A 46,098-nucleotide genomic window follows, 5' to 3' on the forward strand; every position below is an offset into this window, starting at 1 on the left:
AATGAATCTTCTGAAGCAAGCAGATTTTTCGGATGTCATAAAATCCAAAAACATTACAATTTCTCAAAAGCAGCACATTTGCGATAAATGCGAAGATTATCTGGATAGAGTCATTAAGTTATTTTAATGCGGATGCCCTGAGGGGGAGACTTCCCCCACTTGCACAAAAACCCTTTTCATACTAAATTACTAGGTAATATGTCATCTCTGGAACTTTTTTCAAAAAGTTCCAGAGATTCCGACGAGTTTTAACTCTTGAAATAGCAAGACTCAAAACTCGCATTTTCAGAGTCACCTCTAAAAACTGAAGTTTTTAGAGGTCTCCATTAAAAAAACGGAGGCTTTCCATGAAAAAAATTGCAATTCTTTCAATTCTTGCATCTCTTGCTTTTGTTGGCTGCACAAAAAATCAATCACAGGAACTTCGCGTTTACTCAATCATTCACGACGAAGAAACCGAAGCCCTTACAAAACTTTTCACAGAAAAAACTGGAATCCCGGTCAGCTACCTTCGGGCAACCACCGGAGAACTTGTAAACCGCGTCATCACCGAGAAAAATGATCCGCAGGCTGACATTCTGCTTGGCGGAGCTTCGAGCTATCACATTCAGGCCGACAACGAGGGCGCACTCGAAAGCTATGCTTCTCCGCTCGCAAAAGATCTTCCATCTTACGCAGTCGCAAAAGACAATACTTGGACAGGCTTCTGTGTTCTCACGCTCGGAATCGGCGTAAATGCAAAAAGATTCGCAGAAAAATTCCCAGGAATTCCGCTTCCAAAAACATGGACGGACCTTGCCAACCCGATTTTCAAAGGTGAAGTCGTTTTGAACAATCCTTCGGCATCGAGCACGGGCTATCTTTTCGTCCAGAACCAGCTTCAGCGGCTCGGCGAAGAAAAAGGCTGGGAATATCTTCACGCGCTCACAAAAAATGTCGGTCAGTTCCCGGATTCAGGAAGCGCGCCGGCAAAATTGCTCGGAACAGGCGAATACACTTTGGGCGTATCATACTTGCACGCTCTCGCAAAATACAACGCGCAGGGCTTCGATGTAAAACCAATCGCGCCGCCTCAGTCTGTCGGTGATGTTGACTGCATTTCAATCATGAAAAACACAAAGAATCTTGCCGCAGCAAAAAAATTCGTTGATTTCATGCTCTCAGTTGAGGCGCAGGAACTCATGAGCAACTACACTTTCACAACGCCGGTAAATCCAAAAGCACGCTCCGTAAAAGGCAGCATTGCGATTGCGGACATCAATTTAATCGATTATGATGTACAGAAAGCCTCGGCAGAAAAAACAGCAGTTTTAGACAGATGGGTAAAGGAAATAAAATAATCAGGAGTTAGAAATGAGGAGTGAGGACTTAGAACATGGGCGTTCCCTGCCTTGCGGCAGGTCGGGTGTTTCGCTGTTCCGTGCTATCCGCACTCCATTCGCTTCGCGAACGGCTAACGCCGCAGCTACACCCCCTAACGCATTTTTTTCAAAAACACATTTTCTATACATCGCCGTGATTTTTGTTCTCACGGCTTTTGTTGTTTTTCCGCTTGGCTGCGTTTTGATTTCGCCACGAGCAAAAGATTTTGTTTCGGTATTTACTTCGAGTGTCTGGCGCGGAGCGATGCTCAACACACTTCTTGAATGTATCTGCTCCACTACCCTTTCGGTGCTTGTCGGCTACCTTTTTGCTTATGCGGTAATCAAAGCTGACATTCCTTTCAAAAAAATTTTCGGTTTCATTCCGATTCTTCACCTGATGACACCGCCTTTCGTCGGCGGACTTTCATTCATCCTTCTTTTTGGCAGGCAGGGATTTTTCACAAAGACACTTCTTGGGCTTGATGTAAGCCTTTACGGATTTCGTGGACTTTTGATTGCCCAGGTTTTATGCTTCTTCCCGATTGCGTATTTGATTTGCGCCCAGGTTTTGAAACGGGTTCCGCCAAGCCTGGAACAGGCAGCGCGGGCAATGGGAGCCTCAAAGGCTCGGATTGCGCTCACGGTCACTCTTCCGCTATGCGCGAACGGCATTCTTTCGGCAGCCCTTTTTATCGCAGTCTCGGTTCTCAGCGATTTTGGCAACCCCATGATTGTCGCCGGCAGGTTCCGCGTGCTTGCAGTTGAAGTTTACACACAGCTCACAGGCTGGGTCAGTGCGGGCACAAGCTGCGTCCTCGGAATCATTCTCGTGCTTCCTTCGGTGGGCCTTTTTGTAGCACAAAATCATTTCATGAAAAAACAGAATGCAAAATTCGCCACTGTCGGCACAAAAGCCTCGCCCTTGCCAGAGAAAAAATCTTCTATTATCACACGCATTCTGCTCTTCATTTTCTGCGCATTCATTTCGCTTTTGATTCTGGCTCAGTTCGCATCGATTTTAATCGGCTCGCTGCAAAAGCTCTGGGGAATCAACACGACTTTCACAACTGAGCATTTCAAAACGATGGGAAAATACAGCCGTGAGCTTTTCAATTCAATTTCTTTCGCATTCATCGCCGCGATTTTCAGCACGATTCTGGCAAGTCTTTCAGTTTTCTTCGTAAACCGAACAAGCCTTCCGTGCAAAAAATATCTCGACATCTGCGTTCAGATTCCGGCGGCAGTTCCAGGCTCCCTTTTCGGTCTCGCCCTCTCGCTCGCAACAAACTTCCTTCACATCCATCTTTCGGCAATGATGATTGTAATCGCAATGACAGTGGCCTTCATGCCGTTCTCATACAGAATAATCTCCACGGTTTTCTCGCAAATCAAAACCACGCTCGATGACGCTTCATGCTCGCTCGGAGCAAATAAAATCCAGGTTCTCGGCACGGTTTTGGTTCCGCTGAGCAAAGGCGGCATCTTCTCTTCATTTATCTACGATTTTGTGCGCGGAGTCGGAACAATCAGCTCGGTAATTTTCTTGGTATCGTTCAAAACGCCTCTCGCATCAATAAAAATCCTGAATCTGGCCGAACAAGGCGAATGGGGAAAAGCAGCAGCCCTGGCAACTGTGCTCACGGCTCTAACGTTCGGCGTGCTGCTCGCAGGAAGAGTGGGGATGAAATTCAAAACTAAGGGAAAGAGGGGAAATAAAGGGGAATAAAATTATTTGTCACTATAATGGTTCTTGCACTGATAAATCCGCACGCAATCACCGTCAATTTTATAAATCAGTCGATTTTTTTCATCAATTTCACGACTCCACAAGCCTGAAAGATTGTCTTTAAGCGGTTCAGGATGCCCGATTCCGTTGTTACCATTGCGTTGTATGTCAGCAATTAATTTATTTATCTTTTTAAGAGTCTTTTTATCCTCTCCTTGCCAATAAATGAACTGCTCCCATGCACTATCTTCAAACTGGATGCTCATTTTTCCATCGCCTCTAATTCTTCCATTGTCTTTTTTACAAAGTGCAACTTTCCTTCGTCATCGAGGCGTTTCAATTCTTCGAGGTGCCGGATGTTTTCTTCATTATAAAAATCATCCTTTGCCGTTTTTTTGACAGTGAGATGGGCTGAAGGTGCCAGCTTGACCAAACTTTTTATTGCATCGATGAGAGTTTTGTTTGCGTTCTGAATTGTTACTGTCGCTGTCATAATTTCCTCCGTGATTCTCAAAAATCTCCATCCCAAATATAACACGAAAGATTACATCTGTAAACTTTGATTCGTGGATTTCAAAACAGACTAGAAAATCAGATGTAAAATTAATTTCGCTTCAAACGTCTGGCAACAGAGCCGATTAAATCCAAATCCTCATCCGAAAGATAATTCAATTCTGGAATTAATTTTTTCACTTTCGGCTTTATAACACTTATATCAAAAAATTGCTTATAAGAAAGGGCGTGCATAGCCCGCAGTTGAATGATGAAGATTCATATTCTAAAGAAGAGCGTAAAAGAGTAATTGATGCCATCAATGAATTTTTGAAGTAGTTTTCTGCTATAAACAAACCCTGTTTTCTGCTATACTTTCGCTCATGAAAGGTCTGGTAATGGAAGGCGGTGCCATGCGCGGGATGTTCACGGCTGGCGTCTGCGATGTTTTGTTGGAAAATGGAATCAATTTTGACGGCGCAATTGGCGTTTCGGCCGGGGCAACTTTTGGCTGCAATTTTAAGTCAAAGCAGATTGGGCGTGCTATCCGCTACAACAAAAAATTCTCACACGACTGGCGATATTGCTCTTTCCGCTCGCTTCTTTTGACCGGCGACCTTTACGGTGCTGATTTTTGCTACAACGAGCTTCCGAACAAACTTGACCTTTTTGATTACGAGGAATACCGTTCCAATCCTCTCAAATTTTATGCCGTGGCTTCGGATTGTCGCACCGGCGAGCCTGTTTACAAAGAACTTGCGACCTGCGACGAAAAAGATTTGACCTGGATGCGCGCAAGTGCCAGTATGCCGCTTGTTTCTCGCGTAGTAAAAATTGACGGCTACGAGCTTTTGGACGGTGGCATGACTGATTCGATTCCGCTCAAGGCTTTTGAAGGCATGGGCTACGAAAAAAATCTCGTGATTCTGACCCAGCCGCGAAGTTTTGTGAAAGAACAAAGCTCTTCCATCAAAATGATGAAATTTACCTTGCGAAAATACCCGAAACTGTACGAAGCGATGAAAAAACGTCACGAAACTTACAACGCACAAAAAAAATATGTTTTTGAGCAGGAAGCGGCGGGTAAATGCCTCGTGATTTGTCCTTTTGAGCCTCTTGGAATCAGCCGCACCGAAAAAAATCCCGATGAACTTCAGCGCGTTTACAACATGGGACGGCTTGTTTGCGGCGAAAGCCTTGCCAAAATTACGGAGTTCTTGAAATGAACACAAAACTTGAACTAAAAAACCTTTCTTTCTCTTTCGGAAACACTCTCGCAGTTGACAACATTTCGCTCAAAGTCGAAGAAGGAAGCTTCACTACGCTTTTGGGGCCAAGTGGCTGCGGGAAGACAACACTTCTCCGCCTGATTTCAGGATTTTTGGAGCCAAAGTCTGGAGAAATTTTGATTGACGGTGTAAATCAGGCCGGAATCGAAGTCAACGAGCGCAAAGTTGGCATGGTTTTTCAGGATTACGCGCTTTTTCCGCATCTTTCGGTCGCCCAGAACATCGCTTACGGCTTAAAAATCAATAAAACTCCAAGCCGAGACATCAAGGAGCAGGTTCTTGAAATCGCCTCTTCCCTCGGAATTGAATCGCTTCTTTCCCGATTCCCGAACGAGCTTTCCGGCGGCCAGCAACAACGAGTTGCACTTGCCCGCTCCCTTGTACTTAAGCCCAAAATCCTTCTCATGGATGAGCCACTTTCTTCCCTCGACACAAAACTCCGCACAAAAGTCCGCGAGGAGCTTAAGGAAATCCAGCAGCGCCTCAAAATCACCACGGTTTATGTCACGCACGACCAGGAAGAAGCACTTTCGCTCTCAACGAAAATCGCCGTGCTCAACGAAGGAAAACTTTTGCAGGAAGGAAGCCCTCGCGAAATCTACTTTGAGCCAAAAAATGAATTCGTCGCAGATTTCGTCGGCAAGGCAAACATGCTCAAAAAAGGCGAAAAAAAGCTCATGATTCGCCCGGAATGGTTTGAAACCGCCCCTGCTCCCCTCGCCTACGAGCAAGGTCTTGTTCCGGCCGGCGCAATTCTGCTTTCCGGCACGATTCTTGCAGAGCAGTTTTTAGGCAGCAAAAGCCGCTTTGTGATTCAGACGAGCAACACCGAGTCCAAAGAAACAATCACCGCGGATTTCGACACGATTTCAGCGGAAAATCTTCGGATCGGCGACAGAATCACAGTTCGGGCAAAAAAAATCTGGGAATTTTAGGGCGCAATCAACCTGCAACCGCTGTTCCGCCTTTCGCTAACGCTCATAGCCTTCGGCTACTTCGAGGCTCCATAGCGGGGCGCAGCTTTTCTTATAAACCGCAAAGTTTTCAACAGTTTTCAAGAATCCTCAAACATCTTCACAAGATTTCTAAAATATGATAGCATAACTCTCTCTTTTTGGAGGTATTTTATGGACATCACAGAAATTATTACAGACCTCGTTTTTCAGCTCGCGCTGATTATCTTTGCAGCCCGCATTTTCGGCAAACTGGCGGCTCGCGTTGGCATTCCTTCCGTTTTAGGAGAACTTGTTGCGGGCATCTTAATCGGGCCTTTCGCGCTCGGAGGAATCGCACTTCCAGGCTTTCCGCACGGTCTTTTCGGCGTAACAGATTCACTCGCCGGAGCAGTTTCCCCGGAACTCTACGCATTCGCACAAATTGCTTCTATTATTCTGCTTTTCGCTTCTGGCCTTGAAACTGACCTTTCACTTTTCATCAAATATTCTGTCTCTGGCGGAATCATCGGCGTTGGCGGTGTCGTAATTTCATTCTTCTTCGGAGCAGTATGCGCATTCTTCATTCTGCCAGTCCTCGGAATCGAGTGCACTTCACTTTTTGATGTCAAATGTCTTTTCCTCGGCATCATGTCCTCGGCAACATCAGTCGGAATCACCGCACGAATCTTGAGCGACAAAAAACGCATGGATTCCCCGGAAGGCGTCACAATCCTTGCAGCGGCAGTTTTTGATGATGTTCTCGGCATCGTCCTTCTCGCAGTCGTAATGGGAATCGTCTCGGCACTCGGCACAGGAAAAGCACTTTCCGGCGGCGCAATCGGAATCATCGCGCTCAAAGCATTCGGAATCTGGCTCGTGGCAACAGTCGCATTCATCCTTCTTTCAAAAAAAATCGCCCGCTTCGTCCGCTTTTTCGGTGGCGCAACAGATTTTTCAATCGCAGCATTAGGCGTGGCTTTCCTTCTCGCAGGATTTTTTGAAAAAGAGCACATCGCAATGATTATCGGAGCTTACACGACAGGCCTCGCACTTTCGGGCACTGACATTGCACCGGTCATTCAGGAAAAAATCCACTCGCTCTACAAATTCTTCGTACCGATTTTCTTCGCCGTCACAGGCATGAGCGTTGATGTCACCAAACTTTTCAGCCAGAACGTCCTGATTTGCGGCGGAATCTACACTCTGCTCGCAATTCTTTCAAAACTTTTGGGCTGCGGCCTTCCTTCACTCGGACTTGGCTTTAACCTTAAAGGAGCTTTCCGAATCGGAGCTGGCATGATTCCTCGTGGCGAAGTCGCATTGATTATCGCAGGAATCGGTCTTACGGCAAAAGACGCACTTGGCGCACCAATCGTAAATCAGGATTTGTTCGGAGTCGTAATTTTGATGACCCTCGTTACAACTTTGGTCGCACCGCCAATCCTCAACATCTCGCTCTCAATCAAAGGCCGCGGAACTAAAAAAGAAGTTGCTGACGAAGAAAGCCAGGTTTTTGAATGGGATTTCAACGATCAGGAACTCACTCACCTCGTCATGGACTTCCTCTACCGCGATTTGCGTGCCGAAGGCTTCTATGTTCAGATGATGAACATCACCGACGGAATCTGCACAGCCCGCCGAAGCGACACGGCAATTTCTCTCCGCGAAGAAGGCACAAAACTCGTAATCGAAACCGAAGAAAAAGACATGGGCTTTGTCAAAGGCGAACTCTACGAAATCATGCTCCGTCTCGACAAATCAATGAAATCACTTTCAGCCCTAAAAAATACAGTCTCGCTCCAGTACGGATTCGCCTGCCCTGAAAACCGCGTGACAAACTCTCTCACAAGATTCTTGAACACGAACTGCATTTCATGCGACCTCAAAGGCAACACAAAAGACGAAATTCTTGAAGAAATGCTTACACTTTTGAGCCAGACAGGAAATGTCGTAAACCGCCAGCAAGTTTTGACAGCATTAAAAGAGCGTGAGGCGGCCGGCAGCACAGGAATCGAAAAAGGAATCGCGTTCCCGCACACCAAAACAAACGGCGTAACCGAAACTTGCGTTGCCATCGGAATCAAAAAAAGCGGTGCTGATTTTGCCGCAATGGACGGAAATCCGTCAAAAATCTTCGTAATGCTCGTGGCTCCAATCGACGGCGCAAACCCACTCATGCGTGCAATGGCAGCTTTCAGTGGCTCTCTCATGCACGAAGATGTCCGCGAATCTCTGCTTCAAGCAAAAACAGCCGAAGAAGTGGTCGAAATTTTGAAAGACTCAAAGAAAATGTAAAATTTGGGGCTTTCCCTGCCATGCGGCAGGGTCGGGCTTTTCGCCCTTCCGCTCCCCGCTCCATTCACCTTCGGTGAACGCCTAGCGGCGGGGCTACAATCCCTAAGCCGCTTGCTGTGGTTAAACTTTCCCTTTTCTGTTACAATCTCCGCATGAAAACAAATGAATTAACTTCCCCGCTCTTGGAGCGTTTTTTACGATATGTTCAGGTCTGGACGACCTCGGATTCAAATTCTGCTGACAGCGGAAATCAGCCTTCCACAAAAAATCAGTTTGACCTTGCTCACATCCTCGAAGCGGAGCTGAAAACTCTCGGCTTACAGGATGTTCAAATCACAGACCATTGCTATGTTTACGGCCGGCTTCCGGCATCTAAGGGCTGCGAAAAAATTGAGCCGTTCTGTCTCCTTGCACACATCGACACAGTTGAGGAAGTTTCGGGCGAAAATGTAAAACCACAGGTTCACAAAAACTACGCCGGGGAAGATATTATCCTCAAATCGGGTGATATTTTATCCGTCCAGAAAGATTTGGCTTTGGCCGAAAGCGCAAAAAATCACGAGACAATCATCACGAGCGACGGAACGACCTTGCTCGGAGCGGACGACAAGGCAGGTGTTGCCGAAATCATGACCGCGCTCGAATATTTTGCCAAAAATCCTGAAGCCCAGCACGGCGAAATCGAAGTCTGCTTCTCACCTGACGAAGAAACAGGCCACGGCATGGACAATGTTCCGCTCAACCTGATTAAATCAAAATATGCCTACACCGTTGACGGCGGTCACATCGGCGAGCTTGAGACAGAGTGCTTCAACGCATTCAAAAGCGAAGTCACATTCACAGGCGTTTCGGTTCACACAGGCTCCGCTCGTGGAATTCTCGTGAATGCAATCACAATGGCAAGCAATTTTGTCACAAATCTTCCACGCCACGAGTCCCCAGAAACAACGAGTGGCTACGAAGGATTTTATGCCCCGATGACAATCGAAGGCTCCATCGAAAGCGCGAAAGTCGTAATTTTCCTGCGCGATTTTGACTCTGTGAACATGGAAAACAGAAAGGCCCTCGTGGATACTCTCGCAAATGCAACGGCAGCCTCTTTCGGTGGCAAAGTTGAAGTCAAGCACACTCAGCAATATCTAAACATGAAAAACGGCTTCAAAAACCGAGCCGATGTAATCGAAAATCTTGTTGCGGCCTACAAAAAAGCCGGAGTTGAGCCTTGCTTTACGCCAATCCGCGGTGGCACGGACGGTTCCCGCCTCACAGAAATGGGAATTCCATGCCCGAACATTTTCACAGGCGGCCACAACTATCACTCACGCACTGAATGGGCAAGCCTGGAGCAAATGGGAAAAGCCATGGCCGTACTCGTAAACCTGATTGAAAAGTAAATGCCGCGCCGGGATTGGAAGCCCGAAGTTGCCGTGGATTTTTCCACGGCAATGAGCGTTAGCGAAGGCTGGAAAGCCCGCAGGAAGAGGATTGCGCCCAAATTCATACTTTTGTTATAAAAATAGCCACTTTTACCTATAGACTTCTTAAAATTTTGGAATATAATCATAATTATGATTAATAAATTCAGATTCGGAAACCCGATTATTCAGACCGATGCAGTCGTAAATGATGTGTCGTTGAGCAAAAATTTCCTCAGTTTGGGAGTTGTCAAATCAGACTGGCCTTTCGCTTTCGAGTACAAAATGGCAAAGGACGACATGATTTTTGGTCTCGGCGAAAATGTCCGTGGAATCAACAAACGCGGCTTTCATTATGCAAGCTGGTGCTCTGACAAACCGGGCGGCAACGAATCTGACCCGTCACTTTACGGCGCACACAATTTCATCGTAATTTTTGGCGAAAAAATCACCGGGCTTTACTTCGACACCCCGGCAAAAATCGAATTCGACATCGGCTGGACTGATTACGACACACTCACAGTCAAATGCGATGTTGACGGCATTTTCCTCTACGAAATCACAAGCAGCGAAAGCGACAAATCTGCGGCACTAAAAGACATCGTTCGCCAGTTCCGCGAAATGATTGGCCAGAGCTACATTCCACCGTTCTGGGCATTCGGTTTTCAGCAGAGCCGCTGGGGCTACAAGACCGAAAAAGAAGTCCGCGAAGTCGTCAAAACTCACAAAGAAAAAAATCTTCCGCTCGACAGCGTGTGCCTCGACATCGATTACATGGAAGAATTCATGGATTTCACCGTGGACAAGGCAAAATTCTCGGACTTTAAGGCATTGAACGAAGAACTTTCAGAGCAGGGAATCCACTTGATTCCGATTATTGATGCCGGAGTCAAGCAAAAAGAAGGCTACGAAACTTACGAAGAAGGCAAAAAAGGCGGATTCTTCTGCAAAAAAGCGGATGGAAGCAATTTTGTCGCCGCAGTTTGGCCTGGAAAATGTGTTTTCACAGACTTTTTCCGCGAAGATGCACGAAAATGGTTTGGAAGCAAATACAAGGCTCTCACAGATGCTGGCGTAGAAGGATTCTGGAACGACATGAACGAGCCGGCTCTTTTCTACACCGAAGAAGGCCTCAAAGAAGTTTTTGAAAAATTCGAAACTTTCAAAGGCAAAGAACTCGACATCAACACATTCTTCGACTTTATGCCGCTTTCAGGAAGCACTTGCAACCGCATGAAGGATTATCAGAGTTTCTATCATGAAGTAACTGATTTGAACGGCAAAAAAGTGAATGTAAGGCACGACAGGCTTCACAACATGTACGGAGCCATGATGACAAAAGCTGCCAGAGAAGGCCTCAATGAAATCAAAAAAGGCAAGCGCACACTTCTCTACTCACGCGCTTCTTGCATCGGCTCACACCGTTACGGCGGAATCTGGATGGGCGACAATGTTGCTTGGTGGAACAATATCGAAATGGAGCTGAAAATGCTTCCGTCGCTCAATATGTGCGGATTCTTGTACACAGGTGCGGACATCGGCGGTTTCGGCGATTCAAGTTCACGCGATTTGGTACTCCGCTGGCTCGCGCTCGGCATTTTCACACCTCTCATGCGAAACCACGCGGCATGGAATACCCGAAATCAGGAATGTTATGCTTTCGGCGAAACCGATGATTTCAAGAGCGTTCTTTCTCTCCGCTACGCACTTCTTCCATACATTTACAGCGAATTCATCAAGGCTAGCCTTAAAAATGAAATGATGTTCCGCCCGCTGAGCTTCGATTACCCGGAAGACAAAATTGCCCGCGACATCGAGGATGAGCTTATGCTCGGAAATGAAGTGCTTATCGCGCCTGTTTACAAACAGAACACAAAAGGCCGCTTCGTCTATCTCCCGGAAGACATGATTCAAGTGACCTGGAAAGATTGCAAGGCAACTCAGTCTCCAATCGAAAAAGGCGGTCATTACATCGACATCCCAGAAGACACGGTAGTTTTCTTCATCAAAAAAGGAAAATCAATTCCATTCTGCAAGAAAATCGCCCAGACTTCAAAAGATATCGACTATTCATCGCTTACAAAGCTTGGTGATTCAGACGCAACCTATGAGCTTTACAGTGACGACGGATTTACGACTGACATCAGCCTGAAAAATATCCGGAAGTACTGAGTAATCACGACAAGTGTTAATCAGTACTTCCGAACAAACGCATTATAATAAATTTTATATTGAAAATGGCGCGAAAGAATGAAACGGCTTACGAAGACACTCGTTTTGTGCTGCCGCGAAAGCGGCAAATGTATATAGTTACAAACACAAAACGCGTGTAGCATGCTAGCATGCGGCTTCGATAAGCCGTTTTCATGACTGGGAGCCATTTTCAGCAGGGAATATTTTATAATGCGTTTGCCCTGATCAGAACTTCCTTAAAACTCGACTTTAGACATTTTTTTTGATATAATTTAGATTATGCACAAATACAGAATCGAAGGCGGCATTCCAATCCGTGGAACAATCGCCGCCAGCGGAAACAAAAATGCGGCTTTGCCTTGTATCGCCGCCACACTTTTGAGTGAAGAACCAGTAATTTTACGAAATATCCCGGAAATTGAAGACACCGGCGTAATGCTTTTGATTTTGCAGGCACTCGGAGCCAGCGTAGAAAAAATCGGCGAGCACGAGTGGAAAATTGACGCATCGCTTATCCGCTGTTCGGACATCCCGGCAGCATTAAGCAAAAAAATTCGCGCATCAATCTTGTTTGCAGGCCCGCTCGTTGCCCGTACTGGCAAGGCCATCATGCCACCACCAGGCGGAGATGTCATCGGTCGCCGCCGCGTTGACACCCACTTCCTCGCATTGCAGGAGCTCGGAGCCAGAATCTCAGTTGAAGGCCCGTTCACTTTCACAGCAAACAAACTTGTCGGAGCAGACATCTTCCTTGATGAAACTTCCGTCACCGCCACAGAAAATGCAGTTATGGCGGCAGTTTTGGCCGAAGGTCACACAATCATCAACAACGCGGCAAGCGAGCCGCATGTGCAGGACTTGTGCAACATGCTCGTAGCAATGGGCGCAAAAATCTCCGGAATCGGAAGCAACATCCTTCACATCGACGGAGTTAAAAAACTCCACGGCACGGACTTCGCAATCGGCCCAGATTTCATGGAAATCGGCTCATACATTGGTCTTGCGGCAGCCACAAAAGGCTCAATCACAATCACAGGCGTAAAGCCGGAAGACATGCGCCCACTTCGGGTTGCTTTCGGCAAACTCGGAATCCGCTGGACAATCGAGGGTGACGCTCTCACAGTTGCGCTCGGTCAGGAAATGAAGGTCAACACAGACTTGGGTGGCATGATTCCAAAAATCGACGACTCTCCGTGGCCAGGATTTCCGCCAGATTTGACATCAATCATGACAGTCGTTGCAACTCAGGTTGAAGGTACAGTCCTCATTTTCGAAAAAATGTTTGAAAGCCGCATGTTCTTCGTAGACAAGCTCATCTCTATGGGCGCAAGAATCACTCTCTGTGACCCACACCGAGCCGTAGTAAGCGGTCCATGCACTCTCCACGGTGACAAGCTAGTTTCCCCGGATGTACGCGCAGGCATGGCCATGGTAATAGCCGCCCTAATCGCCCACGGCGAAAGCGAAATCAGCAATGTCTATCAGATTGAAAGAGGCTACGAAAACCTAGTTCAAAAACTGCGTTCCCTAGGCGCAAGAATCGAACAAGTTGAGATTGAAGACTAAAGCTTTAATAGCAGAAAAATGCGAAAAAGTGGTAGCGCGAAGAAAAGCAGAACGGTTTGAGGCACTTGCAAGGTGAATGTACCGCCAGAAAAGTGCTTTTTACAATTATTCTACGAAAAGGCCCCTTGCACCTAGGGAGCGTGAAGAAAACTCACGAGGTGAGTTTTTAGCGATTCTCCGAAGCAGCTGTGCTGCGTAGGTTCCTCAATGCCGTGTCTTTTCTGGGAGCGAACACTTTTTCACACTTTCCGGCGAATTATTAATCCGCTGTGCGTGACACAAAATTTACACAGACAATCAGCAGAATCACGACCAGCAGCGGAATGCTTACAAAAACCGCGCCACCGCCAAGCATGACCACAAGAGCATAATTCAACATGCGACAGATATACAATCCACATTCAATCACAAAGTAAAGAATCACCGTGATTGCAGGCATGAGGAAAATCCACTTGAATTTGAACAACTGAGAGTCATTGAGCCTGTAATTCCATGCCATACAAGCCATAAAAATACAGCAAATCAGCATAATCAGCGGATAAGTAACTCTGAACAGGAAATCAGAATTGTAAACCTCATAAGAATAGCCGTATTCGAGCGTCTTTGGCAAAAATCTTATGAGCGAAATCAAGCTCATTTTTCTGGAACCTGCGGCCGCATCGCAAAGAAGGTTGAAATCTTTTTGCGGCAAACCGAGAACAAAATAATTGTTTAAGTAAGGCTCGTTTTCCTTCGTGTAATCGGCATCATATTCATAAACTGGAGAAATTCTTCCGTTGCGGTCAGTTTTTGAAACACATTCCAGCATGAGATACGGAACAGTTTTGAAAGAATCTTTTATGCCAAAATGAAGTTTTGCAGATTCATCGAAAGAATCAGTTGTCTGGGAAAGCATTTTTGCATAAGGAACATAAATCGAGCGCAAGAAGTCACCGTCTTTTGAATATGTGAACAAACTGAATCCGCGCAAATACTGAACCATCCGCCCGGAATTCTTTACAGGCGTAATTCCACGAATATAAACTACATCCTTTGAACCGTCATCGTGCGGAATAGCAAAATAAATGTTGTTGTAAGCCTCAAACCTGCGAAGATTCTCAACTTCCTCAATGAAAAAACATTGCTCCACAAGCCTTTGCTCTGCAATCACAAGGAATTTTGAAACATCCGGGTCTCGTGCCGCAACATCAGAAAAATTCGCAATCTCAAGGAACTGGTAATAAGCCTCAACATTGTCGCCACGAATCAAAGTTCTGTAAGCCTCGCGTTTTTTGCGGAACAAAATCTGCTCATCGGTCTCTTTTATTACACTCGGGTCAAAAAGATGATTCCATGCTTCGCTCGCAAGACGGTTGGCTTCCTCAAGATTTATGTCCTTTTCATTGCCAACTTCAACCGCAAGATAAGCATAATAATGTGCATCAAACCAATTTTCCTTTTCGGCGGCCACTCTAGCCTTATTCAAAAGCGAAGTGATTGTCTCGCCCTTTGTTTCTTTTGCAGGAACGAAAACAAATTTCGGCTCTTCCGGGCGGTCAAGAACCATTTTTAAGGAATTAAGCTCCGCACTTGCGTGTTCATTGATGTAAAGCGCATCTTTGTCTTTTGGGCTGAGCAAAAGCGCATTGTAAGAATATTCAAAAGCCAGGCTCATATTGCCTTTATCGAAATAATCCTTGCTCAAAGTTATGAATTCCGAAAAAAGAACCGGCTTGATTTTTGCCCTGGCCTGCCGCTGCTCAAAAAGCGGAACAAAAACTTCGGTGATAAAAGAAACGATTAGGACGATTATAATAGAAGCAATCATCGTCTTGCGGAAATGTTCCATAATCAGCGGAGAATATTTAATCTGCGCCTTTTCAGAATCCTTTCCGTAAGCAATCGCACATCCAATCAAAAAACCGCTGAACACAAGGGCCGGCAAAAATTTGCAGAAGAAAAGAAATGCCCGCGTAAGAATATAGGAAGAATTTTCACCAGGAAGCAAAACAGGCAGATTCTTCATTAAATGTGATATAAGAAGACAGATTGCGAACGCAATGACTGAGTAAATCGCTACAATAATTCCAGTTTTTCTCATTCGTTACTCTCCAGCACATTTCCCTTAAGTCTGTAAATTCCCATGAACACACCAAATCCGATGAAAATAATAGAAAGAATGATATTTATGAGAATTATCAGAGGGTCTTTTAAGCCCGAAAATTCAGCAAGTTTTGAAGCAACTTCCTTCAATACATCAGGAAGGAAATTCATATAGTAGAAATAATTAATCATGATGATTGCAGCCGCGGCAGTGATTACGCAGGCTACATTCGCGAGCTTCCATGAACTTGCGAACTGAATTCCATAGACTGAAAGAAGGGCAAGCCCCAGCGAAGCAAAAGCAAGCCATGCAAAAAATCCGAGGGAAGCACTGTATTGCCCGGCCGTAATAATTGCGTTGTAAACCGAGAAAGGATAGATTACAAGGCTTGACGGTTGCAGGGAATTTTTTATGATAATGTCCGAATAAGGATATGCGGACTCTGTTTTGACCGAAAAATTGAAAAGCGGAAGAACCGCACCTTCCTGCCCAAGATAGCCCGTTGTATCAAGGAAAACACCGTCGGCAGTTTTGTCCTCGTTGATTTTTGAAAAATAGAAAACACCGTTTGATTCTTTTCGGAAAACGCCAGCCGAAGAAGCCTCAATCCGGGATGAAACGACATCGGACTCATAGCGGGAAATGAGCTTGAAATCGGTAGGAATTAAGACCAACCATGTTGCAACCCCAAAAACAACATACATAATCAGCGAAATCAACTGATGCTTTGGATGCCGAATCAAATACAAGACAAGAAGGATTTCAACTATGATGCAGACAAGCGGAAGCGAAAGAAGGATTCCTGTCATGAAAAAACGGAGTGAGAAAAATGATGACGGCAAGCCAGTGACAAACATCGTAAGATTGCAGCTGAACATAAAAAGAGTTGCAAAAACAAGTGTGCCAACAAACATTGACGCCAAATAAATTACTGCAAGGTAAAGTGCGCGTTTCATTATATTATAAGGATAACACGAATAAATAAAAAAAACCACTTCTTTTTGAAGTGGTTGAAATATTCTTTAGATTTTTTGCAGTTTAGCCGAGGAAGACCTGACCGTGCTGATCAATTGCAAGAATCGACTTACACTCAGAACAGCGGAATCGGCCTGCGCGAGTAGCCTTGAGCCGTTTAGAGCAAACCGGGCAGCTGAAAATCTTTGGGAAGATGCTTTCTGCAACAGGAGCACCCTGCTTGAAGAAATTGACAGCATCATTCAAAGAATCTTTGATATTGAAGAACTGAGAGAATCCGAGGAGCTGGAAAACTTCATAAACCTTCGGCTGAATTTCAAGAAGAACAATGTCGCCGCCCTTTGGTTTAATCAACTTGAGAAATGCGGTGAAAGAACCGATACCAGTTGATGAAACATAATTGAGCGCAGAACAGTTAAAAATCAAATTGACAAAACCGCTTTCTACGACTTTTGAAATTCTCTTCTGAAAAAAGCTTGAATTGTAAGTATCGATATAGCCGTTCAAATAAATGATAAGCCCATTATCAATTCCCTCGATTTTTTCAAGGGTAATTTTGAGACTATCATCTTTTTCGTCATTAAAACCCGGAACAAGCTCATTATTGTTGCCCATGTCACCTACCTCAATTAAAACTCAACTACTAATTCCCTTATATGATACACCATAAAACCCGTTTTAGTCTAGTTTTTTTTTATTTTAAAGGGGCTTTTAATGTTGACCAGCCTCTATCAGAGCGAAGGGTCGCACCATTAATATCGGCATTTTTAAGCAAAAATAAAGCTATTTCTACAATCGAGGATGATTTTATCATCGTTTCCATCGGCATTTTCTTGCTAAGCTCGGATTTAAGCCGCTCCGAAAGATATTCGGTCTCCGTAAAGCCCGGACAAATCAAATTGCATGTGATGCCGTATTCCGCATAAAAAGCCGCGACGGAAGCCGTAAGCACATTCAGGCCGGATTTTGCGCCCGCATAAGCCGCATTCGTGGAAAATTCCTCACGGAAAGAAGTGCCTGTGCCGCCAAAAAGAAGGATTCTGCCCCATTTTTTTGCCATCATACCGGGAAGAGCCTCCGAAACCAAAACTCCGGGAAGAGCATAATCAAAAAGTGCCGCATTTTTCCAGTCACAAAGAGCAATCTCATGTAGCGACTTTTGCACGAAAGGCCCGAAGCAGACACAAAGAATGTCACAATTCTTGGCCGCATCAAGAAGTTCCGAGCGTTCCAGAGAAGAAAAATCAGACTCCAAGAGATTATGAACGAGCATTTCAGGCTTTTTTCCGCTGAGATTTTCAATCTTTTTTGCAAGCAAATCAAATTTTTCGCTTTTATGCCCGCCGTGAATCACAAGTTTGGCTCCTTCCTGAGCCAGAGCAAGCGAAAGCTCTGCCCCGATTCCGCCTGAGCCACCGACCACAAGGGCTGTTTTTCCCTCAAAACATTTTTCCATACAAATGATTGTAGCCTAAATCCATTAAAAAAAGTAGACTGTCAGCATGAATCTTTCAAATGTCGTCGTAATTCTTTCCCGCCCCGAAGAAAGCCGAAATGTTGGAGCAGTTTGCCGGGCAATGGCAAACAATTCACTCAAAACACTCCGAATCGTAGGCAAAAAATCAGATTTTGATGAAGAGAGGGTGCGGATTCTGGCAATTCATGCAGCATCAATTTGGGAAAACGCCCAGTTTTTTGACTCAATCACCGAAGCCGCAAAAGACTGCACGATTATTGCAGGCACGACCCGCCGCCGTGGAAAAAAGAGAGGCAAACTCCTGCTCCCCGAAGAATTCGCCGACACCGCCGACCAAATTTCTTCCGACGGAAAAATTGCCATAGTTTTCGGGAACGAACGCACAGGCCTCGAAGAAGAAGAGCTTGACGAGTGCACGATGGGAGTCACGATTCCTTCAAGCGAAGAATTCGGCTCGCTCAACCTTTCTCACGCAGTTCAAATTATCTCATACCAAATTTTCAGGAAATCTCTGGAAGGGAAAAACAAAGCCTCACGCGGCTACACTCCGGTTTCTCTGGAACGGCTTGGAAAAACAGTCACGGAAATCGCCGACAACCTGCAGAAAATCGGATTCTTCAAAGTAACAGGCCGCCCAGACATGGAAAAATTCTGGACAGATATTCTTTCAAGAGCCGCCCTGAGCGAAAGTGAAGCCCAATATATAGAAAAGATTTTCGACAAAGCAGCAGGATTAGCAAGCAAGCATTAGAGCTTAATATCCTTCGGTTCAATCACATCTCCGTCACAGTAAAGCAACGCTGCGTTCCGAATACATTTTTCGAGCTGGCGGACATTTCCTTTCCATGAAAAAGTCTGCATTACGCTGATTGCCGAATCTGAAATCTCTTTGTTGATTTTCTCACGCCGCAAAATTTCCCGGCACAAATCAGGAATGTCTTCCAGCCGCTCACGCAACGGTGGAATCCGGAGAGTAACATCGTTGATTCGGTAAAATAAATCTTCGCGGAATTCACCAAGTTTGATTTTAGCCTCAAGATTTGCGTTCGTGGCAAAAATCATTCTGTCATCAACTTTTATGTCCTCGTTCGATCCGATTCTGTTTATCACGCCCTCGCTTAAAACTTGCAGCAATTTTGTCTGAGTGCCCGCAGAAATCTCACCGATTTCATCAAGGAAAAGCGTGCCACCGTCACATTCCTCAAAAAGCCCCTTCCCGGCAACCGCACCAGTAAATCCACCTTCAGCAACACCAAAAAGCTTGGACTCAACCAAAGATTCATTTGAATTTGAAAGAACGCAATCCTTGAAAGGCTTTTCCCGTCTTGCCGAAAGCTCATGAATCGCGCGGGCGAAAGATGTTTTTCCAGTGCCAGTCTCGCCCAGAATCAGAACGGAAACATCATATACCGCAATTCTTAAAATCATCCGGCGGATTTTTTGCATCGCAGGCGAAGAACCAACCAGCGAAGCAAAAGTCGGGCTTATTTCAGAAAGATTTTTCAGGTTCGAAGAGTTTTCAAAGTAAGCTTGCTCTCTTTCACTAGAATCAAATTCAAATTGCCGGAGATATTTTTCAAGTTCCGCTTTTGTGGAATATTCAGAAATTTTGAAGCCGGAACTTTTTATGAAATCCTTTATGCGCTGAGGGGAAGAAGAATTACAAATGACCGTTTGGGGAGCAAATTTTTCCAAAATCCGCTGAAGCATCTTAAAATCAGAAGCATACCGTAAAATTTTTTCTGATTTTTCACGCACAAAAAGCAAATCTTCAATATTTTCAGAAAAAAGAACAGCCCCTTCAATCATTTTCAGCTCTCTTTCGGCTCTTCCTTGTTTTTTTCGAGGCTTTCGACATGGTAAACGCCAGCCTCTCCGGATTTTTTGTCCTTTCTGAACAAACGGTAGAAAAGAAGAAGTATTTTGTAACGCATGTAAGGGAAAATCAGGAATACTTTGAACGGATTGTGCCCGATTTCATTCCAGATTTCCTTGCCTGCATCAAAAGTTTTTTCGCTAACACGGCGGATTCGGCCCGCAAAAATTCCGATGCAATCAGGGTAATAAAGGAAAATGCTTGATGAGAACTTGTCACGGCGATGATAAGCCCAGAGATTTTTTTCCTTGATGCCCTCGCTCAGGATTACGAGAGACGGAGATGCCTTGTAAATTGCCTGAACGACATCACTCTCAGAGCTTTTCGGGAAATATCCGACATAACGGCCGACAATGCGAAGGTTTTTGAAAGTGTCGTGAACATTGTGCTCGGCCTTTTGGAGAGTTTTTTTGTGCGCACCAAGAAGATAAAGAGATTTATAGTGATGGTCGAGAGTGTTAAGAATCTGAATGACAGCGTTGAAAGGATTGTACCTTACAGGAACATCAAGTTTGAGGAACCGTGCGCCCTTTAAAATGCTTTTTGAAATCGGAAGAATCAAGTCAGCGTTACGAAGACAATCGCCAAAGTCCTTTTTTTTGTTGCGGGCTTTGAGCAAATCCCATAACGTAAGAAAAACAATCTGTTTTGTGCCAGGCTTTTCGAGGATTTTCATGATTTCTTCTTCGAGATTTTCCGGAAGGCATACATCCACCGGCACGCCCAACAATTCGATTCTATTCATTTTTTTGATTCTCTATTCTATAATCACAAAAAAGACTAACATAAAATTAAGCAGAATTCAATAAGCAAGCTAAGTGCTAACCGCCACCTGCAACGCCGCAATTCCGTAAAGAGCCGCCGTCTCACAACGAAGGATGTTCGTCTTTAAATGAACCGCCGTAAATCCCGCATCGCACAAGGATTTTACTTCTTCGGGGCTGATTCCGCCCTCACTTCCGCAAAAAAGCGCGACCTTCTTAAGATTCTGTTTTTTTTCGCAAGAACATTTTATTGAGACAGTAGAGTCGTTCCTCTCATAGAGCACCACGGCAAGTTTTTCGCTTTCCGAAAGATTTTCACATTCATTTTTCCAGATTTCGCACGCTTCTTTTAAAGTAACGCAATTTTCAATCTGAGTGTTGACCGGGCTTCCGCTCTGCTGCCTGGCTTCCTTGATAATCCGCTCAAATCTCTCGCCCCGGAAATTCATTTTTTCACCGCCATTCTGCGAGAATTCCGTCAGCACAGGAACGATTTTTGCCACCCCGCACTCAGTCGCCTGCCGCACAATCAGGTCAAATTTCGAAGATTTTGGAACGGCCATAAAAAGAATGAATTCCGTTGATTCGATTGAATCAGTTTCTTCCGGCTGATTCTCGCCAATCTGCTCACCTTCCGCAATGTCACAAACCTGCAAAGTGATTTTTTTAGCTTTTTCGTCAACAAAGCACACAGTCATCGGCTGAAGCTCGCCCGAAGGAAGCCGCACATGAATCATGTCACCGCTCACCAGGCGCAAAACATTTCGCAAATAGCGGTAATCCTTGCCGATTATTGTGAGAAGCCCGTCTGAATCAAGATTTTTCTGGGAAATGTACTGGCGCATATATATTAGACGCGGATAAACGCGGATGAACACAGATACTAATTGCAAATATCCGCGTTCATCTGTGTGCATCAGCGTCAAAAATTACTTTTTTTCTTCTTTCTTCTCTTCAAGAACAGCCTGATCCTGCAACTCTTTTAGCGTTTTTGTGTTCTTTATGAGATTCGTGAAATTTTCTTTCTGAAGGATTGATATTGCTTCGTTGAGCTGGATGTCGTAGTCCAAATCATAGAGCATTGTGCCTTTTGTTTTGTTGACTTCATTGCGGACGAGTTTGCGCAAGCTTGATTCGTCAATCTCGGTGTATTTTTTCTTCAATGTTTTTGCGAAATCTGCAATCTGTTTTTCGGACAAGTTTGAGCGGCCGTCAACGAAATCTGCAATTTCGGTTGATTTGTAAAGCTCCAGATATTGTTTTTCACCAGCTTCGCTCAGAACCGGGAACAAAATTTCTCGGTCAGGCGGGATTCCGATTTTGTCGATGTTGACATCGCTTGGGGTGTAGTATCGTGCCATCGTGACTTTGATTCCGTCCGTTGCAGAAAGCGGCAGAACTTGCTGAACAGAGCCTTTGCCGTAAGTGCGCTGGCCGACGAGATAAGCTATGTGATTGTCTTTGAGCGCGCCGCTTACGATTTCTGAGGCAGATGCGCTTCCTTTGTTGATGAGGACTACAATCGGCATGTTTCGGACTACTGTTTTTTTGGCAGTTGCCGTGAAAACTGAATTTTCGAATGAAAGGCGGCTCTTTGTCGTGACAATCGGGCCGTTGTCGATGAATTTGTCTGCGATGTCAGCCGCACTTGTAATCAGGCCGCCTGGATTGTTGCGCAAGTCAATAATCATGCCTGAGACGTTGTTCTTTTTGAATGAATCGATTGCTTCCTGTGTGCGCTCGACTGTCTGCGGAGTGAATTCGATGAGGCGGACATAACCGATTTTTGTGCCTTCAATCATGCCGTACTTAACTGTAGGAACTTCGATAACCGCACGGACGAGAGTGACCGGAAATTCAATGTTCCTGCCTCGGCGGATTACCAAATCAACGCTCTCGCCGACCTTGCCGCGGAGCATATCAAGAACCTGCTCCATCGTGATTGTAGATGTATCTGTTCCGTTGATGGAAATAATCAAATCTCCTGCGACGATTCCTGCCTTGAAGCCCGGAGTGTCCTCGACCGGAGAAGCGACCTCGACATAAGCAGGCTTGTCAGGGCTGTTCTCGACCGGTTTTGAGATTTGGAGACCTACGCCTCCGAAAGAACCGGAAGTCGTGTCCTTTATGTTACGGAAACTTGATTTATCGAGATAAACTGTGTAAGGGTCTTTGAGCGACTCCATCATTCCTTTGAGCGCGCCCTCGTAAAGAGTTTGTGCCTCGACTTCATCAACATAATTCTGCTGAATAAAATCGAACACAAAGTTCATTACTTCCATATATTGGCGGGATTTTTTGGATTTTTCGTTTGCGGATTCTGAACTGGACTGAGCAAAGCACTGAGAGCTGAAAATTGCAATTATAAAAATCAAAAGGATTGAATTTACGCGTTTCATGATTGAATCAAAATTTTTCATATTAATTATATTTTATGTTTCTATAAGAGAAAAATCAATCTTTATAAATAAAGAAAACTGTGATATAATCAATTTTATGCAAATAATTCCAGTGGCAAGCGGCAAAGGCGGTGTCGGAAAAAGCCTTCTCTCCGCGAATTTAGCAATCGCTCTCGGTCAGGCAGGCAAAAAAGTTGTTCTAGCGGATTTGGATTTGGGAGCATCGAACCTTCATCTTGTTATCGGGCACAATTCCACCAAAAAAGGAATCGGCACATTTCTTACGGGCGAGTCAAAATTTGAAGAAATCATCACGCCCACAGATTACCAGAATGTCAGTTTCATTGCCGGCGACTCAGAAATTCCCGGCCTCAGTGCGCTCAAAGTAGCGCAAAAAAATGCACTCATCAAAAAATTCCACAGCGTTGATGCGGATTATCTTATAGTCGATTTGGGAGCAGGAACCCATCTTACAATCCTGGACTTGTTTCTCACTTCACCACAAGGAATTATCGTCACGGCTCCAACTGTCACGGCGACTCTCAACGGCTATCTTTTCCTTAAAAACGCTGTTTTCCGACTCATGGCGGCCACTTTCAAGAAAAACTCAAAGGCTGCCGAATTCATCAACAAGCTGCGCAACGATTCGGCATCGCTCCAAAAGCTCTACATTCCAAAGCTGATTGAAAAAATCACTGAAATCGATCCTGAAAGCGGCGAAAAGTTCAAAAAACGGCTTTCACAGTTCCGGCCACGGCTGATTATGAACATGATTGACGAGCCAAAGGATGCCGACAAAGCACAGAAAATCCGTCGCTCATGCCAGCAGTATCTCGGCCTTGAAGTCGAGTCTCTTGGCGTAATGTACCGCGACTCAATGCAGGACAAGGCTCTTTCTTCAAGCCTTCCTGTCACCGTGTACAAGCCAAATTCCGTGCTCGCACAGGCAATTTTCCGCATCGCCGAAAAAATCATGCAGACAGAATCTCTGACCTTCGATGAAAGTTTTGAGCAGGCAACAGAAGAGGCCACCGATGACTACTCAGCAAAAATGTCTTATGTCGAGGATTTGGTCGGAAGCGGGGCTTTGAATGTCGGTGAGCTTGCCGAAATGATTAAAACTCAGCAATACGAAATCACTCAGCTCAAAAACGAAAACATCATGCTAAAATCAAGGCTCGTAAAGGCCGCAAAACAAGGATTTAAACTATGATTCTTCCATTATATGTCAATTATCCGTCTTGGATTCACCCGGAAATTTTCCCAGGCGTGCCAGTTCTCGGTCTTTTGCGATGGTACGGCTTAATGTACATTTTCGCGTTCGGAACAGCTTTCCTTGTCCTCAAAAAATTGCTCCACGAAGGCGCATTGGACTCAAAAAATGCTGACGGAACTTTGCGAAAGGCGACAGAAGACGATATTTTCAGCTTCATCGCGACAGGAATCGTCTTTTTGCTGATTGGTGCACGAGTTTTCTCAACTCTGGTCTACGACACTTCCGGGGTTTACATCAAAAAACCGTGGCTCATTTTCTGGCCTTTCCAGAACGGCCGCTTCACAGGCTTGGCTGGCATGAGCTACCACGGAGGATTCATCGGCGGCTTAATCGGAATGATTTTCTGGTGCTGGAAGAACAAAGTTCCGTTCTTCAAATGGGCTGATGCAATGGTAACGGCAATTCCGCTCGGCTACACTTTCGGCCGAATCGGCAACTTCATGAACGGCGAGCTTTACGGCAGAATCACAACCGCACCATGGGGAATCATTTTCCCGCACGCAGAAAAATTCTCCGCATCAAAGGAATGGGTTCAGGCTTTCATGTCAAAAATCGGCATGGAAGCAAGCACAAATCTCGTGAACTTGCCGCGCCATCCAAGCCAGCTTTACGAGGCTCTTTTTGAAGGTTTGATTCTTTTCTCAATCATCTGGATTTTGCACAAGAAAAAGCCTTTCGACGGATTCTCAGGCGCGCTTTACACTGGCGGCTACGGCATCTTCCGTTTTTTCATCGAATATTTCCGGGAGCCGGACGCTGACATCGGTTACAGAATTTCCGCAGAGACAAACGCACCGCTCTACATGAACACAAGCCTGTTGAACATCTCAACAGGGCAAATTCTGTGCTTTCTCATGATTTTGGGTGGAGTCGCAGTCGCAGTCACAGGCTGGCTGCTCAAAAAGAAGTCACTTAAATCTTAATCCCGCCAAAATCATTTTCCGTGGATGCGAATTCTATGTTTCTGAACGAATCTGCATCCGCGGTCATAATTATTCCGTCAGCATTAACTTTCTTTTGAATTGTCGGAAAGAATTCCTTTAGCTCAAAGACCTTTTCAAATCCTAGCTTTTCATAAATCTTCAGCGCAACCTGCCATTCTGAATCAACAAGAATCACGACTTTTTTGATTTCGCTCATCGCCGAGCAGAGGGCAGCCACTGAGTTGGCAAAGAATTTTTCGCCTAAGCCCTTTCCACGATAATCTTTTAAAAGCGCGAAAGAAGATATATATAGAAAAGAACCGTTTGTTTTGTGCGTAAGAAGCGGATTGTGACCGAGCGCAAATCGTTTTTCGATTCTTTTGAGAGCAGATTTTTGCTCTTTTTCGGAAAGAGCCGGAAAACTCTCGAACTCAGGCAGGGAATCCCATTTTTCAGCACAGAGATAGCCGCACACGAGGGCGGTCTTGTTTTTCAGGACAACTTCATCACTACAATCAGCGAGTGCCAGAAATCCCTGAGGAAACACCTTGAGCCGCTTTTCAAACACGCGTTTTTTTTCCTGAATGGCGGGAATGAAAGACTGCCGCTCAATGTTCATAATCTGAAATATATCAAATGGTTGTGCAGGACAAATAATCATAATCTGATTATATCAAAGGGGGCGTTACGGGGGCTAGCCCCCGTAGAGAGGGTAGCGGAAAAGCTTTGCTTTGGAGCGAGGGGGAGACTTTCCCCTTTTTTTGCAAAAAAAATGAAAAAAAATTAAAATTTCGCTTAAGTAAATTTTTCAAACTCCGAAATTATAACTGTAGGGCACAAACTCCAATGGGTGGGCGCCAAACAAAAAAAGGCAACAGGTTTCTGAACGAAGACCTGTCGTTAAAAACCAGATAGTGATATAAGGAGATAAACTATGGTTATTAATCACAACATGAGTGCAATGTTTGCACAGCGTTCAACAGGTCTCACAGAGCTGAGCAACACTAAAAACATGGAGAAACTTTCATCTGGTATGAAAATCAACCGTGCTGGTGATGACGCTTCTGGACTTGCTGTTTCTGAGAAAATGAGAGCTCAGATTCGTGGTATGAACAAAGCTTCTGAGAATGCTCAGAACGCTATTTCATTCATCCAGACAACTGAAGGCTACCTCCAGGAAACAACTGACATCGTTCAGCGCATCCGTGAGCTTGCTGTTCAGTCTTCAAACGGTATCTACACAGACGAAGACCGAATGCAGATTCAGGTTGAGGTTTCAGCTCTTATCGCTGAGGTTGACCGCATCGCTTCACAGGCTCAGTTCAACGGCATGAACCTCTTGACTGGCCGCTTCGCTCGCTCAACAGGCGAGAACTCAGTTACAGCTTCTATGTGGTTCCATGTTGGTGCAAACATGGATCAGCGCATCCAGGCTTTCATTGGTACAATGACAGCTGGTGCTCTCGGCTTGCGCAATGTTGGAAACGAGCAGATTATGTCTCTCGAAGATCCAGATTCAGCTAACCGCGCAATCGGAACTTTGGACGAAGCACTCAAAAAGATTAACAAACAGCGCGCAGACCTCGGTGCTTACCAGAACCGTCTCGAGAAGACAGTAGTTGGTCTCGACATCGGTGCTGAGAACCTCCAGGCTTCTGAGTCACGCATCCGTGATACAAACATGGCTAAAGAAATGGTAGACTTCACAAAGAACCAGGTCCTCCAGCAGGCAGGAACAGCTATGATTGCTCAGGCAAACCAGCAGTCACAGTCTGTATTGAGCTTGCTCCGCTAAGCCAAATAGCTGCATAAACAGCAAAGCCGCTCTTGCTTTAAGAGCGGCATTTTTGTTTAAAAAAGAAAATGGGCGTTACCGCTTCGCGGTCGGGCTTTTCGGGGTTGTCATTCGCTTCGCGAACAGCTTCGCTGCCCCTACAATCCCTAACGCAAAAAGTCTTTTTGGTGGTCAATACTGGGCTCGAACCAGTGACTTCCGCCGTGTGAAGGCGACACTCTACCGCTGAGTTAATTGACCACCAAAAAGACTTACGAAAATTTATTCTATTGAAGAAACCCCATAGAGTCAAGAATTATTGAGCTGGCTACCGTCGCGGCTGTTTCCGTGCGGAGAATGCGCGTTCCCATCGAGCAGAGCGTAAATCCAGCTTTTTCAAGCAAATCTCTCTCCCGCTCAGTCCATCCGCGCTCCGAGCCAATCGCCGCAACAACAGAATGAGCCGATTCGTGAGCCAAAAAATCATGCAAAGAGCAAGTCGCCCGCCGGTTATCCAGGACAATCTTGGAAGAATTGCTCATTGCTAATTGCTCATTGCTAATTATTACTTCGTCCAGCGATTTTGCCACTTCAAGGACAGGAACATGCGTGCTTGCAGCCTGAGCAGTGCCGTCCAGAAGCATCTGATACGCGCTACCATCGCTCACAACATTTGAATCGAGGTAAGATTTTTCGGTCAAATCCGTACCGCAGAGGATTACTTTTTGCGCACCAAGCCCCGCAACATCACGCAAAAGCCTTCGCAGCTGAATCGGGCGCGGAAATCCGATAATCAGCGTGAGGGGATAAAGCTTTTTACCGGCTGATTTTGGCTCAAAATCAAAGAAAATCTCGCCATCATCAGAAATTTTTGTGATTGTCGCGACACCTGCAGCCCCGCCGATAATTCCGGCATCAAAAGAATCACCGGCATTTTTGTGCAGCACTTTGACGATATGTTTTGCGCGCTCATCGTTCTTTGGGAGAGATTTTTTAATTTCTTCTGTAGTAAAAAGACAAATATTCATAACAAACACCCTAGAATTGACAGAAATATCCAAAAAAGTTCACATTTTATTACAAAAAACACTTGCTTTTTCTCGGAATTGTATTATACTGTATTCAGACAGATTAAGTAAGCATTCATAAATTTTAAACAAAATGTTTCATCAATAAGTCAGTCAAAAAGTGACCGGTGCATTTTATGTGCCGCTTGATAGGAGCGTTTTGTATATGAAGAGAGTTTTTTCTGTTTTCGTTGCGGTTCTTTCTTTAACCGCTTGTCAGTTCATCAATGAAGAAGAGGAAGCAACGCCTCGGTCTTCAAGCCAATCAGTCGTCACCCACAATCTTGTTCCATCCAAATCAGTTTCTTTTGAGGTCTCAGCCAAAAGCAATGTTTTTGTCGTTCAGGCTGACGCTGCTAATGTCACGCTCTCAGGAAACCTTGCTGGAAAAACAATCTACTACGCAACAGTAAATTCTGGCTCAAAGGCCATCTCAAACGAATATGTCCGCTATGTCGCAGAAAATTCTACACGCTCTGCAAGTGCCGGAAAAGTCAAAGTCTTTGAAAGCGACACAAAAAATGAGCAAAATCATGCAGCCCATCACCACGACGACTTCAATCCTGTTTTTGATGAAGATTCTTCACGAGCCGTTGCAGGCGTAACTTTTGACACAGAAAAAATCGACAATCAGGTTGGAGTGACTTCAAAAAATTTCTATGTTGCAGCAGCAAAAGGCTCTTTTCAGCACAAACCTGCCACGCTCTATGCTTCTGACAGTATCTGCAATGTCTGGATTCTCAACGATGACACAGGAATTCCTGAAAACGAACGCATGGAAGTTGCAAGGATTTACGCAGAAAAATTCTCTTCAATTTACCAGAAAATCCGTGCAGTTTTCGGCGAAGAGTCAGATTTAATCTATGTAAGCACAAACGGTGCTCTCGCTCCAATGGAAAATGCCTGCGCCACTGGCAAAAAAGTCAACATCATCGTTTATGATTTGTACGGCGACCAGAATGATGGCGAAACTATCGGTCTTTACTCAAGCATCGACTATTTCAAGAACGGCCTTGCTTTCCGAAACACAACCATAACCCGCTCAAACGAAGGAAAATATTTCTACATCGACTCATACTTCGCAAGGGATTGTTTTGAATACACGCTTTCGACACTTGCTCATGAATTCCAGCACATGATTAATTACTCAATGAAAGTCATGAAAGGCCTCGATTGTGACACAAATCTCAACGAAATGCTTTCAATGCTCTGCGAAGACATGATTCAGTCCGAGCTTAACATTCCTGACAGTTATTCTCCGAAAAACAGGATGTTCAAATTCCTTTCAAACTACTATGATGCAGGAATCCGCGAATACAATGACACTCTCCAGTCTTATGCGAACGCTTATGCTTTCGGAGCATGGCTCGTGCGAAATTTTGGCGGAAACGCTCTCATCAGGGAAATGATGCACAATATAAAATCAAACAATGACTGCATCGTTTCAGCAGTAAACACTATTAATGGAACAAATTATTCTTTTGAATCTCTTTTCGCGCTGTTCGTCAAGGCTTGCTTTGATTATGAAGATACACCGAGAGTCTTTGAGAACAATATGGTTGGAAATCTTGCGGCTTCTTACGGAATGTACCTCAAAACTTACGCTGTCGCTGACGGAAATTCTGTAAAACTGGATTTTACCTCTATCTCAGGACAGACAAATTCCGGCCTTATAACATATATTTATGTGAAATAATTTTGTTTAAATAATCCCCACCATGCGTTATAATAGAAAAAAGGGAGCTAATTATGAAAAAGTCAACTTTCAAATTTATTTCGGTTTTCATGCTTTCGGCACTTGCCTTTGCCGGCTGCAAGCTTAACAATGATGATGACGACGGTTATTCAATTTTTAAAAGCAAAAGCGGCGAGTTGGTCACGGCTTCTGGCACAGATACTCAAACATACAGAGCTTCCACTTCGCCAAATATTATTCCAGTAAGCAATACCACCGCGACTTTGACCATCAACGGGCTTTCAACCGGGCAGAAAATCTGGATGACTAAAACAAACCCGACAAGCAAAGCCACAGAATACACAAGATATATTGAATCGGCCAGCAGCATAAGCCTTGCTACAGGAAATGTTTCTTCTGGTACTTCTGATGGCGGCGGCATTATCGACTGGATTACAGGTATTCTCACAGGGAACGGAAACGAAGAATCTCCTATTCCATGTCTGACAACGCAGCTTAACGCAAATCTTGCATTGGAACTTAGTGAATCTTCAGCGCGCTCGGCATTTGCCCTTTCTGAGCCATTACAATCTGTTACGCAAATAAATCCTGTTGTCAATTCAACTACAAAGCAAATTTATGTTGATACAAATTCAGCGATGACAAGCTATGCAAAAAAAACTGCTACTCTCCGTGCAAAGGGCACATACTGCTATGTTTGGGTAGTTAACGAATATTATGGATCAGTAACAGATAAAGGACAAACAATTAATTCAACAATCGCACAAAGTATTGCCGATACTTTCGATGAAATCTACCCGATGGTTCGCACAGTTTTTGGAAATGAATCCGACAAAATCATTTATCAAGATTCAACTGGCAATTTAAAAATTGCTCCCGATGGAATGTCCAGGTACAGCGACACAGGTACAAAGGTCAACATCGTTGTTTATGACATAGGAAATGATTACAGCACAAAACAAAGTGGCGGCACGGTCGGATATTTTTACTCAAAAGATTATTATGTACAAAACGAAACTTATACTGATGTTAGAGCGAAGTCAAATACAGGCAAATATTTCTATATTGATGCTTACTATGCGGCAAACAAGACCGAAATGGTCTACTCTACCCTCGCACATGAATTCCAGCACATGGTTGATTTCGGCGTAAAAACCGTAGAAACTAACGGAAACAAAATTTCTTCCGCATGGTACAACGAAATGAAATCAATGCTCTGCGAAGACATCATGAAGAATTATTTTGAAACAAAATTTTCAGGAAAGTTTAGTGATGAAGACAGTCCTTTCGCCCGGCTTCCGATGTTCTGCCGCCATTACTACGATAACGGCCTTGAATACAAAAACGGCTCACCAGATGTTTATTACTCTTATGCGAACAATTACGCTTTCGGAGCATGGGCAGCACGAAATTACGGCGGAGTTTCTTTCATCAATAAAATAGCTAAAAATCCTTATGTTGATGTTGACTCCCTTACAGCTGCCTCTGGTGAAAATATTGAAACCATGCTCAAAAAATTCAGCGCTGCCTGTATAATCAACAAAGAAAACTATGGATTCAATAAATCACCTGTATCCACAATCACTTACTCAGAAGGCTCAAATCCATACAGTTACCCGCTGGATAAAGTCAATCTCTGGGAGCTGGATGCCGTTTTACCGACAACTCATGCCCAGCATTACGCTCAAGCTAAAACCGAAATTTCAAAATATTATTCTTTCAAAGGCCCTGTTTACTTCGGCTACAACGATAAACAAACATTGAGACCTTACGGCATTGCTCTCGCAAAAGTCGGCACGACACAGGGGCCAACCATCACAATCAATTTCAACACAAACAATATCGATGATGCCCAGAGAACTTACATCATCATTGAATAGGAGCAAAAATGAAGAAATCTACATTCGCAATCGCAGTTCTTTCTATAATATCAGCGGGACTTTTGTTCACTTCTATGGCATCAAACAAATTGACTTCTGTAAAGGGACAAATCAACTATTACGGAAATGCTCCTGTAGAAACGCCGGCCTTCAAAACCGATGACGGGAAAATTTATCTCATGGAAATCGACAAAGCTTCCAAGCTCACGCTCGATGAAGTCCTTTCTCATCAGGGAAGTCACCTTGAGCTTACGGGGGAAATCGAGCCGGAAGAATCAGAACTTGCTTTTCCAATCTCGCAGGACGGCACGATTGTAATCAGCTCCTACAAGATTACAAAGTAATTTTCCTGATATTATTAATAGAATCATTGCTAAACTTTTCATATTTCATTAAAATAACCTTCATTAAAATTATGGAGGCACATAATGAAAATGGTAAAAAGTATCGCGGCTCTTTCTGTCGCAGCTTTGGCTTTAATCGGCTGTAACTCAAAAAATGCAGCTATCAAACTCGGCTCAATCGGCCCTCTCTCTGGACCATACGCTGTTTATGGCGGCGACTGCAAAAATGGTATCGAACTTGCAGTAAATGAAATCAACGCTGCAGGCGGAATCAACGGTCAGCAGATTGAGCTTATCGCAGAAGATGACGAAGGTGCTGCAGAAAAATCAGTTTCTGCTTACAAAAAACTCGTCACAAAAGACGGCGTTAAATTGATTGTCGGCTCACTCACATCTGGTTGTGCAATCGCTATCAGCCCACTCGCTCAGGCTCAGAAAGTCGTTCAGATTGCTCCTGCAGCAACAGCTCCAAAACTCACAGAAGCAGGCAATTTCGTATTCCGTGCTTGCTACGACGATCCTTTCCAGGGTACAGTCGGCGGAAAATTCGCTGCAACTGATTTGGGTGCAAAAACAGCAGCCGTTCTTTACGACATTTCAAATGACTACTCAGTTGGTCTTACTGACAATTTCAAGGCATCTTTCGAGGCAAACGGTGGCAAAATCATCTCTCTCGAAACTTACTCAACTGGCGACAAAGATTTCAACGCTCAGCTCACAAAAATCAAGAATGCAAACCCAGATGTAGTTTATCTCCCGGATTACTACTCAACAGTCGCTCTCATCGTTAAACAGCTCCGCGCACAGGGAATCAACACACCAATCGTAGGTGCTGACGGATGGGACGGTCTCACAGAGAACGCAGGTGATGAAGTTCTCAATGGTTTCTACTCAAACCACTATGCAGCTGACTCAACAGAGCCAAAAGTTCAGAACTTCGTAACAAACTACAAGGCAAAATACAGCCTCACACCAACTTCATTCGCAGCTTTGGGCTATGACTCAGTTTACATGCTCAAAGACGCAATCCTTAAAGCTGGCAAAGTTGACAGCGAAGCAGTTCGCGCAGCTCTCGAAGCAACAAACGGCGACTATGTTACAGGCCACCTCACATTCAACGAAAAGCACAACCCAGTTAAGGGCGCAGTAATCGTTGAACTTGTAAAAGGCAGCGACGGAAAACTCACAACAGTTTACAAAACAACTGTTAATCCGTAATTTTCTTAAACAGGTTTAATATCGCCCGCAAGTTTGAAGTGCACCCCTAAAGTTGGACAAATAAAGTTCAATTTTAGGAGGTGCATTTTTTTTGCATCACAAAAAGGGTAATTGAAAAGGTCGGCAAATAACCTTTATAATAGAAGAAATGCGAAAATTGAAAATTGTTTATGCTGGCTCTCCGCTGGCTTCAAGTATTGTTCTAAAAGGTCTCATCTCCGCACAGACAGATTGTGGTTTTGAAATTGCAGGCGTTCTTACAAATCCGCCATCTACCCGCGGGCGACATTCTGATTTGATTCCTACGGAAGTTGCGGCTACAGCCCATGAAAATAACATTCCAGTTTTTGAATTTGACCATCTTGTGGCAGAAGCTCGTGAGGCAATTTCTCCGCTTGGAGCAGATTTGCTCGTTTCTTTTGACTACGGCCGCATTTTCGGGCCAAAATTTCTGGCTCTTTTCCCGCTCGGCGGAATCAACCTTCATCCGTCGGCTCTTCCAAAATACCGCGGATGCACGCCTGTTCCAGCAGCACTTCTCAACGGTGACAAAACTCTGGGCGTAACGGTTCAAAAACTTGCCTTGCAAACAGACGAGGGCGACATCCTTGCGCAGACAGAAATTCCGCTTGACGGCACGGAAACAACGCTTTCTTTAATGGACGGCGACGGCACTTCAAGCAAAATCACGGAAGCAGGTCTCAAACTCCTCAAAAAAGTCATCAAAGAGGCGGCAAATTCTGATTCAGAATTAATCGGCAAAAAACAATCCAGTGAAACAAGCTACATGCCTTTCCTCAAAAAAGAAGACGGAATCATCGACTGGAACAAATCGGCTTCTCAAATTGACTGCCAGATTCGCGCATACACTCCGTATCCATTGTGCTTCACTTCATACAACGGCGTAAAAGTCACGATTTTGAAGGCGCATCCTTCTGATTCAAAAACTTCTGAAAAACCGGGCACAGTCCTTCCTTATCAAAAATCAGTTGGAATCGAAATTGCCTGCGGTGACGGCTCAATTCTCGTTGCGACAGAACTCCAGCAGGAGAAAAAAAAGGCAATGGATTACAAATCTTTCATAAATGGTGCTAGAAATTTTGTCGGTTCTATATTAGGATTAGACACACAGAAAACGGAATAAAAGATGAGTAAACTTTCTGAAAAATTAATTAATTGCGGTCGTGATACACTTTCGTCCCTCAACCAGAACAAAAAAACTTTCTTTTTGGTAGTGGTTCTCGCGCTTATTTTCATGTTTGCAGTCTGCTGGATTACATTTTTTGCAACTGTTCGCGGGCCTGAGCAGGTCATGGTTCCGAATGTCGAGGACAAAGAGCTTACAACTGCCCTGCTCGAATTGCAGTCAAAGGAGCTTTACCCAAAAATTCAGCTCAAATACACTGACAATCCAGATGATGCAGGCAAAATCCTCAATCAAAATCCTGAAAGCGGCTCAATCGTCAAGGCCGGCCGCAGGATCAACCTCACTGTCAGCCGCGGTACAATTCTTGATCATGTAGAAAATTACATCGGTCAGAACTACGATGATGTCAAAATAAACCTCCAGACAATGTTCACAGGTTCAACTAGACCATTAATCGTTCTTGCTGAGCCAAGCTACAAATCAGACCAGAGTGCGGCAGGCACAATTCTTGCACAGGATCCGCCAGAAGGCACAATCATTTCAAATCCTGTTACTGTCAAACTTATTGTCAGCAAAGGCGCAGAATACGAAAACACAAGAGTTCCAAATATCGTTGGTTATGATTTCAAAAAATTGATTTCTACACTCGCAACTTCACGAATCGTATATGATTTTACAGCTCATATTGCAGAAGGTTCAGAAAAAGCAGGAACCGTAACAAAGCAGGCTGAGCAGGAAAATCAGTTCGTTCCAAATTATACCCGAATTTCTGCAGAGGTCGCACTCCCTAAAAAGCAGGATGATGACGGAATCATGGGACTTTTCACAGCCCAGCTTCCAAACTATCCGTATGCTGTTGAAATGACACTTGAAGCTTCTAAAAACGGAGTAAAACAGAGCTTAGTCACATTGAGGCATAAAGGCGGCAATGTAACAATCCCATATATCGCAGAAAAAGACAGCGAGCTTCTTCTTTCAATAGCAGGAAGAGTTGCCGCAAGACAGACGGTGGAGTAATCCGATGATACTGAATCTAATCAATTTTGCTGGTAGTTTGTGTTTTTTGCTCTATGGCATGAAGCTTATGAGCGATGGAATCCAGAAAAGCGCGGGTCAGAAATTGCAGGCGGCCCTCGCCTTTATGACCGGCAATCGATTCGTCGGACTTTTGACAGGCTGTATTTTAACGATGATTATTCAGTCATCGGGGGCAACAACCGTCATGCTTGTCAGCTTCGTAAATGCGGGCCTTGTTTCTGTAGTTCAGGGTATCGGCGTAATTTTTGGAGCAAACATCGGCACTACGGTAACGGGATGGATTGTAGCTCTCGGTTCCAGTTTTGAAATCAAAGATTATGCGATTCCAATTTTCGGACTCGGTTATCTTCTCTATATATTAAAAAGATTTAAATCAAAAGAAGGCTTTTGGCTCGCAATCATGGGCTTCGGTCTTCTCTTCTTTGGCTTAGGTGGCCTTTCAGACTTCTTCGCAGTTCCACAAGTTAAAAGTTTTGTAATCAACTTCATCGGCATCGTAAACAACTTTGGCTTCATAAGCTACGCAATCGGCCTTTTAATCGGCATTTTCCTTACGGCACTTATTCATTCTTCTTCGGCAATGTCGGCTATCGTAATCGGTATGGCTGCGGCAATGTCAAAAGAAGGAAACGCAAGCATTGAAGAACTCAATGAATTCTGGCGTTTTGGTGCAATAATGATTATCGGAAGTTCCGTCGGCTCAACAGTCGATGCAATTTTGGCGGCAATCGGTGCAAATGCAAACGCAAAACGCACGGCCGCGGTTCATGTTCTTTTCAATGTCGCAACGGTAATCATTGTCCTTCTTGTTTTCAAACCTTTCATGGCATTTGTCGAGCTTGTTTCTCCAGGCCACAACATCGTATTCAGAATCGCAATGCTCAACACCGTGTTTAAGGTAATGGGAACGCTGATTTTCATTCCTTTTGTAAACCAGATTGCAAAATTCGTCGGAATTCTTATCAAAGATGACAAAGCTAATGAAGAAAATGTTTACAAAATTGAATTCAACGAGCGCATGGCAATCGAATCGCCTGAAGGCTGCGTATTCCGTGCTCAAAATGAAGTAAAACTCTTTTCTGATAAAGTCGCGCAGATGTTCGATGAATTGCAGGAAGGTCTTTCAAACTTCAACTCAGAGTTCGTAACTGGCGGCTACGAAAGGATTTGTCTAGCCGAAGATTATTGTGACCAGATGAACGAACAGCTTACGCAGTATCTTGTCCGCTGTACGCACTTGCATTTGTCTGATGAGGCAAAAGATAACGCCGCACTGATGATGCAGCTTATTGCTGAAATGGAAGCTATGGCCGACGGTTGTTTGAACATCGCTTACCAGCTCAAAAAAGCAATCGAAAAAGAAATGACTTTCAATCAGGAAGATTTCGACAGGCTTCTTCCATATTTTGAGCTTGCCCGCCAGCTCATGTACTTCATTTACAAAAATGTCGCAAAAATCCAGCGGCTTACCCCAGAGCAGTTCCAGTTTGCGAGCGAGCTTGAGCAGCAGATTGATGACGAGCGAAAAGCCCTCAAAAAAATCGCCCGAAGCAGACTTGAAACCGGTGGTGATGTCCGCTCCGAGCTTTTGTACATGGATATTATCCGCCAAATCGAAAAAATCGGTGACCGTTGCTTTGACGCGGCTGGAGATTTGAGATAAAAAAAATTCCCGCACGGATGCGGGGAAAAAGCAGAGAGAGAAATTTGCCTGCAAATTTCTCGTACGAATCCAAAATTACAAGGATGTAATTTTGGTTCGAATGTTTCGACGCAGCAGGTGATTTGAGATAAGAATTAAACAAAAGCCCCCGCATGGAGGCGGGGTGATAAGCAAAGAGAGAAAATTCTGTTTGCCGCAAGGTGAACAGAATTTTCTCGTAGGTTTAATAAATCCAGGAGGGATTTATTAAACCTTAAATTGATCAACCTGTGTGCCAATCTGAATGATTGAATCTTTAACCTTGTCAGAGATTGTGTTCAGCGTGGCACCAGTTTCGTTGATTTTCCTTGCAACGACCGCAAAGCCCTTTCCTGCCTCACCTGCGTGTGCAGCCTCAATTGCCGCGTTCATAGCAAGAAGATTTGTCTGGCTCGCGATTGATGCGATTGCGACATTTGCTTCCTGGAGCATCTGTGACTGATTTTCAATTTCTTTTACGCGCTCATTTACAACCTTCTGCTTGCCGAAACCTGCCTGAGAGTTTGCCCGAAGCTCACCAAATGATGTCGCCATTTTGTCCATCGAAGCATTTACGGACTTTTACGCTACAACCGGGAAGAGCCAGATGTTTTTTGGACAATCGGCATGGATACGGACAGACAGGCTTATTCAATGGATGTGCCATTTTCAGTTGTAACGCACATAGACCTCATAATTGAAAACAGTGTCTCGGAATGGTACAACTCGGCTTTACCACAGCATCAGAGTTTTGGTCTTTCTGAAAACTACACTGAAATAATTCTTTCAGACTTTTACGAAGATAAACTGGAAGAAAAACTAAAAGAAGTTCATCAGTCCGCTATCGAAAAGGAATTAGAACATGAAAAATAAGCCTTTTTCAGTTCTTGCAACAATATTCTTTGTTTTCTTATGTTTTTGTGTGTCGTGCAAGCACTCATCTGACAATGATTCTTATGAGGTTACTGCTGATCCAAATGAACTTTCCGTGGCGGTATTTGCCCCTATCAGTTCAGACAAAATGACAACAGAACGATTTCAGCGCACGGCGGACTGGTTTTTAGCAGAACTTGCGGCCGCAAAAAACATTTCATCGGCTTCCGTTTCACTCAAACTCAATTGGTACGACGAGAATGAAAATCTTGGGACAACAGCCGCTTCCCTCGTTTCTGACACTAGAACTCGCGCAATAATCGGCCCAATCGGTGCAGAAAATGTCCAAACTGTAGCCCAAGCCTGCCTTGAGTCATACAAGCCTCTTATAGTTCCATCAGTTTCATCAGAAAGCATCGTCCGAAGCTATTCAGTACGAAAAACACATCTGATACCGACAGTTCTCAGACAGGAACTGAAGCTCTAAGTCTTACTGATGCGCTGGATGAATTGTTTAATAACAACCCAGGGTACATTGTCTGTGCGGTTGCAAATACAAAAGATGTGGAAACAATTCTAAGCACATATAAGGCTAAAGGTTCCGATGATCTTCTGTTTTTTACAGGGAGCGCATACTCAGAGGCATTATTTTCGGATGATATTCCAGAATACAATTATGAAGGATTTGCCCTTACCTCAAATCCTGCCACCGGCTTCGATGCGGCCTATCGTGCAAGATTCAACTCCGTACCGATGCTTGCCGAACCAAAGTTTTATGATTCACTTCTTTTGGTTACACTTGCCGCAGAATACTGTATTCAGCATAAAATGCCTTTTTCAAACGATAACATAAACAATGCTTTAAAGATTCTTACGACTGGTGCTTCACAAGAGGTAACGGCATGGGATGCGAGCGGCTTGGCACAGATTTTTTCTGCCCTGAGCAAATTCCTGTTTGCGATATTTGCCCCAAGGTGTTATAATTGACAAAAGACAAATGCTCAGATTTTGGAGAAGATTATGTACGAAAGTGGCGAAGATTACCTCGAAGCAATTTTGAGATTACAGCAGGAAAATGGATTTGTCCGCTCAGTTGATGTTGCAAATAAACTCGCAGTTTCCCGACCAAGCGTAAGCCGGGCAATGAGCGTTCTTGAAAGAGACGGTTTTGTTGAATTCGGCATGGGAAACATGCTCAAACTCACAGAAAAAGGCAGGGAAAAAGCCGAGGATATTTTTAACCGTCATAAATTACTCACAGTCTTTTTGCAGAAAATCACAGGCCTGCCAGAAGATCAGTGCGAAGAAAATGCCTGCCGGGTTGAGCATCAGGTTGATGCCGATGTCGTTGCCGGCATCCAGAAATGGGTTGACGAGAACAAATAAGACGCCCTCAGCAAGCAAATTTCTATTTAAATCTTATGTAATTTACCGCTGAATCCGCCGCGATTTTTCCAAATATGCAGAAATCTGCGACAGCATTTCCGCCGAGCCGTTCCGCGCCATGAATTCCGCCTGTTACCTCACCGGCCGCATAAAGCCCCGGAATCGGATTGCCAGCTTTGTTTATCACCTGCGCCTCTGTATTGATTTTTAAGCCGCCCATCGTGTGATGGATTGCAGGCTCTATTTCAATTGCATAGAACGGAGCATTTTCAATCTTCCGCTCCATGCTGCTTGGATTCCGCCCAAATTCATCATCTCTTTTCAGCTCTACACTTTGATTATAGTTCTGAACAGTCTGTTCAAGGGCTTGCGGGTCAATTTTTGCTTTTTCCGCAAGTTCCTTTATGGAAGGAGCTTCTATCATCCAGCTGAATTTTGCGTAAGAGTCAATCACTTTGAGGGAATCACGAATTCCCTGATCAAAAATCAGGAAAGCAGATTTTTCTTTTCCGCGAAGAACTGCCCCTGAAACTATGTTGCGGGTTTCAATTTCATTGATGAACCGAGTGCCGTTTTTATAAACCAAAATCGCACCGTTTCCGCGAACCGCCTCCGAAATCATGAATCCGCTTCCTTTTACGACAGTCGGGTGAATCTGTATCTGCTCCATGTGAACGAGAGCCGCATCAAATTTTTCGACCATCGCAAAAGCATCGCCTGTCGAACCAGGATTGTTTGTCGTGGCAAAACCTGCAAGTGCCGGCTGATAAAATTCAATCAATTTAGGATTTGCACCGAATCCACCGGTCGTAATGATTACAGACTTTGCCATAATCTTGTATTCTTTGTCCTTGTAGCGGACTTTTACTCCGGCAGCCCTGCCGCCCTTGCTGATAATGTCTACAACCCTGTTGTTGAAACGGATTTCCGCGCCTTGTTTAAGAGCCGCCTTGTGCAAGAGAGGAATAAGATGCGCACCGATTGCACCGCCACCTTTCGGCCTATGAATCCGCTTGTTTGTCGCACCGCCGAACATACCGACATCACTTAAATCCGCTCCAATCATAGGAGACTGAAGCCATTCAACCATTCTGGCAGATTCATCGACAAGCTTGTGAACAAGAGCCGTATTATTAAGATACTGACCGCCCCGCATCGTATCGTTGAAAAACACATCCTTTGAATCCCTTATGCCAAGCCGTTCCTGCTCTTTTGTGTAAGAGGCATTGATTCCGCCTGTAGAATTATTCGAATTACCGCCGGCGACACCCTGCTTTTCAAGAACTATTACCCCGGCACCTTTGCTTGCAGCCTCTGTAGCCGCCACAAGCCCCGCTCCTCCGGCACCGATAATCACAATGTCACATTCTGTGTCGTGATAGCTGACATCGGAAGCCTCAAGCCCCTGAGCCGCCGCAACCGCCGCATCTAGTGCATCGAGCAGGCCGTTTGTTGTAATCGTAGCCCCACTGAGCGTATCGAGCTGGGATGTGGTTCCATCCGTCAGGAATTTTTGTAGGATCTCATTTTTTGCCTCTTCCGCAATTTCAGGCGTTTCTTTGTCATTCAAGACTTTCGCAGCGACAATTTTTCCATTTGTAACAGTTATTTCGACCTCAATATTTCCATTTCTTCCAACCCCGCTTCCAATAAAAGTTCCGTCATTGAGATTTCTTAGGTTTCTTGCGCAAGATGTTATTCCACCAAGCAATAAAATCAACGGAACTATAAAAAACACCTTTTTTAATTTCATTCACGCCCCCCAATAAAACTCCGCGCTAACGACATTGCACGGATGCAACGGATTCTATTCATCTATTTCAATTACATCCTCAAGGACATAAGCAAATGCCGGTGCAGACGAATTGCTGTTCTCCTTGAATTCTTTTCGTAAATCATAAATGTCATCTTCATCATAAGGATTTACGCCTATGTAATTGCCTACAAAAACACTCTGCTTACCTTTTTTGAATGCCTGTATTGTTTTTTCAACAATTTCTTCCGAGCCTTTTGCCGCGATGATTGAATTGACTTCAAGCATCTGAACCCAGCCCAAATCAAAGCCTGCTCCAATATCAGTTCCGTGGACATGCCCCTTGATAAAGCCTTCGATTGATTTTTTTGTGAGAATTGCATCGATAGCTCCGAGAATGTACGGAGTCCAGTTGATTCGAGTGCTGACAAGGGAAGTCATAGGCGCGACATCAACCATACTCTGATTGTAACCGACATGGAAAACGCCTTTTTCAAACGATTCTTCACATGCAACAGCTGGTCCGATTGTATCTGAATGCTGCCCGATAATTTTACACCCCTCATCAATCAGTTGCTTCGCACAGAATTTTTCTTCGGAAAAACTGCTCCATGTGAAAGTGTATGTTACCTTCATCTTCGCGCTGGGAACAATTGAAAGAACGCCCATCAGAAAAGCCGTGTAGCCGGAAATTACTTCGGGGTAAGGATAAGCCCCGACATAGCCGATTTTTGCCTCATCCTCGGTGATGATTTTTTTATCTATCATTTCCCTGAGCTTTAGCCCGGCAACTATCCCGGAAACGAAACGCCCCTGATAAATTTCGCCCATAAATGTGTGGTAATTTTTTATGATTGGAGCCGAATTTGCATTGTCACCGCAAGCCTGGCAGAAATGAACTTTAGGATATTTTTGCGCAATCTGTTTTGTGATAATCGCATGAGAATAACTTGTCGTAAAAATCAGCGAGCAGCCTTCCTTTATAACTTCTTCAAGATTTTCATCAAGCTTGTCTGGAGTTACATTTGTACGCACAAAAACCTTAATTCTGTCGCCATACCTTTCCTCAACCGCATGTTGACTTCGGATAAAATTGCTTGTATACGGAATGCTTTCATCGCCATCGTAGATAAATCCGATTTTTACAACATCACTCTTCGCCCCTGTCGGATTAAAGATATAATGATTGAGAGCAAACGCGATTAAAAAAACAAGTGCCGTGAGTGCCGTTATAACTGTCTCTCGTTTCATTCGCCAGCTCCTTTTTCTTCATGCTCTTTAGACTTTTTGTAAAGTTCATCAACATTTATCCTGCCCTTTTCGATAAGTCCAAGCATGATGTCGGCGATTTTCGGGTCAAATTGAGTGCCGCTGCATCGTTTTAACTCAGCGAGAACATAATCAAAATCAAGCTGCTTTCGGTAAACACGGTTCGCTGTCATAGCATCGAATGCGTCCGCAACGCCAATAATTCTTCCATATAAAGGAATCGCATCGCCCTTCAAGCCCTGCGGGTAGCCGGTTCCGTCATACTTTTCGTGATGATACAAAGTTCCTTCGTGGACATGCTCGACCATCGTAAAATCTTTGAGAATTTGTGCGCCGCGCGTTACATGCGACTTCATGATTGCGTATTCTTCATCATCGAGTTTGGCCGGCTTGTTAAGGATTCTGTCTGGGATTCCGATTTTGCCGATATCGTGAAGAAGGGCTGCCTTACGGATATTTTCACATTCTGATTCGCTGAATCCAAGTTCATGCGCAATCATCACCGAATATTCAGAAACTCGCATTGAATGTTGACTTGTGTTCTCGTCCTTTGCATCGACCGCCTTAGCAATAGCAAGAATCGTCTCGTTGCCAAGCCGTGCCTGCTCCTTTGCAAGCTCCACCTGCTTCTTCTGGAATTCGATTCGGTGCTGGAACTGACTTCTGAGACCAAGCCAGGTAAACAATGAAACGGCCAGAGTTCCAATCAAAAACATGTAGACTTTGAAGAAAGCATGGTCATAAATTTCTTTTTCTTTTATGAGCTTGTAGCTGCTCTGCTCGATAATTTTCTGATCTTTGTCAAAAACTGCGATGTGGAAAGTGTAGTTCCCGGAAGGAAGATTTGTGTAAGTCACCGTTGAAAGCTGCCGCTGGGAAATTATGATTTCACTCGGATCAAATCCTTCAAGATAATAGCTTACGGTCGGATCAAGGACAGTGTAATTGACGACTTCCGGGAAAATCTCGATTTTGCTAGTGTTTCTGCTGATTATAAGTGGCTCACTCCGCTCGATTTGGAAAGAAATGCCGTCAAGCTTGACCTGAGATACCATCATGTGATAAGAAAGGTCCCCGAAAATGTAATTGTTCATGTCAACGACATAAACGCCTGTTCCGCACGAAATATAAAGCCTGTCATTTTCGTCACAGTAATTCCACGCATTTGCCGTAATATTTGAATTCAAGCCACTTTTTGCATCAAGAAGGTCGTAAGGCATATTTTCGGCGTTGTCAAAAAGTGCCTGATTACTCACGACATGGATTCCCGCGCTTCCAAGCACAAAAAGATTGCCGTCCTTGCCCGCAATTATGTCGTAATTGTTGAAATAAGGAAAATTCTTGAGAGAGCGGATGTTAAAAGCGTCATCCATGTAAGAAAGGCCGTTGCTCGAAACAATGTAAACACCGTTGCCTTGCGGATCCCGGACAGTACGCAAAATTACATCACTGGAAAGACCGTCATTCAAAGTTAGCATTTTTAAGATTTCGCCATCTTTGATTACCGCAAGACCGTCGCCGTCTGTGCCCGCAAGCAAAATGCCGTTTTTCATCTGCATGAGGCTCAAAGTCTGCGCATTGTTCTGTGCATGGCTGTAAGTGACCTGCTGAACAACTTTTTTGTCACGGATATAGGCAAGTCCTTTTACACTTGCGGCAACAATCGTTCCGTCATCAAGCTCCAGCGCAACCCTCATTCTGTTGCCGACATTGCTGTTCTTCGCATCGTAGACAGTCATCGCTCCGTTCGGGCTGACTTCAACAAGGCCTTTTCCGTAAGTACAAACCCAAAGATTGCCCTTTGAATCTGTGAGCAGGCAGCGGATTCGAGTGCCGCCAAAATATTCTCTAATCGAATTTTGAACGCTTTTTCCGTCTTTTATTACATCAAGGCCTTTATCTGTTCCGACATAAAGCGCATCGTTCCATTTTGTGACAGAATTCACGACTTTTGGAGTCATGCCAAGGGAGCCGTAAAGATTTGTGAACGAGGATGATGAAATCCTGAGCAGACCTTGCCTTGAAGAAGTGAACCAGTAATTTCCCTGATAATCGATTGTCATGCTGTCAATCGAGCTGTTGAACGGCCCGGTCTCAATCATATTGAAAGCAGAGTCGTCGTTAAAATAGCCGATTCCGTTGTCCGCACAGACAAAAGTTCGCCCCTCGCTGAAATAGATTTTGTTGATGTAGTTGAGCGAACCGCAGGAGATTTTTCCAAGCAAATCCGACTCCCATTCGCCAATCTGATAACGGTAAATGTGATTCTTTGATGTTCCGACATAAAGGATTCCGTGCTCATCAAAAGAACAGCTCTTGAAAATTTCCTTGTCTTCGCTGAGTGAGACCGAATATCTGACTTCGCTTTCGTTGAGTATGAAAAGTTCGCCGCTTGAAGTGATTGCCGCCACAAAGCCGTTGTCGTCCGCGCTCAAATCAACCGTAAATCCGACATCTTTTATAATATTGCAAATCCGAAGTCCGCTGTTAAGCTCCAGAACAAGGATTCCGATTGAAGTTCCGACATAGTAATATCCGTCCGCCCCTTTTACGATTGCCCGCACCGAATTTGAAGGAAGTCCGTCATCGCCATCAAGAGTGGAAATTATCTTGCCGTTTATGCAGATTGAAACTCCATTGTCGTTGGTTCCAATCCACAAACGCCCCTCTTCATCAACATAAAGGCAGTTGGCGTTTCTTACGGAATCAAAATCTTTCATCCATTTAAATTCGCTTCCATTATAACGGTAAAGCCCCGCATAAGTTCCAATCCAAAGAATGCCGTCAGGAGTCTGGGCAATGTCGTTCGCCTCGCCGCATGGAAGGCCGTTGTCGCTGGAATAAATTGTCTGAACATAAGAAGTTAAATTCTGATTTTTAAACTTAGGCTGAGACTCCGCATTCTGACTTGAAAATGCAAAAAACAGCGTCGCAAAAAGAATCGGTGCGCATTTTATTGGATTTGATGAAGCCGATTTTGACTGAGCGCGTTTTTGCCAGATTTTTGATTTTACGATAATGACGAGCTGCAAAAATTTCTTGCGGTTCTTCCAAATTTTTATTCCTATATAAGGCAAGAATACGGCAATCACCTTGTCCAAAAAGTCGATGTAAAACTGACCGATTACCGAGCAGAGGAACCTAGGCATTCCCTGCTCTTCAAGATATCGGATTACGCCGTCGCCCCAAAGATTGAAAGTCATTCCATCCGCAAAAATCCAGCTGATTGCAACAGAAATTGCGACCGAAAAACCAGTTACGATAAGGCTTGCCGAAACAGTGCCATAAAGAGTCTCGAACCATTTTCGCCGGGCAGCAATTCCTACGACCACAGCAATCGCAACGCTCGTAAAGGCATACATGTATGAAAACGACGGAAAATCACTGCCGATGAGATTCATTGTTACGCCGACGATGGAGCCACAGACCGGCCCGAAGATATATGCGGAAATCACCGTTCCAAAGGAATCAAGCCAAAGAGGAAGTGAAAAATATCGTGCAAAATAGCTGCCAGAAAGGTTGAGGAAGATACAAAAAGCTGTAAAAAGAGCAATCTTCAGGTCTTTTTTCGATAGCATATCATATTATTGTAAGGTTAAATTCAGACTTTGGCAAATTTATTCCACTTGAAAAAATCCCTCGAATTTGTTTTAATAGAGGCAATTTGGGAATCATTTGCAAATTATGACTTATAACACCGAACAGCGCACTTCATTGCTTTCATTTTTGACTGAAAATCCAGACAAAACTTTTTCTGCAAAAGAAATTGCGGCGGCTCTTGAGGGCAAAAACATCAGCAAAAGCTCCGTCTACCGCAATCTGGCCGAGCTTGAAGCCGAGCAAAAAATCAAGCGGGTCACAAAGACGGGCAGCAAGGAATCCTTCTACCAGTTTTTCGACAATTCCGAGTGCAAGAATCACATT

General features: G+C 44.4%; 39 protein-coding genes, 1 tRNA gene and 1 pseudogene. 24 read left to right on the forward strand and 17 right to left on the reverse strand.

Annotation, left to right across the window (positions count from 1 at the left end; all coding sequences use genetic code 11):
• Positions 1–347: 347 nt before the first annotated feature.
• Both IJJ71_RS06510 and IJJ71_RS06515 read left to right on the forward strand, forming a co-directional pair.
• Positions 348–1,340 carry an ABC transporter substrate-binding protein gene (locus IJJ71_RS06510; protein ID WP_296846019.1) on the forward strand — a complete coding sequence of 331 codons (993 nt, stop codon included), beginning with the start codon at positions 348–350 and terminating at the stop codon, positions 1,338–1,340.
• Positions 1,341–1,353: 13 nt separating this feature from the next.
• Complete coding sequence (locus IJJ71_RS06515) at positions 1,354–3,090, forward strand: ABC transporter permease (protein WP_296846020.1); 1,737 nt, start codon at positions 1,354–1,356, stop codon at positions 3,088–3,090.
• Between the two features lie 2 nt (positions 3,091–3,092).
• On the opposite strand, the gene IJJ71_RS06520 is transcribed toward IJJ71_RS06515, so the two are convergent.
• Together IJJ71_RS06520 and IJJ71_RS06525 are read right to left on the reverse strand one after the other, a co-directional pair.
• On the reverse strand, positions 3,093–3,356 hold the full coding sequence (locus IJJ71_RS06520) for a Txe/YoeB family addiction module toxin (protein ID WP_296846021.1): 264 nt from the start codon (positions 3,354–3,356) through the stop codon (positions 3,093–3,095).
• The gene (locus IJJ71_RS06525; RefSeq protein ID WP_296846022.1) at positions 3,353–3,583 is read right to left on the reverse strand and encodes a hypothetical protein; all 231 of its coding nucleotides are present in this window, start codon (positions 3,581–3,583) and stop codon (positions 3,353–3,355) included. Before IJJ71_RS06525 ends, IJJ71_RS06520 begins: the two co-directional genes overlap by 4 nt.
• 382 nt (positions 3,584–3,965) lie before the next feature.
• Here IJJ71_RS06525 and IJJ71_RS06530 point away from each other — a divergent pair, with 382 nt between their 5' ends.
• The 6 genes from IJJ71_RS06530 to murA all read left to right on the forward strand — a co-directional run bounded on the left by IJJ71_RS06530 (position 3,966) and on the right by murA (position 13,275).
• Positions 3,966–4,808, forward strand: a complete 843-nt coding sequence (locus IJJ71_RS06530; RefSeq protein WP_296846023.1) for a patatin-like phospholipase family protein — start codon at positions 3,966–3,968, stop codon at positions 4,806–4,808.
• Positions 4,805–5,806, forward strand: coding sequence for an ABC transporter ATP-binding protein (locus IJJ71_RS06535; protein ID WP_296846024.1), 1,002 nt, complete (start codon positions 4,805–4,807; stop codon positions 5,804–5,806). Before IJJ71_RS06530 ends, IJJ71_RS06535 begins: the two co-directional genes overlap by 4 nt.
• A gap of 192 nt (positions 5,807–5,998) precedes the next feature.
• Complete coding sequence (locus IJJ71_RS06540; RefSeq protein WP_296846025.1) at positions 5,999–8,101, forward strand: cation:proton antiporter domain-containing protein; 2,103 nt, start codon at positions 5,999–6,001, stop codon at positions 8,099–8,101.
• A 152-nt stretch (positions 8,102–8,253) separates the two neighbouring features.
• Positions 8,254–9,495 carry a peptidase T gene (pepT, locus tag IJJ71_RS06545; protein WP_296846026.1) on the forward strand — a complete coding sequence of 414 codons (1,242 nt, stop codon included), beginning with the start codon at positions 8,254–8,256 and terminating at the stop codon, positions 9,493–9,495.
• A gap of 174 nt (positions 9,496–9,669) precedes the next feature.
• Entirely contained in the window at positions 9,670–11,688 is a 2,019-nt protein-coding gene (locus IJJ71_RS06550) for a glycoside hydrolase family 31 protein (protein WP_296846027.1), read from the forward strand.
• A gap of 300 nt (positions 11,689–11,988) precedes the next feature.
• A complete protein-coding gene (murA, locus tag IJJ71_RS06555) occupies positions 11,989–13,275 on the forward strand; it encodes a UDP-N-acetylglucosamine 1-carboxyvinyltransferase (RefSeq protein WP_296846028.1) in 1,287 nt (428 codons plus the stop codon).
• Between the two features lie 259 nt (positions 13,276–13,534).
• Here the strand turns inward: murA and IJJ71_RS06560 are convergent, their stop codons facing one another.
• The 4 genes from IJJ71_RS06560 to IJJ71_RS06575 form a co-directional block, all read right to left on the reverse strand.
• Positions 13,535–15,355: a hypothetical protein gene (locus IJJ71_RS06560; protein ID WP_296846029.1), complete on the reverse strand. Its 1,821-nt coding sequence runs from the start codon at positions 15,353–15,355 to the stop codon at positions 13,535–13,537.
• Complete coding sequence (locus IJJ71_RS06565; protein ID WP_296846030.1) at positions 15,352–16,314, reverse strand: hypothetical protein; 963 nt, start codon at positions 16,312–16,314, stop codon at positions 15,352–15,354. Before IJJ71_RS06565 ends, IJJ71_RS06560 begins: the two co-directional genes overlap by 4 nt.
• 82 nt (positions 16,315–16,396) lie before the next feature.
• Positions 16,397–16,948, reverse strand: a complete 552-nt coding sequence (locus tag IJJ71_RS06570) for an STAS domain-containing protein (RefSeq protein WP_296846031.1) — start codon at positions 16,946–16,948, stop codon at positions 16,397–16,399.
• Positions 16,949–17,027: 79 nt separating this feature from the next.
• On the reverse strand, positions 17,028–17,789 hold the full coding sequence (locus IJJ71_RS06575; RefSeq protein ID WP_296846032.1) for an SDR family NAD(P)-dependent oxidoreductase: 762 nt from the start codon (positions 17,787–17,789) through the stop codon (positions 17,028–17,030).
• Positions 17,790–17,835: 46 nt separating this feature from the next.
• Between IJJ71_RS06575 and IJJ71_RS06580 the strand changes: the two genes are divergently transcribed.
• Positions 17,836–18,561 (forward strand): RNA methyltransferase, encoded by a 726-nt coding sequence (locus IJJ71_RS06580; protein ID WP_296846033.1) that lies wholly within the window; start codon positions 17,836–17,838, stop codon positions 18,559–18,561.
• Here the strand turns inward: IJJ71_RS06580 and IJJ71_RS06585 are convergent.
• The 4 genes from IJJ71_RS06585 to IJJ71_RS06600 form a co-directional block, all read right to left on the reverse strand.
• Positions 18,558–19,619, reverse strand: a complete 1,062-nt coding sequence (locus tag IJJ71_RS06585; RefSeq protein ID WP_296846034.1) for a sigma 54-interacting transcriptional regulator — start codon at positions 19,617–19,619, stop codon at positions 18,558–18,560. The two genes, IJJ71_RS06580 and IJJ71_RS06585, sit on opposite strands and share 4 nt — an antisense overlap.
• Positions 19,620–19,621: 2 nt before the next feature.
• Positions 19,622–20,431: a WecB/TagA/CpsF family glycosyltransferase gene (locus IJJ71_RS06590; RefSeq protein WP_296846035.1), complete on the reverse strand. Its 810-nt coding sequence runs from the start codon at positions 20,429–20,431 to the stop codon at positions 19,622–19,624.
• Between the two features lie 69 nt (positions 20,432–20,500).
• Entirely contained in the window at positions 20,501–21,295 is a 795-nt protein-coding gene (locus tag IJJ71_RS06595) for an RsmE family RNA methyltransferase (protein WP_296846036.1), read from the reverse strand.
• Between the two features lie 84 nt (positions 21,296–21,379).
• Positions 21,380–22,870: a S41 family peptidase gene (locus IJJ71_RS06600; protein ID WP_296846037.1), complete on the reverse strand. Its 1,491-nt coding sequence runs from the start codon at positions 22,868–22,870 to the stop codon at positions 21,380–21,382.
• Between the two features lie 76 nt (positions 22,871–22,946).
• Here IJJ71_RS06600 and IJJ71_RS06605 point away from each other — a divergent pair, with 76 nt between their 5' ends.
• A complete protein-coding gene (locus IJJ71_RS06605; RefSeq protein WP_296846038.1) occupies positions 22,947–24,062 on the forward strand; it encodes a P-loop NTPase in 1,116 nt (371 codons plus the stop codon).
• Positions 24,059–25,048 carry a prolipoprotein diacylglyceryl transferase gene (gene lgt, locus IJJ71_RS06610; RefSeq protein ID WP_296846039.1) on the forward strand — a complete coding sequence of 330 codons (990 nt, stop codon included), beginning with the start codon at positions 24,059–24,061 and terminating at the stop codon, positions 25,046–25,048. The genes IJJ71_RS06605 and lgt overlap by 4 nt, the downstream gene beginning before the upstream one ends.
• Here the strand turns inward: lgt and IJJ71_RS06615 are convergent.
• On the reverse strand, positions 25,038–25,709 hold the full coding sequence (locus tag IJJ71_RS06615; RefSeq protein ID WP_296846040.1) for a GNAT family N-acetyltransferase: 672 nt from the start codon (positions 25,707–25,709) through the stop codon (positions 25,038–25,040). The two genes, lgt and IJJ71_RS06615, sit on opposite strands and share 11 nt — an antisense overlap.
• Before the next feature lie 273 nt (positions 25,710–25,982).
• Here IJJ71_RS06615 and IJJ71_RS06620 point away from each other — a divergent pair, with 273 nt between their 5' ends.
• Positions 25,983–26,843 carry a flagellin N-terminal helical domain-containing protein gene (locus IJJ71_RS06620; RefSeq protein WP_296846041.1) on the forward strand — a complete coding sequence of 287 codons (861 nt, stop codon included), beginning with the start codon at positions 25,983–25,985 and terminating at the stop codon, positions 26,841–26,843.
• A 165-nt stretch (positions 26,844–27,008) separates the two neighbouring features.
• Here IJJ71_RS06620 and IJJ71_RS06625 read toward each other — a convergent pair.
• Positions 27,009–27,083 (reverse strand) — tRNA-Val (locus IJJ71_RS06625).
• Between the two features lie 26 nt (positions 27,084–27,109).
• Positions 27,110–27,850 (reverse strand): 16S rRNA (uracil(1498)-N(3))-methyltransferase, encoded by a 741-nt coding sequence (locus tag IJJ71_RS06630; protein WP_296846042.1) that lies wholly within the window; start codon positions 27,848–27,850, stop codon positions 27,110–27,112.
• 205 nt (positions 27,851–28,055) lie between these two features.
• Between IJJ71_RS06630 and IJJ71_RS06635 the strand changes: the two genes are divergently transcribed.
• The 7 genes from IJJ71_RS06635 (at position 28,056) to IJJ71_RS06665 (ending at position 36,875) form a co-directional block, all read left to right on the forward strand.
• A complete protein-coding gene (locus tag IJJ71_RS06635) occupies positions 28,056–29,585 on the forward strand; it encodes a M30 family metallopeptidase (RefSeq protein WP_296846043.1) in 1,530 nt (509 codons plus the stop codon).
• A 53-nt stretch (positions 29,586–29,638) separates the two neighbouring features.
• Complete coding sequence (locus IJJ71_RS06640) at positions 29,639–31,465, forward strand: M30 family metallopeptidase (protein ID WP_296846044.1); 1,827 nt, start codon at positions 29,639–29,641, stop codon at positions 31,463–31,465.
• Between the two features lie 8 nt (positions 31,466–31,473).
• Positions 31,474–31,809, forward strand: a complete 336-nt coding sequence (locus IJJ71_RS06645; RefSeq protein ID WP_296846045.1) for a hypothetical protein — start codon at positions 31,474–31,476, stop codon at positions 31,807–31,809.
• An 84-nt stretch (positions 31,810–31,893) separates the two neighbouring features.
• Positions 31,894–33,027 (forward strand): ABC transporter substrate-binding protein, encoded by a 1,134-nt coding sequence (locus IJJ71_RS06650; RefSeq protein WP_296846046.1) that lies wholly within the window; start codon positions 31,894–31,896, stop codon positions 33,025–33,027.
• Positions 33,028–33,175: 148 nt separating this feature from the next.
• Positions 33,176–34,171: a methionyl-tRNA formyltransferase gene (fmt, locus tag IJJ71_RS06655; RefSeq protein ID WP_296846047.1), complete on the forward strand. Its 996-nt coding sequence runs from the start codon at positions 33,176–33,178 to the stop codon at positions 34,169–34,171.
• 3 nt (positions 34,172–34,174) lie between these two features.
• Positions 34,175–35,191, forward strand: coding sequence for a PASTA domain-containing protein (locus IJJ71_RS06660; RefSeq protein WP_296846048.1), 1,017 nt, complete (start codon positions 34,175–34,177; stop codon positions 35,189–35,191).
• Positions 35,192–35,195: 4 nt separating this feature from the next.
• Positions 35,196–36,875, forward strand: coding sequence for a Na/Pi cotransporter family protein (locus IJJ71_RS06665; protein WP_296846049.1), 1,680 nt, complete (start codon positions 35,196–35,198; stop codon positions 36,873–36,875).
• A gap of 285 nt (positions 36,876–37,160) precedes the next feature.
• Here the strand turns inward: IJJ71_RS06665 and IJJ71_RS06670 are convergent.
• Positions 37,161–37,472: pseudogene (locus IJJ71_RS06670) on the reverse strand (methyl-accepting chemotaxis protein); the annotation flags it as partial.
• 48 nt (positions 37,473–37,520) lie between these two features.
• Here IJJ71_RS06670 and IJJ71_RS06675 point away from each other — a divergent pair.
• From IJJ71_RS06675 to IJJ71_RS06690, 4 genes are all read left to right on the forward strand, one after another.
• On the forward strand, positions 37,521–37,766 hold the full coding sequence (locus IJJ71_RS06675) for a hypothetical protein (RefSeq protein WP_296846050.1): 246 nt from the start codon (positions 37,521–37,523) through the stop codon (positions 37,764–37,766).
• On the forward strand, positions 37,756–38,253 hold the full coding sequence (locus IJJ71_RS06680; RefSeq protein ID WP_296846051.1) for a hypothetical protein: 498 nt from the start codon (positions 37,756–37,758) through the stop codon (positions 38,251–38,253). Before IJJ71_RS06675 ends, IJJ71_RS06680 begins: the two co-directional genes overlap by 11 nt.
• A 77-nt stretch (positions 38,254–38,330) precedes the next feature.
• On the forward strand, positions 38,331–38,753 hold the full coding sequence (locus IJJ71_RS06685) for a hypothetical protein (RefSeq protein WP_296846052.1): 423 nt from the start codon (positions 38,331–38,333) through the stop codon (positions 38,751–38,753).
• 33 nt (positions 38,754–38,786) lie between these two features.
• Positions 38,787–39,152: a metal-dependent transcriptional regulator gene (locus IJJ71_RS06690; RefSeq protein WP_296846053.1), complete on the forward strand. Its 366-nt coding sequence runs from the start codon at positions 38,787–38,789 to the stop codon at positions 39,150–39,152.
• Positions 39,153–39,174: 22 nt separating this feature from the next.
• Here the strand turns inward: IJJ71_RS06690 and IJJ71_RS06695 are convergent, their stop codons facing one another.
• Genes IJJ71_RS06695 through IJJ71_RS06705 form a run of 3 tightly spaced genes read right to left on the reverse strand, consistent with a single transcriptional unit; the run spans position 39,175 to position 45,752 of the window.
• The gene (locus tag IJJ71_RS06695; RefSeq protein WP_296846054.1) at positions 39,175–40,905 is read right to left on the reverse strand and encodes a flavocytochrome c; all 1,731 of its coding nucleotides are present in this window, start codon (positions 40,903–40,905) and stop codon (positions 39,175–39,177) included.
• A 54-nt stretch (positions 40,906–40,959) separates the two neighbouring features.
• A complete protein-coding gene (locus tag IJJ71_RS06700; RefSeq protein ID WP_296846055.1) occupies positions 40,960–42,156 on the reverse strand; it encodes a BMP family ABC transporter substrate-binding protein in 1,197 nt (398 codons plus the stop codon).
• Positions 42,153–45,752, reverse strand: coding sequence for an HD domain-containing phosphohydrolase (locus IJJ71_RS06705; RefSeq protein WP_296846056.1), 3,600 nt, complete (start codon positions 45,750–45,752; stop codon positions 42,153–42,155). Before IJJ71_RS06705 ends, IJJ71_RS06700 begins: the two co-directional genes overlap by 4 nt.
• A 106-nt stretch (positions 45,753–45,858) precedes the next feature.
• Here IJJ71_RS06705 and IJJ71_RS06710 point away from each other — a divergent pair.
• Positions 45,859–46,098: transcriptional repressor (locus tag IJJ71_RS06710; RefSeq protein WP_296846057.1), on the forward strand; the 240-nt coding region annotated here is incomplete at its 3' end.

The organism is Treponema sp., from assembly GCF_017430385.1.
Taxonomy (GTDB): domain Bacteria; phylum Spirochaetota; class Spirochaetia; order Treponematales; family Treponemataceae; genus Treponema_D.

Coding starts and splice junctions, on each gene's coding strand:
- IJJ71_RS06540 (WP_296846025.1), top strand. CDS start 5,999: ATGGACATCACAGAAATTATTACAGACCTCGTTTTTCAGCTCGCGCTG.
- IJJ71_RS06675 (WP_296846050.1), top strand. CDS start 37,521: ATGGATACGGACAGACAGGCTTATTCAATGGATGTGCCATTTTCAGTT.
- IJJ71_RS06565 (WP_296846030.1), bottom strand. CDS start 16,314: ATGAAACGCGCACTTTACCTTGCAGTAATTTATTTGGCGTCAATGTTT.
- IJJ71_RS06515 (WP_296846020.1), top strand. CDS start 1,354: ATGAGGAGTGAGGACTTAGAACATGGGCGTTCCCTGCCTTGCGGCAGG.
- IJJ71_RS06660 (WP_296846048.1), top strand. CDS start 34,175: ATGAGTAAACTTTCTGAAAAATTAATTAATTGCGGTCGTGATACACTT.
- IJJ71_RS06580 (WP_296846033.1), top strand. CDS start 17,836: ATGAATCTTTCAAATGTCGTCGTAATTCTTTCCCGCCCCGAAGAAAGC.
- IJJ71_RS06600 (WP_296846037.1), bottom strand. CDS start 22,870: ATGAAAAATTTTGATTCAATCATGAAACGCGTAAATTCAATCCTTTTG.
- IJJ71_RS06595 (WP_296846036.1), bottom strand. CDS start 21,295: ATGCGCCAGTACATTTCCCAGAAAAATCTTGATTCAGACGGGCTTCTC.
- murA (WP_296846028.1), top strand. CDS start 11,989: ATGCACAAATACAGAATCGAAGGCGGCATTCCAATCCGTGGAACAATC.
- IJJ71_RS06640 (WP_296846044.1), top strand. CDS start 29,639: ATGAAAAAGTCAACTTTCAAATTTATTTCGGTTTTCATGCTTTCGGCA.
- IJJ71_RS06530 (WP_296846023.1), top strand. CDS start 3,966: ATGAAAGGTCTGGTAATGGAAGGCGGTGCCATGCGCGGGATGTTCACG.
- IJJ71_RS06560 (WP_296846029.1), bottom strand. CDS start 15,355: ATGAGAAAAACTGGAATTATTGTAGCGATTTACTCAGTCATTGCGTTC.
- IJJ71_RS06605 (WP_296846038.1), top strand. CDS start 22,947: ATGCAAATAATTCCAGTGGCAAGCGGCAAAGGCGGTGTCGGAAAAAGC.
- IJJ71_RS06535 (WP_296846024.1), top strand. CDS start 4,805: ATGAACACAAAACTTGAACTAAAAAACCTTTCTTTCTCTTTCGGAAAC.
- IJJ71_RS06645 (WP_296846045.1), top strand. CDS start 31,474: ATGAAGAAATCTACATTCGCAATCGCAGTTCTTTCTATAATATCAGCG.
- IJJ71_RS06615 (WP_296846040.1), bottom strand. CDS start 25,709: ATGATTATTTGTCCTGCACAACCATTTGATATATTTCAGATTATGAAC.
- IJJ71_RS06700 (WP_296846055.1), bottom strand. CDS start 42,156: ATGAAACGAGAGACAGTTATAACGGCACTCACGGCACTTGTTTTTTTA.
- IJJ71_RS06525 (WP_296846022.1), bottom strand. CDS start 3,583: ATGACAGCGACAGTAACAATTCAGAACGCAAACAAAACTCTCATCGAT.
- lgt (WP_296846039.1), top strand. CDS start 24,059: ATGATTCTTCCATTATATGTCAATTATCCGTCTTGGATTCACCCGGAA.
- IJJ71_RS06585 (WP_296846034.1), bottom strand. CDS start 19,619: ATGATTGAAGGGGCTGTTCTTTTTTCTGAAAATATTGAAGATTTGCTT.
- IJJ71_RS06575 (WP_296846032.1), bottom strand. CDS start 17,789: ATGGAAAAATGTTTTGAGGGAAAAACAGCCCTTGTGGTCGGTGGCTCA.
- IJJ71_RS06510 (WP_296846019.1), top strand. CDS start 348: ATGAAAAAAATTGCAATTCTTTCAATTCTTGCATCTCTTGCTTTTGTT.
- IJJ71_RS06630 (WP_296846042.1), bottom strand. CDS start 27,850: ATGAATATTTGTCTTTTTACTACAGAAGAAATTAAAAAATCTCTCCCA.
- IJJ71_RS06550 (WP_296846027.1), top strand. CDS start 9,670: ATGATTAATAAATTCAGATTCGGAAACCCGATTATTCAGACCGATGCA.
- IJJ71_RS06520 (WP_296846021.1), bottom strand. CDS start 3,356: ATGAGCATCCAGTTTGAAGATAGTGCATGGGAGCAGTTCATTTATTGG.
- IJJ71_RS06705 (WP_296846056.1), bottom strand. CDS start 45,752: ATGCTATCGAAAAAAGACCTGAAGATTGCTCTTTTTACAGCTTTTTGT.
- pepT (WP_296846026.1), top strand. CDS start 8,254: ATGAAAACAAATGAATTAACTTCCCCGCTCTTGGAGCGTTTTTTACGA.
- IJJ71_RS06570 (WP_296846031.1), bottom strand. CDS start 16,948: ATGGGCAACAATAATGAGCTTGTTCCGGGTTTTAATGACGAAAAAGAT.
- IJJ71_RS06690 (WP_296846053.1), top strand. CDS start 38,787: ATGTACGAAAGTGGCGAAGATTACCTCGAAGCAATTTTGAGATTACAG.
- IJJ71_RS06620 (WP_296846041.1), top strand. CDS start 25,983: ATGGTTATTAATCACAACATGAGTGCAATGTTTGCACAGCGTTCAACA.
- fmt (WP_296846047.1), top strand. CDS start 33,176: ATGCGAAAATTGAAAATTGTTTATGCTGGCTCTCCGCTGGCTTCAAGT.
- IJJ71_RS06590 (WP_296846035.1), bottom strand. CDS start 20,431: ATGAATAGAATCGAATTGTTGGGCGTGCCGGTGGATGTATGCCTTCCG.
- IJJ71_RS06650 (WP_296846046.1), top strand. CDS start 31,894: ATGAAAATGGTAAAAAGTATCGCGGCTCTTTCTGTCGCAGCTTTGGCT.
- IJJ71_RS06635 (WP_296846043.1), top strand. CDS start 28,056: ATGAAGAGAGTTTTTTCTGTTTTCGTTGCGGTTCTTTCTTTAACCGCT.
- IJJ71_RS06695 (WP_296846054.1), bottom strand. CDS start 40,905: ATGAAATTAAAAAAGGTGTTTTTTATAGTTCCGTTGATTTTATTGCTT.
- IJJ71_RS06680 (WP_296846051.1), top strand. CDS start 37,756: ATGAAAAATAAGCCTTTTTCAGTTCTTGCAACAATATTCTTTGTTTTC.
- IJJ71_RS06665 (WP_296846049.1), top strand. CDS start 35,196: ATGATACTGAATCTAATCAATTTTGCTGGTAGTTTGTGTTTTTTGCTC.